This is a genomic window from Bacillus sp. LNXM65, from assembly GCF_002998575.1.
Classification (GTDB): Bacteria; Bacillota; Bacilli; order Bacillales; family Bacillaceae; genus Bacillus.
The window spans coordinates 1-56,388 of the sequence record NZ_PVRB01000009.1 but is presented as its reverse complement, the minus strand read 5'-3'; the positions used below and the strand labels follow the sequence as shown (position 1 = coordinate 56,388).

Genomic DNA, 56,388 nt, shown 5'->3' with positions numbered 1-56,388 from the left:
CCAGGCGGGCTGGACCGTCTCTTTATATGCACTTGGTGTGACATTCGGCGCGCCTATTTTGACTTCTCTGACTTCAACGATGAAAAGAAAGACATTGCTATTGCTCATTATGCTCGTCTTTTTGATTGGAAATACACTAGCCACGATTGCTCCGACTTTTTCAGTGCTATTAATCGGACGGGTCATTTCAGCCTTATCCCATGGAATCTTTATGTCCATCGGCTCTACGATTGCTGCAAGCCTTGTAGTGAAAGAAAAACGGGCAAGTGCGATTGCCTTTATGTTCACTGGATTAACAGTTGCTACTGTGACGGGCGTGCCATTTGGGACATTTCTTGGCCATGAGCTCGGCTGGCGGACGTCATTTGGTGTGATTGTCATCATTGGTCTGATCGCACTGATATCCAACTATTTTCTTGTTCCATCTCAATTAAAGCAAGGCGTGAAAACATCATTTAAGGATCAAGCTGTCTTATTAAAAACAAAAAGAATCTTGCTTCTATTTGTCATTACAGCAACAGGATACGGAGGAACCTTTGTCGTCTTTACGTATTTATCCCCTCTCTTACAGCATGTGACAGGTCTTGCGCCTGAGGCGGTGGCCTTGATCCTGCTTTTATACGGGATCACGATCGCAGCCGGAAATGTCATTGGCGGAAAGGCTGCTAATGAGCAGCCAATGAAAGCACTGATTTACATGTTTATCATCCAAAGCATCATTATGTTTACCCTTAGCTTGACTGCTGGATTCACGGTGCTAGGCATTGGAACCGTCATGCTGATGGGACTGTTTGCTTTCATGAATGTGCCTGGATTGCAAGTAGCTGTCGTTGACTTTGCAGAAAGATACACACCAGGAGCAGTCGACGTCGCTTCCGCTATGAATATCGCTGCCTTTAATGCCGGTATCGCCATCGGCTCATTTTTAGGCGGCATCGTGACAGATACTCTTGGGCTTGTGCATACAGGCTGGGTCGGCGGCATCATGGTCCTTATCGCAGCAATTCTCACGATGATTAGTTTTCGAATGGAACAACAAGAACAAAATCAAACCATCTAAAGGAGTTTTCAATATGAACCATTTACAAAGTACAAAAACATTAAACAATGGGATCCACATGCCAGGATTTGGTCTTGGTGTATTCAAGGTTGAAGATGGCGCAGAATTAATAGACGCCGTCAAAACAGCCATTCAATTAGGCTATCGCAGTATTGATACAGCGGCTATTTACGGAAATGAAGAAGGTGTTGGACGAGGCATACAGCTTGGTTTAGCAGAAACAGGACTGCGCCGCGAGGACCTCTTTGTGACATCAAAAGTGTGGAATGCCGATTTAGGATATGAATCTACCCTAAACGCATACGAAGAAAGCTTGAAAAAGCTTCAGCTTGATTACCTTGATCTGTATTTAATCCATTGGCCGGTTGAAGGAAAATACAAAGAAGCTTGGCGTGCACTGGAAACCTTGTATCGTGAAGGAAAAGTCAGGGCCATCGGAGTGAGCAACTTCCAGCCGCATCACCTAGACGAACTATTAAAAGATGCAGACATCATACCAGCTATCAATCAAGTGGAGTTTCACCCAAAACTGACGCAGGAAACACTCTTTACGTATTTGAACACACATGGCATTCAAATGGAAGCTTGGTCACCGCTAATGCAGGGGGAACTGCTTCATCATCCGGTGATCAAAGAGCTCTCGGACACATACGGCAAAACACCTGCTCAAATTATTTTGCGCTGGGATGTGCAAAAAGGCGTCATCACCATTCCAAAATCAACGAAAGCCCATCGTTTAAAAGAAAATGCAGACATATTTGATTTTGCCTTATCTGATGAGGATATGAAGCGCCTTTCTGACTTAAATGAAAACAAACGTATCGGTCCAGACCCAGACAACTTTGACTTTTAATAAAAACACCCCCGCTTTTTAACTGTGCGGGGGTGTTTATGTTGATCATTTTGATTTTTTAAAGGAAGCTTCATATTCTTCTATGATTTTATGACCACCGTTTGATTTCCACTTCTCTACATCTTTCTTAAATTGATCTTCACTGATGTCTCCAAGAATGAACTTATAAGTCGCATCATCGATGATTTTTTTCAACTCGTTTCCTCGCTCTGAGGCTGTTTCTGAATACAGGCTTTCAGCAGGATTGGCGACGATGATGTTTTGATTGTCTTCTTCTAGCTCTTCATATTTTGTACGAACCGCATCTCCTTTATTTTTCAAGTAACGTTTATCAATTCCTACTAGACTGACAAGCGGCTGTACGTCTGTCTGCCAGCTTTTCACTTGGCTTTCTTCTCTGACAAATGTATTCCCTTCTTCTTTCTTATAATGCTCGCCATCAATACCGTACGTCATGAGACCATATACATCTTCTTCTGCAATGCGGTCAAAGAAGGCCAAAATCCGTTTTAATTCTGCCTCTGATTTCACGCTTGTTTTAGGGAATGCAAAGATGCCATTATGACCACCTGATGCCCACACACGTTCTTTGCCATCTGGGCCTTTGATTCGGTTGATGATATCTATTTCCATGTTTTTATCTGTCGCGTCATCTCTCAAGTTCACTGCGTCTACCATATTCCCAACATAGATCCCTGCTTTTCCTTGTGAGAATAATTCCTGCTGCTGTGTTTTGCTTGTAACAGGGAAGTCTTTGTTGATATAGCCATTGTCACGCAGTTTCTTCATGTATTTCATTGTATTCATGTACTCATCTGTCATGAAGTCTGGCGTGAATTTGCCGTTTTCTTCTTTCCAGTCTGTCGGCATTCCCTCATATGAACCGAGTGTTTTAAATGCCCCATAAATCAAATCGTTCCGATCCGTAAAGCCAATTGTATCCGCTTTTCCGTTTTGATTCGGATCTTTTTCAGTAAAAGCTTTAGCTACCTCATAAAGATCATCCAATGTTTTTGGTGTATCCAAATTTAAATTTTCAAGCCAATCCTTTCGAATGACAATTCCTTGTCTTGAAAGTGGTCTCTCTCTATAAATGCCATAAAGCTTACCGTCTATAGAGGCGTTTTTATTAATCAGTTCGTTCATCTTACTTAAATTTGGATAATCCTTTAAATACGGACCGACTTCCCAGAACATGCCTGATCTGAACGCATTAATAGCAGACGAATTCTTAATGTCTTGAATCGTGACAATCTGCGGCAGATTCCCTGCGGCAAGTGCGGAATTTAAACGGTCTTCCTTCACGGCATCAGGCACCCATGTAATATCAAGCTCTGTATTTGTGAGCTTCTCAATCTCTTTTATGACGGAATCCTTCGGCGGCTGCTGATGATACAAAATAGCCATCCAGGTCAGCTTTACCTTTTTATCTAAATCAACCTTTTCATCTGATGAACTTGTTCCTTTGCTTGAACATGCGGATAGAATACCGCTTGCTGCAAATAACAGGACAAACGCAATCAACCATAATTTCTTTCTCCCCATAAGATCCCTCCGTTGTTCCATCTTTTTAACCTTTTACAGAACCTAGTAATGCCCCTTTGTTAAAATGCTTTTGAATAAATGGATAGACAAGCAGAACTGGAATGGTCGCTACCACAATGACAGCCATTTTAATCGTTTGGTCTGGCGGTGGTGTGGATGATCCCATATCCGACATATCTCCCTGCATTCCGCTTGAGACAATGACAATCTGCCTTAGCAGCACCTGAATCGGCCATTTCACTGAATCATTTAAATACAGGATGGCGGTCATGTACGTATTCCAATACGTCACGGCATAAAAAAGTGAAATGGTCGCAATAGCTGGCAAAGAAAGTGGCAGCACAATTTTAAAGAAAATCCCTAAATCGTTACAGCCATCCATCTTCGCTGATTCCTCAAGGCTTGCCGGGATGTTTTGAAAGAAGTTTTTCAAAATGATCAAATTGAATGCATTGATCGCAACCGGTAGAATAAGTGACCAATAGGTATCAAGCAGACCAAGTGTTTTCACCACAATAAACGTCGGAATCATACCTCCACTAAACAACATCGTGAAGACAACGAGAAACATCAATGTTCTCCGGCCTTTTAGCTCCTGACGAGACAGCCCATATGCCATGAGTGAGGACAAAAACATGCTGACAGCTGTTCCAACGAGCGTCACAAGAATGGACACAATAAGGCTACGATACACAATATCCGTAGAGAAAATATATCGATAGGCCTCTAAAGAAAACGTGGTCGGGAACAAGATAAACTTCTTCGTGATGACCTCTTCTACTGTAGCAAAAGAGGCTGCAATGACATGGATGAACGGAAGCACACATATTAATGCGAACATGAGTAGAAAAGAGTAATTAAATAAGTTGAACAATCGGCCTTTAATAGAACGATCTATGTTCATCACGCCCTTTCTTTGAAAGCGTTATCATTTCGTCCGAAAATAAGCTGCAGCCTGTGACGATATCGTGATTAAAATGTAACAAACGGGGGAAGAAAGCGTCTATAATCATCTTGACAGACCAACTGGATGGATCATGTCAATCGTGCTTTTATGCTCATGAAACAAAAGAATAAGATCATCAGCTAATGACATGATTATGCCCTATGCCTGATCATTTTCTTCTAGGATTTCCGTCGTATTCACATCAGGTCTGTAGCCTAACTCCTGCTTTATTTTTTCTGTAGACCAGGGCTTTTCTTCGTTTTCTGATACGGCATAATATGTCCCAAAGGGGACGGTCGTTTCAATCGCTGCCTTTGTCATCCCTATAAGATCTTCATGTGACAGAAGTGTTCGTTTCGTTCTTCGTTTCTTGTGTAATGCCTCCATCTCATCCGTCACAACCGTTCCAATCCGTAAATTGATAACAGACATCCCCGTTTGATCGTGGAACAAACGGCCTAGCTGTTCTGAAGCAAATTTTAAAATACCATAGACATTTTTAGTCGCTGGCACATCGTCTGTTGTAATATTTCGCCCTAGTAAGGAGCGGCCACCCTCTTCATAACGATCGGTCACATGATTGCTGCTTGCAAAAATGACTTTTCGTATGCCGAGACGTGCAGCTGACCGAAACATATAATAGGAGCTCCTCCAAAAAATATCATTCATTTTTTCAAACTCCTCAAGATTCATCACATCATGCGTCATATCCATGTTTAAAAGGTGCATGATGACATCTGTATCTCTCGGAATCGCCTCATATAATTCCTGTTCATTCGCTGCATCTGCTAAAATGGCTCCTTTTACACAGCTCGTTTGATCAATGATGGTGATTTCGTACTCAGAAGAGAGCGCTTTTGTTAAAATACGGCCTATCACACCGCATCCGCCAATGATCGTGATCTTTTTCATCTGTTTCCTCCTTTCTATTGACGTAGTATGTCCAAGCCTTTATGGGTTACAGCCATTTTTTCAAAAATCGAGTGGCCTCGTGACGCATAGCGGCTGTTTCAAAATGACCTGCATGAAGACCAACAAGCTGATACCGTTCTTTCAATGAAGCAGCTTGATAGGTTTGGCTCAATTCCTTTTGAATGCGTGCGACGCCTTCAGCTGGCGTGAGCGGATCAAGTTTTCCAACTAGGCTTAAATGCGGCCTTGGAAAAATCATTTTCTGAATTTCAGCTGCTGTAAAGTGCTTTGCTAAGCTTGGTACATAGTAATAAAAGCCATGCCTGTCTAAATTGTTCGTTTTAATTAATGTGTGATGATCGACCTGTGCGCAAAGATCAATACACACACTGACCCTCTCATCAAGCGCAGCAGTCCACCAGGAAAGAAGCCCTCCCATTGACATTCCAAAAACAGCTAACCGGTCCGGCAGCACATCAGATCGAGACAGCACATAATCAATCGCACACATGCTTTCATACAGCATCATACCCCACATCACTTTTCCTGTTAAAAGCATCTCCTTAAAAATTTCACTTTCTGTTCTTCCTCTTCTCTCACCAAACCCTGCATGATCGATAGCCAGGACACTATAGCCTTTTGATGTGAACTCTTTCGCATATGAAGGCGCTTGCAAATAATGAGCACCTTTGATCAGTTCTTCCTTCCCATCCACGTAGTTCCCGCCATGAGAGTGCTGGAACAGCACAACAGGTCTTTTTTTCACCGTATCCTTTGGCTTTACAAAATAAGCGGGCACTTCCTCTACACCATGAATCGAAAGAATGAGTGTTTCGACTACATACGATTCACGTTCCTCGATCTTTAACGTATATGCCTCCACGCGATGGCGTTCTGGCATTTCTCCTAACAGACTGAGCAGTTGTTCACGTTTGATTTCCTTTTCCATTGACGTCACTCCTCATTTTCTTGATCACCTGTTAAAATACGAGGTCGATGAAGTAATCACCTTGTTTTCGACAAAATTATGTCCCGGGAAATAAAGAACACCCACCGGTTCATACCGATGGGTGTCATCATTAGTTCGCAACAATATTGACAAGCTTCCCAGGAACCGCAATCACTTTGCGAATGGTTTTCCCTTCAAGCTGTTCTTTTACGCGTGCATCATTTTTCGCAAGCTCTTCTAACTGTTCTTTTGTTGCATCAGCAGGAACGGTTAATTTTGCTTTCACTTTTCCATTCAACTGTACGACAATTTCTACTTCATCGTCGACAAGTTTTGACTCGTCATATTGCGGCCATGCTTCATAAGAAATAGACCCTTCATGACCAAGTTTATTCCAAAGCTCTTCCGCTAAATGCGGTGCAATTGGAGAAAGAAGTTTCACAAAGCCTTCTGCATATTCTTTCGGCAGTGTATCAGCCTTGTAGGCATCATTGATAAACACCATTAATTGTGAGATCCCTGTATTGAAGCGCAGGCCTTCATAATGGTCCGTTACCTTCATCACGGTTTCATGATAGCTGCGTTCTAATGCGCCTCCAGTTTGCTCCGTCACTTTATCACTGATTGTGCCATCTTCATTTGTGAATAGACGCCATACACGATCAAGGAAACGGCGAGCACCATCAAGTCCTGTTTCAGACCAAGCGATTGATGCATCTAAAGGTCCCATGAACATTTCATAAAGTCGTAATGTATCCGCACCATGAGATTCTACGATATCATCTGGATTGACAACGTTCCCTTTTGATTTACTCATTTTTTCATTATTTTCTCCAAGAATCATTCCTTGGTTGAACAATTTCATGAAAGGTTCTTTTGTAGGAACAACACCGATATCATACAAGAACTTATGCCAGAAGCGCGCATATAGAAGATGCAGTACAGCATGTTCTGCTCCGCCGATATATACATCAACAGGAAGCCATTTCTTTAGTTTCTCAGGAGATGCAAGCTTTTCTGAGTTATGCGGGTCAATATAACGTAAGAAATACCAGCAGCTGCCTGCCCATTGCGGCATTGTATTGGTTTCACGGCGTCCTTTTTTACCTGTTACAGGATCTACAACCTCAACCCACTCTTTGATATTGGCTAAAGGTGATTCACCTGTACCACTTGGCTTAATCTCAGTGGTTTTAGGCAAAATCAGTGGAAGCTCTTCCTCTGAAACGGCTGAAGAAGTTCCGTCCTCCCAATGAATAATTGGAATTGGCTCACCCCAGTAACGCTGGCGGCTAAATAGCCAGTCTCTTAAACGATATGTGACTTTCTTTTCGCCTTTTTGATGTTCTTCAAGCCATGCAATGGCTTTTTCAATCGCTTCTTCTTTTCCTAATCCATTGAGGAAATCAGAGTTAATGTGTTTTCCATCACCTGTGTAAGCTTCTTTTTCAATGTCTCCGCCTTCTACAACTTCCTTGATTGGAAGATCAAATGTTTTGGCGAATTCATAGTCACGCTCATCATGGGCAGGTACCGCCATAATCGCGCCTGTTCCATAAGTAGCCAGCACGTAATCTGCAATCCAGATCGGCATCTTTTCACCATTTAATGGATTGATGGCATAAGCGCCTGTGAAAATACCCGTCTTCGTTTTTGCAAGATCTGTCCGCTCTAAGTCGCTCTTTGATTGAATTTCTTTGATATATGCTTCGACTGCTTCTTTTTGAGCAGCTGTTGTAATTTTTTCAACAAGTGCATGTTCTGGTGCAAGTACCGCATATGTTGCACCAAATAATGTATCCGGACGCGTTGTGAAAACAGTAAACTGTTCGTCATGTCCTTCTACTTCGAAATGAACGTGTGCACCTTCTGAACGTCCGATCCAGTTACGCTGCATATCTTTGATGCTTTCAGGCCAATCAATGTCTTCTAAATCTTCTAACAGCCTGTCCGCATATGCCGTAATCTTCAGCATCCATTGCTTCATCGGACGTCTTTCAACTGGATGCCCTCCGCGTTCACTTTTTCCATCAATGACTTCTTCATTTGCAAGAACTGTACCAAGCGCCGGGCACCAGTTCACTGGTACTTCATCGATATACGCCAATCCCTTTTCGTACAATTTCAAGAAAATCCATTGTGTCCATTTATAATAATTCGGATCAGTCGTGTTGATTTCTCGATCCCAATCATATGAGAATCCTAGTGATTGAATTTGGCGGCGGAAGTTATTGATGTTCTCTTCTGTAAAGACCGCTGGATCATTCCCTGTATCTAGTGCATACTGTTCTGCTGGAAGACCAAATGCGTCCCATCCCATTGGATGAAGAACATCATATCCCTGCATACGTTTCATGCGTGATAAAATATCCGTTGCTGTGTAGCCCTCAGGGTGCCCGACATGAAGCCCTGCTCCTGATGGGTATGGAAACATATCAAGCGCATAGAACTTTGGTTTATCTTCCGAGTCAGATGTGGCGAATGTTTTATGTGTCAGCCAATAATCCTGCCACTTCTTTTCAATTTCCCGATGCTGAAAACTCAATGTGAAAACCTCCTTTAATATGTACGGCTGTATCTGCTCAGATGACCACTGCAAGAATTCAGATTTTTCTAAAATCAACAAAAAACCCTCATCCCTGGAAAGGGACGAGAGATTTTTTGGTTCCCGCGGTACCACCCTTGTTAGCGTCACTTTCTGTTTGTACGCTCACTTAATATCTTTAACGCAGACATGCGACAGAAGCTTTAACGCAACTGCAACTCTGAGGCGAGTTCAGAAGCAGATTTGATTGACTTTCACCAGCCGTCAATTCTCTAAAGACAAATACTGCTTTCCTACTACTCCTCTTCACTGTTCTTATCGTAACCGTCATCTAAGTAGTATTTTATAGAATTATGATCATAAGTGCAAGCAGGTTTGTATACAATGGGAATGTACCCTAGATCAGGGTAAAGTAGAGGATATTATTCGTGTGGAGATCGGTTATGACGGTTGGAGTCTGCATCCTGTGAACGCTGTTCTCTTACAAAATCAAAGCTTCGCAGAACTGCTTCTCCTCCGTAACCTGAAATAATTGATAAGATGACCAAGTGCAGACTAGAATCGGGATTTGAGGATAAGACAAGCAGTGTAGCGGCAATCATCCCAACGAGCCAATCTTCAATAAACCCTAAATAAATAAACTTTTTTGTCATTCTGGGCTTCTCTAGCCTGCCTTTTTTCTTTACGTGACCGAGAATGCCCATGACCCCTCCAATGGCGCAAGCAATAATGACTTGTTGCAGCATTTTCATCACCTTCCTAAAGCCCTTAGAATAGTAAAGCGACTTCAGGCTGTCCAGCCCCCTGTAATGCCATTCTGCTGTTCCGTCATAATCCATGTAAAAGGTCTATTCTCTCTAACGAAGAAAAAAAGCTTGTTTCTTCCATTATATGTGAATGACCCAAAAACAATCTTGATGCATTGGAATCATTTTTACCTAATCCATATTAACTATTTTTGTCATTTTATGAATTATGAGCAATTGATTCCTTCTTTTTCTAAAGAAAAGTCTCCTTACTTACTATATTCTAATGGAGGACAAACTATGATGACAAATTTAACAAAGCCATTGCAATCATTGAAACAGAACATATGTTATGTTACGTTATTAAGGAATACTTTTGGTTGAAAAGACAGCCATTTGATATGTCTGCTAGTAGCAGCAAAGGAGGGTAATATGGTCAGCTCGAACATCTTCGGCTTGCAAAAACAGCTTGAACTCATAAAAAAAGCGCTAGATCATGCGCGGATCGGTGTTGTCATTACAGACCCTTCTTTAGAGGATAACCCTATCGTTTATGTGAACCATGGCTTTACACACATGACTGGATACAAACCAGATGAGATTCTTGGGCGTAATTGTCGATTCCTTCAAGGAAAAGACACAGATCAAGAGCAGCTTGATTTAATACGTCATGGAATACAGAATAAAATACCTATTACCACACAGCTAAAAAATTATAAAAAAGACGGTACTTTTTTTTGGAATGAACTCAATATAGATCCTCTATACATTGAACAAGATGATAAAACATTTTTCATTGGCTTTCAAAAGGATATTACGAAACAGAAAGAATATGAACAACTCCTAGAAGATTCCTTACAGGAAGTCACCTCTCTTTCGACGCCAATCGTCCCAATCAAAAATGGTGTATCTGCTCTACCACTCATTGGAAAACTATCTGAAGAACGCTTTGATGCCATTGTTGCGAAGTTAACTTGTATATTAGATGATTCAAAGGATGATTATTTAATTGTCGATCTTTCTGGCTTAATCGATGTCGATGATTCCGTTGCAGGACGCATTTTCAAGCTGCATCATCTTCTCAGTTTAACTGGAACCGAACTGATCATCACAGGGATCAAACCGCAGCTTGCGATGAAAATGAAAGACTTGGATACAGATTTCCAGGATGCGATCACATATTTGACGGTTAAGGAAGCAATCAAAGGATTAACATTAGCTGAAAACCCTGTGTAAACAGGGCTTTTTTAGTTAAACCGCCCCTAAAAATGGAAAAATGAGGTATGATAGGAGTAAATAGAGATTTAGGGGGGCTTCTAGATGATGATGTTACTCATCATAGGTCTTTTATGTGTTTGTTTCGCCATAGGATATGCCGTCAATTTCTTATTACTCAAACACCAGAACGAGCATATCTTTTCAAAGAAACTATTTTATCCTTTTTTGATCTTGGGTCTCGTCTTTTCCATTATGTCATTACCGTTTGCTGCCACAGATGCACCGAAGGCACAAGCAGATCCATCTTCAGAACAGCTGTTAAAGGATCAAAAGCAGCTCACATCTGACATATCGCGCTTAAAAGCTGATAAAGAGGAGCTTACTGCCTCTTTAGAGGACGCAACAAAGGATAAAGAAAAACTAGCTAAAAAGCTAGAAACCATCACCTCAGAAAAAGAAACAGTCAAAAAGCAAGAAAAGATCATTCAAGCGCTTGAAGAGAAAATAGACAAGCTTGCCTCAAGCAATGAAACACTCAAAAAAGAGAACAAGAAAAGCAGCAGCGATACGAAGTCTTCCACTGTTCAGCGCTCCGCTCCTAAAGATGAAGGAAAAAGTACAGGCGGTCATGAATCGCAGAAGGAAACAAAAAAAGAATCAGCAGCCTGTAACATCAAAGGAAGTGTCAATGGCATTTATCACACACCGAGCAGCAGATACTACTCTAGAACAAAAAATGTAACCGAACTATTCTGCTCCGTAGAAGAGGCAGAACGTGCAGGGTACCGGGCACCTAAGCAATAGCCATGTGTCACAAAAAAAGAACCTCCTGTCAGCCCAATCGGGTGTCTTAGGAGGTTCTTTTTTTAGATTTCTCTTCTTAATGCTGCTAATACATTCGTTTTTGTTGCTTTACGTGCTGGGTTAAGCCCTGAAAGGATCGCTACCCCTGCGCTAATCACTGTTGCTGTGATCACAAGGCTGAGCGGAATATAGGAGAAGGTGATCGAGAATTGATCGCTTGACCCTCCCTCTGACATGGACGACAAAATGGCTGGAATGATTAAATTGACGGCGAAACTAATGATATATGAGATGATAATACCGATGATCGACCCAATCACCCCAATATAAGCACTTTCCATGAGGAACATTCGCTTGATAATCGATGGATTCGCACCAATGGCTTTCATAATCCCAATCTCTTGTGTTCGCTCTGTTACTGCCATTGTCATCGTATTAAAAATACCAATTGCAGAAATAATGACTGCGATACAGCCGACAAAAATGAGTCCAATTTTGAAGACAGTAAAGAACATATCCATACCTTCGAGCTGATTCGTCACAGAGATGACTTGGTAGCCCTCATCTGTCAGCTTATTCGTGAGTGCACCGACATTGTCGAATTTATCCGCATAGACAGAGGTCATTTTCTCGACATTTCCTGCTTCAGGAGATAGATCAAGTATTTGACCAAATTCCTTTTCATACGCATTCGGAATGAGAATTTTATGATCCTGCTGCCACTCCAAATTTGGCTTTTTCATGACTCCTACTACACGGAAATCAAATGTTTTTTCTTTGACGACTTCATTTTCTTCGTTGAGTTTTGGTACCTTGATTTGAATCACTTTATTTAAAATATCTTTCGTGTAGCCTTTTGGCTCTTTTGGTTCTTCTTCACCGTTTGACGTTTGATTTAATTCTTTTTCATAGGCTTTGCGCTCTTTTTTTGTCCACAGTTGTTCTGCCATATGGTACCCAACCACAATTTCGTTTGCTGATGTTGGGACTTTCCCTCTGTCTAGTTCAAGCCCTGCTTCTTTTTCCTCTTTCATATCGGTCAGAGCAGCCTGCGTTTCACTTGAGCGGTCATCGAGCTCGACGTTTACCGATGGAACGAGAGACGTTCTTGAGACGACAGATTTCACATGATCATATTTCTTTAAATCATCTACCTTGACGGCACCTTTTTCCTTGCCTAACACTTTCACTTCAGTGATGATTTGCTGTTTCATGATTTCATCTTGCGCCGATTTTTGCAAACCAAAACCGACAGATGCTAGAACGATTAAGAAAGAGCATGCCATTGTCGTCGCAAGAATGGTCATAAACACACGCAATCTATTTTTCTTCATGTTTCTTCTAATGAATTTGACCTGATCTCTAAATTTCAATGGTCTGTTCCCCTTTCTTTAATACACCATCATGAAGCTGGAACGTTGTATCTGCAATTGAAGCGACTTCATCGTCATGTGTAATGATGACAAACGTGATTCCTTTTTCACGATTGAGCTGCTGGATAAAGGCTAGAATTTCTGCTTCGGTTTCTGAATCTAGACTGCCTGTTGGTTCATCCGCTAATATAATAGATGGATTTAAAATCAAGGCTCTTGCAATACTCACACGCTGTTGCTGCCCGCCGGACAACTCATTCGGGTAATGCCCTGCATGATGTTCGAGGCCTACTCGTTTCAGCATTTCTTTTACTTTCGTCTTTCGTTCAGACGGCTTCACACCTTTTAAAGTGAGCGGAAGTTCAACATTTTCATACGTCGTTAAGCTCCCGATCAATTGAAAGCTTTGAAAGATAAAGCCAAAGTGATCTAAGCGGAAGTCCGCCCATTCTTTTTCATTAAAGCCGGTCACATCGGTACCATCAATGACAATTTGTCCGCTCGTTGGCGTAATATATCCTGAAATTAAGTTCAAAAGGGTAGATTTCCCCGAACCACTTCGTCCCACAATACAAGCAATGTCGCCTCTTTTGATGGATAGGTCAATCCCTTTCAGCACAGGAATTTCATTCTCTCTGCCCTTTTTACCAATTTTAAACACATGATCTAACGCTTGAACCTGAATCATCTCTACTCCCCTACTCTCTGTTTATCTTTTTCGATATATTAAAAAATAACTCGTTAGTGCGCCTACAGCACCGCCGATTATCATGCCAGCGATATAACCAAACATGGAATTGTCTGAGGAGAATCCACCCCAGCCAAAACCTAAAACACCAAAAGCAATGACCATAATTTGAATAGGCCGATCCATTTTTGGGTAAAGGAAAAAACGGCCACTTCGTTCAATTGGATGTTTGATGAAGCTAAACAAACCAATGAAATAAAATAAAATCATCATGACAATTGGTACGATGAATTCTTCACCGCTGAACCAAATCGTATATTCATACTGATTAAATTCAGCTATATAAGTGATTGGAGAAATTGCCAAGATAATATGATTAAGCCACTGATCAACCCACTCCCCATTTGTTCTCAATATAAATTCTAAATGAACCAATGGTAGACCAATTAGTAAAAAAGGTAAAATGGCTGTACTGAATGCAACGATTGCTTGGGCAATTGCACTTCCTGTTAAAGTGCCTGCTGCAAAAAACAGGGCATATATCATCAAGGATGACACCAAAGCATATAAATACATACTGTTAAATCCAGGTGTCTCAACAGGTTTGATGCCTAATATAAGTAAGTAAGTTAAGGCATATGAGAATGCATGAATGAGTGCAATGATCCCGGCACCCAAGAAAAATTTTGTCTGATAGATGGTACTTCTACTAAAAGGCAAGGCTAAGGTGAAATCCATTTGCCCTTTATTTCTCTCAAAGCCAAGCTGAATTATGGCAAAAAGGATTCCCATTAACCATGAAAGAGCGAGAAAAGCATCTTTCTTAAAACTATAGGAAAAATGTGATGTATCCAAAATACATGTGGGATCCTTTAAACATGTTTGAAAGGATGAATATCCCATTAGGAGGGATAAGGGCGTCGCAAGCGCCGCAACCAGCATCACTAAAATAAATGTCAGCTCTGATTGCTTCCACTCCTTATATAATAATTGCCGCTTTACCATCTCCGTTTCCCTCCAAACTTTGCAATGAATACTTCTTCTAAATTCACAGGCAGTTCATGCCATACTTTTGGCTGCAGCGACTTCAAGTACTCTTTAGCCTCTACATCGGTTTTAAGAACAAGCGCTGTATAAAAAATGCCCGCTTGATCTAATATAGCAACGCCATTTTTTCGTATACTCAAGTTCATATCTTCTTCAAAAGCCATCTGAATTTTGACATAATCATTCTTTAATTCATCTAGATCCATGACACTTGTGAGTTCATTTCCTTCTAAAAACCCGATTCGGTTACACATACGCTCAATATCCTCTAATCGGTGCGATGTAATGAGAATCGATGTTTCACGTTCCGCTACCTCGTCGATCATGAGCTGAAGAACATCATTTCTTGTGACGGCATCAATTCCATCTGTCGGTTCATCTAACAAAATCACCGCTGGCTTGATCGCAAAGCTTAAAATTAATGACAGCTGTTTTTTTAACCCTGTCGATAGTTCACGATATTTCACTTTTTCCGGAATTTCATAGCGGTTCACAAGCTCATTGGCATATGTCACGTCAAACTTCGGATAAATATGCTTTAACAGCTGGACAAGCTGTCCGTAATTGTATCTGTCAAAGTAGGGATTGACGACTGGCATATACACAATATTTTGCTTCACTAAAGGATGGTCTTTCACAAGCACGTCTTTAAAATAAATCTCTCCTTCATCTGGAAGAAGAATTTGCTGAATCAAGCGGAGAAGTGTTGTTTTTCCTGAGCCATTCCTGCCTAGCAGACCGAAGATCTCACCTTCGCCTATTTTGAAGGAAACGTTACTGAGTACTTCACGTCCATTTAATGTCTTTGATACATTTCTAACCTCAATCAACTTGTTTTCCTCCCTCAAGACTTGAGCCGATCTCTTCTATCCATTCCTTCAGTTGTTGAATATCAATACCGGCATAATGAGCTTCTATGATGAGTTGTTTTAATTGCTCCTTCATCTCCAACACCTTCCCTTCATTCAGCTTTAACTGAGCCCCTTCTGTTACATACGTACCGCGGCCTCTTAGTGTTTCAATAATCCCTTCCCGCTCAAGCTCTTTATATGCTTTACTGACGGTGTTTGGGTTGGCGATGATAATGGTGGCGAGCTCTCTGACAGAGGGCAGTTTGTCACCAGGTTTCATTACACCTTTTAGACATAAAATTTTCAACTGCTCAATGATTTGTTCATATAATGGCGCAGCGCTTCGTGGATCTATTTGAATCATGATGGCTCCCTCTTTCCTCATTCATGCTTTTGCAGTCCTATCGCTTGTTCATGCCCTTGCATTAAAGGGATTGAATTAGGTATCAAATCTTTTTGAACTTCAAAACCAATGAAAACGAGAACGAAAAAAAATGTACATGCTAACGCAACAGCCAGCACCATCCACTTCAAATTGATTGGTTTTTTTTCTTTTTTCATGGTTGAACACCTTTCTTCACTTTTTAAGTGTCTTTAGTGTATTAGTTGTTGTAGTACACTTAACACAATAAAGACACTCAGCCAAAAAGTCAATAGCCTTTTAAAAAATAAAAAACAGACCCTTAAAAAAAGGATCTGTTCATCATTCGTTGTCGTAAGAAATACCTAAAATCATTTGATTTTGCAAGCTTTGAATTTGAACACGCGCCCTGTCTAATCGCTCTCTTTGCTGATCATTGGCGACATCTTTTAATTTTTCTAATTCGTTCACCGCATCTTCAAGCATAAGCTGCGCCTTAGAAAATTCGTCCTCATTATAATGCTCTTGGCGTAAGTTCAAATCAAATTGCTCATTTGCAAACTCAAGGGTTTCAGTACTTTTTTGGATAAATTCATCGATCGACTGCCTTGTTGCCATCTTGCATTCCCTCCATTTCATCATTGCTCCCGCCTATTTTGCCCACGTAAAGCTTTTTCACTAAAGAAAATGTTGGACAGATTCAATTGTCCTCCTTCATGATTTTTGTTAAACTTTAAGGATGCCTATTATTACGCAAGGAGGTTACTGACTTGGATCAGCATAACCCTTTTTTATATTCAAACAGCGAAAAACGCTATCACACATGGAACTATCATTTGCGAGAGCACTTTGGTCATAAAGTATTTAAAGTGGCCTTAGACGGCGGCTTTGACTGCCCAAACCGTGATGGTACTGTAGCCCACGGAGGCTGTACATTTTGCAGTGCAGCTGGGTCTGGTGATTTTGCAGGAAACCGGGCTGATGATCTCATCACTCAATTTAACGAAATCAAAGACCGGATGCACACAAAATGGAAAGACGGAAAATATATGGCGTATTTTCAAGCGTATACAAACACACACGCCCCGCTTCCTGTTCTAAAAGAAAAATTTGAAACCGTCATGAATCTGGATGGAGTGGTTGGTTTATCTATTGCGACAAGACCTGACTGCCTGCCAGATGACGTGGTGGAGTATTTAGCCGAATTAAATGAGCGCACTTATCTCTGGGTAGAGCTTGGTCTTCAAACGGTTCATGAACGTACAGCGATGCTCATTAACCGTGCCCATGATTATGAATGCTACGTAGAAGGTGTAGAAAAACTGCGAAAACACGGAATTCGTGTCTGCTCGCATATCATCAACGGACTGCCTCTAGAAAACCGGGACATGATGATGGAAACAGCAAAAGCTGTCGCAGATTTAGATGTGCAAGGAATTAAAATTCATTTACTTCACCTTTTAAAAGGAACCCCAATGGTCAAGCAATACGAAAAAGGCAAATTGGAGTTTCTAAGCCAGGAAGAATATGTTCAGCTTGTTTGTGATCAACTGGAGATCCTGCCGCCAGAAATGATTATTCACCGCATTACAGGGGATGGCCCAATTGAATTAATGGTTGGTCCGATGTGGAGTGTAAACAAGTGGGAAGTACTAAATGCCATTAATGCTGAGCTCGAAAGACGTAACAGCTACCAAGGCAAACGTTTCGTCAGATTGGAAGAAGCAGCCAAATGATTTTGAAACGCATGCTCCCTTTTAGTAAAGAGCTGTTAGAACGGGCTTGTCAAAAAGGCGACATCGTCATTGATGCAACAATGGGAAATGGCCACGATACACGCTATTTAGCTGATCTTGTAGGAAATGATGGACAAGTTTTCGCATTCGACGTACAAGAGGAAGCCCTACAGCAGACGAGAAAAAGGCTTGGCGAGGGATATCCTTACGTTCATCTGATCCACGATGGGCATGAAAAACTGGCTCATCACCTGCCAAAGGATGTTTATGGACATATTTCTGGTGCGGTGTTTAACCTTGGGTACCTGCCCGGAGGCGATAAAGCCGTCACCACTCAGGCTCCTACAACCATCGAAGCCATCGAGCAGCTCCTCGACTGGCTTAAACCCGGCGGTCTGATCGTCCTTGTGATTTACCATGGACACTCCGAAGGAAAAAGAGAAAAAGAAGTACTTCTTGACTATTGCAGATCACTTCCTCATGAAGAGGCACAAGTTTTATCATATCAATACATGAATATTCAAAACGACCCGCCTTTTGTGGTCGCCATTGAAAAAAAGCTCAAATCCATTAGGATTTGAGCTTTTTATGAGGATTTCATCCAAGGCATTTTCTGATAGGTCCGATAGGCTCTTCCGTTGATATAGAAAAAGAATGATGTTTTCCCGCTTGATTTGATCAGCCGTTTTGCCAGCTTATTCATCTCTTTTTGGGCTGTCACTTTTTCATCGGACAAATAGACTGCCAGTAACCCTCTGTTAATCAATTTGTGAAAGTTTTCGTGCGGAATGCCTTTCAGCTGCTCATCCGCTTTTTCAATAAAATGCTGAAGTCTATCCATCATCTCATGATGAGAGGCATAGTAGGAGCAAAAGTTCAGATCTCCCCCAAGCCGGTCTTCTTCTTGGTCAATTAAATAATCAAGTAAAATGTGCAGACCTTGGATATAAGGGAAATAGCTTTCGTAAATTTGCTTCGCCTGCTTTTCTGTAAAATCCGGCTGCAGCGCATACGCCACAAGACAGAAAATCCCTAACGTTGATCCTGCACAAGCTGAAAATTCATACCATTCCATCTTAGGCAAATCCTTTTCATACTGGCGAAACCACGATTCTAGCCGCGGGACCCGCTCATGAGGAACGACGTGTTTATGTACTTGCAAATCACTGTAGTAATCACACAGCGTGTGTAAATATGGCTGAATGATTGGATAATGCTCAAGGCGCGTAAGCACGTCTTGACATGTGCGGACAAGCGCATGTAAATACCCATAATCCTCTTGATCATCACGGAATTGATAGTACGGCTTGAGCTCAGCATGAATATCAAGCGCATCTCTCATCGCTTGATGCAGCATATGAAAATCTTTTGGATCCAGCGACGTGCTGCGGTCACATAGGTTATCTAAGTAATCACTGATGGTTTGATACGCCACAATGAATTCAATACACGTTTCTTTCGCCTCACCTGCTAGAAGAGATAAAATGCCTCCGCCTTCACAGTGAAAGGTTTTACTAGATATGCTCGCTAGTGCCTGCGTTCGCAGTTCTTCATTTTCAATCATTTCTGCATGAGCCCGCCACTTTTTCAGCTCCTGATGAACAAGCGGAAAAATATCTTTATACACCTTTGTCATCAGTGCAAAAGGACGCTCTGGTACTGACAAATCAATCCACCCCCAACTTAAAGCTCACCATCAAATATATTGATCTGTAAAGGCTCTTGCTGCCTTAAACACATCTTCTCTTTCCGGTTCATTAAAAATTTCGTGATACAGTTCTTCCCATTCACGGTATGATTTATTGGTTGATTCAATGCCATTGAACCATTTGATCACCCTCGTTTTATCCACGATCTTATCATCGCCCGCCTGCATTAAAAGGAGCGGAATCGATTTAAAGACATTCGTTGGCTGCATGGCCGCATCAATATTTTTGATCAGCTCTCGGTACCAGCGAACCGACACCTTTGTTACGTAAAGAGAATCATTTGAGTCTGCCTCAATCACAGCCTGATTCCGTGTGGCTAGTTCAATCGACAGCCCTGACTCGACTTTAAAGGACGGTGCCAGCACATTTAGACCTTTTGATGCAAAATCCATTAGCTTCTTCGGTTTAAATTGCAGACCTAAACAAGGTGATGATAAAATAAGGCCATCAATCTTCGTATGGGTATACTGCTTGATCCACTCAATTGAAATGAGTCCACCCATACTGTGTCCAAGTAAAAAAGTAGGAAGCCTGAATGATTTCGCATGTTCGATCCATTCATCTATCGTATCAATGTATTCCTGAAACGAGCGAATGTGGCCGCGCGCACGTGTCGATGTCCCTTGCCCAGGGAGGTCACCCATAACGACGTGATAGCCTGCATTTCGCCACATTTCGATCAGCCATTTATATCGGCCGTGATATTCACTCGCACCATGTACAATTACAATTGTACCAACTGGTCTTTCAGCATGCCAAGTCCACAAAGTAAACACCTCACAAATGTTGTATTAAGAAAGGAAGTCGAAAAAGTGATTTATCCATATCATCAGTTTACACCTGAGATTCATGAATCGGTCTTTGTCGCAGATAACGTCACCATTACTGGTGATGTCACGATTGGAGAATATTCGAGCGTGTGGTTTCAAACCGTCATCAGAGGCGATGTCGCTCCTGTGAGAATTGGAAAAAACGTCAATATTCAAGATTTATCCTGTCTGCATCAAAGTCCTGGAAAAACACTTCTTATAGAAGATGGTGCTACCATTGGACACCAAGTCACATTACATAGCTCAATCATTCGAAAAAATGCCCTCATTGGTATGGGGTCCATCATTCTCGATGGTGCAGAAATTGGCGAAGGTGCCTTTATCGGTGCAGGTAGTCTTGTCCCTCAAGGAAAGGTTATTCCAAAAGGATCACTCGCTTTTGGCCGTCCAGCCAAGGTCGTCCGTCAGTTAACAGATGAAGATATCCAAGACATGGACAGAATCCGTAGAGAATATGTAGAAAAAGGACAATACTATCGTTCCCTTTTATCCCGTTAACATCATACGTGTATCTTCACTTTATCATGTTTTTTTCAGGATATTAAGCAATAACTATGAACCGCTTGTTATTTTACCCTTTTCCACTGCTTTCTATCATGACAAAAAAGGTTTTCAGCACAAAGCTGAAAACCTTTTTTCATTAACTAAAGATGACTTCTTTCGGTTGATGATTCAACTGCTCTGGATCAATGCTGCGCTCCACATAAATGCTGTGCCAAATCATAAAGATGAGGACGGTCCAAATCTTACGGCTATGATCTGCTTTGCCAGCACAATGCTCATTTAATAAATCAAGCACATATTGCTTGTTAATGTATTCATCTGTTTGACTGTTTTTGATGATGTCTTTCGCCCAAGCATTCATCTCATTTTTCAGCCAATGACGAATTGGCACAGGGAAACCAAGCTTTTTACGGTTTAACACATGGTCAGGCACAATGCCCTCTGCTGCTTTACGCAATAAATATTTCGTTGTGCCATCTTTTGTTTTCAGCTCTTCTGGAATTTTAGAAGCCGCTTCAAAAACGACCTTATCAAGGAATGGAACACGAAGCTCAAGAGAATTCGCCATCGTCATCTTGTCTGCTTTCAGTAAGATGTCTCCGCGCATCCACGTATGAATATCAACATATTGCATTTTGTTAATATCACTGTAGCCTGCGCTTTCCTCGAAGTATGTCTTCGTTACGTCACGATACGTGATGCTTGGATCATAATGTTTTAAGAGATTTTTCTTCACTGGCTCTTCAAAGATTTTCGCATTACCGATATAACGTTCCTCTAATGGCGTACAGCCGCGAACGATAAAGCTCTTCCCTTTCATTCCTTCTGGCATTAATCGCGCCAGACGAAGAAGAAGCTTTTTCAGCATAGATGGTACAGATTCAAATGGTTTAAGAGAAAGAGGCTCACGGTAAATATTATATCCGCCGAACAGCTCGTCCGCTCCCTCACCTGAAAGAACAACCGTCACTTGTTTCTTCGCTTCTTTTGCCACAAAATACAATGGAATCGCCGCCGGATCAGCTAAAGGATCGTCTAAATGCCAGACAATCTTCGGAAGCTCGTTCATATATTCCTCTGGAGAAATGACGGCACTGAAGTTTTGTAAGCCTAGCTTATCAGCTGTTTCCTTCGCGACATCGACTTCACTAAAGCCATCCTGCTGGAAGCCAACAGAGAATGTCTTCAGCTCAGGGTGTAATTCCTTTGCGACAGACACGATGAAGGAAGAATCAATACCACCTGATAGGAATGAACCAACAGGTACATCACTTCTCATGTGAACTTTCACAGAATCATAGATTGCATCGCGTACTTCTTCTATTAATTTCTCTTCTTGTGTTTGTTCAGGCTTGAATTGAACCTTCCAGTATGTCTTAAATTCGATCTCCTGTCCTGGGCGTAAAATAAACTGATGACCAGGCTCAACTTTGTGCACCTTTTGATCAAGTGTATTTGGCTCAGGAACGAACTGGAACGACATGTACTGCTGCAATGAAGTCTCATCAAATAAGATGTTCTCGTTCACAGCCATCAAGCTTTTGCGTTCAGACGCAAAGTACACTTGCTCATCCATTTGTGTAAAATAAAGCGGTTTGATGCCAAAAGGATCTCTCGCGCCATATAATTGCTGCGCTTCTTTATCCCAAATTAAAAATGCAAACATGCCGCGAAGTTTAGAAGCCGCCTCTTCTTTATAATGACGGTATGTGGCAAGCAGTACTTCCGTATCAGAATCTGTGCTGAACGTATAGCCCTTTTTCACAAGCTCTTCCTTCAGCTCCACATAGTTATAAATTTCTCCGTTGAAAATAATCCAATACTTTTCATCTTCATAAGAAAGCGGCTGCTTTCCGTGCTCAACATCTATAATACTTAAACGTCTAAATCCAAATCCTACATGCTCGTCATGAAAGTAACCCTCATCATCGGGACCACGGTGAACGATGAGACGATTCATTTGTTTAATTAACTCTTCCTGCTCAGTAGTTTCGGACAATGGACGGTGATTAAATACACCAACAAACCCACACATATTATTGCCTCCACGTTATGTTATTTCTTAAAAGTAGACCTATAATTAGACAGTATTTTGTCCGATTTTGTTTCACATTTTTTCACTTTTTGTAGAATTTTTTTTAATCAAAAGGAAAACCGCTTAAAATAAGCGGTTTTCTATGTTGTTATTGTCCTAATGCTTCTTTACGAAGCGTATCGGCTTTATCCGTTTTTTCCCACGGAAGATCTAAATCATGACGGCCGAAATGTCCGTATGCAGCTGTTTGTTTATAGATCGGACGACGCAGGTCAAGCATTTTAATAATGCCAGCTGGACGAAGATCAAAGTTCGCACGAACCACTTCAATTAATTTTTCTTCAGAAGCTTTTCCTGTTCCGAATGTATCAATTGAAATCGATACAGGCTGTGCAACACCAATTGCATAAGCAAGTTGTACTTCACAAGAATCTGCAAGACCGGCAGCTACGATGTTTTTCGCTACGTAACGAGCAGCGTACGCCGCAGAACGGTCAACCTTTGTTGCGTCCTTCCCAGAGAAAGCACCGCCGCCATGACGAGCGTACCCGCCATACGTATCAACGATGATTTTACGTCCAGTTAAACCAGCATCTCCTTGAGGTCCACCGATGACGAAACGGCCTGTTGGGTTAATAAAGTATTTTGTCTCTTCGTCAATGAGTTCGCTTGGAACCACAGGGCGGATGACATGCTCTTTTAAGTCGCTTTGAATTTGTTCAAGCGTCACTTCTGGTGCATGCTGCGTAGAAATAACCACTGTGTCAATACGAACAGGTTTATTTTGCTCATCATATTCTACTGTTACTTGTGTTTTTCCGTCTGGACGAAGATAGGCAAGTGTTTGATCCTTGCGCACTTCTGTTAAACGCAGAGATAATTTATGCGCTAGTGAAATCGGCAGCGGCATGAGCTCTTCGGTTTCGTTGTTGGCAAAACCAAACATCAATCCTTGGTCACCTGCACCGATCGCATCAATTTCTTCTTCAGTCATTGTTCCTTCACGTGCTTCAAGCGCTTTGTCTACACCTTGCGCAATATCAGCAGACTGTTCATCAATGGATGTGAGCACTGCACATGTTTCCGCATCAAAACCATATTTCGCACGTGTGTAGCCAATTTCCTTAATCGTGTCACGCACCGTCTTTGGAATATCGACATAAGTAGACGTTGTAATTTCACCGCTTACTAATACGAGACCCGTTGTAACAGAAGTTTCACAGGCAACACGTGCATTTGGATCTTTCTTTAAAATTTCATCCAAAATGCTGTCTGAAATTTGATCACAGATTTTATCCGGATGTCCTTCTGTTACTGATTCTGAAGTAAATAAACGACGATTTTGACTCATAATGGCTATTTCCTCCTGTACAAGACCACATCATCCCAAGATGAGGCCTCCAATATGATACGGAACTCGTTCCCTCTTATATTTGAAAACGTTTCTATTAGAGATGTTATTGGCAATTTGTTCATATGATATCCCAAAAATAAAAAAACCATTTCCTTCATTGCGAGGAAAGGGTCTGAGATCGCATGCCTTTCACTCTTATCGCTCAAGGTGTTCTTGTACCTTGCATCAGGTTAGCACCTTGGTTTCTCAGCATATTCATGCCTTTTTCACAAGAAACCGGTTGCTGGGCTTCATCGGGCCTGTCCCTCCACCAACTCGGGATAAGAGTATCCGTTCAATAAGATATCTTATCTCAAACCCTTGCATCATGTCAATGCTTCATCAGAATTATCTCCCCTCTTTTTTTACCTCACCCTTAGCATCACCAAAAAGCATATTTTCATAGCAGAAATGAAAAAACACACACAAAAACATTTAAATAGTATAGACTATTATTATCAATGTGTTATACTAATCGAAACAAACAAATTCAACGGTAAAGGAAGGGTTTTTTTATGAACTCAGTGGATTTAAAAGAAGATTTGCAGTCATTGTTCTCATTAGAAAATACGCACCAAAATTTATCTGTTCCGAAACTTGTTGAAAAGATTTTGGCACGTGATGAAGGCGTCTTAACATCAACAGGAGCTGTCCGCGCTACAACTGGTGCCTACACAGGACGTTCGCCTAAAGATAAATTTATCGTCAAAGAAGAAAGCTCTGAACATAAAATTGATTGGGGTCAAGTCAACCAGCCGATCTCTAAAGAAGCATTTGACCGTTTATATACAAAGGTTGTGTCATACTTAAAAGAACGTGATGAACTATTCGTCTTTGAAGGATTTGCCGGCGCTGATGAAAGATACCGTATGCCAATTACAGTGGTAAACGAATTTGCATGGCACAATCTCTTTGCAAAGCAGCTGTTCATCAGACCTGACGGATCCACACCTTCTTCAAACGAAAAACCGTTCACCATCTTATCTGCACCGCACTTTAAAGCAGATCCTGAAACAGATGGCACAAACTCTGAAACGTTTATTATCGTTTCTTTTGAAAAACGCACCATTCTGATCGGTGGTACAGAATATGCAGGAGAGATGAAAAAGTCCATTTTCTCTGTCATGAATTACCTGCTTCCTGAGCAAGATATTTTATCCATGCACTGCTCAGCAAACGTCGGTCAAGAAGGCGATGTCGCATTATTCTTCGGCCTTTCAGGTACTGGGAAAACGACGCTTTCTGCAAGTGCAAGCCGCAAGCTGATCGGTGACGATGAACACGGCTGGTCTGGCTCAGGAGTCTTCAATATTGAGGGCGGATGTTATGCGAAATGTGTGAACTTAAGCGAAGAAAAAGAACCGCAAATCTACAAAGCCATCAGCTTCGGATCAGTTCTTGAAAATGTTGTGCTTGATGAAGAAACACGTGAAGCGGATTATGATGACACATTCTTCACTGAAAACACACGCGCTGCTTACCCAATCGAAATGATTGATAACATCGTGAAGCCAAGTATCGCAGGACATCCTTCTGCCATTGTCTTCTTAACAGCTGATGCATTTGGCGTTTTACCTCCAATCAGCCGTTTAACAAAAGAACAGGCAATGTACCATTTCTTGAGCGGTTACACAAGTAAATTAGCAGGAACTGAGCGTGGTGTCACATCACCAGAAACGACATTCTCTACTTGCTTCGGTTCACCGTTCTTGCCGCTTCCAGCTCACGTCTATGCTGAAATGCTTGGCAAAAAAATTGATGAGCACGGCGCAAAAGTATTCCTTGTGAATACAGGCTGGACTGGCGGAGGCTATGGTACAGGCAAACGCATGAATCTAGCGCATACTAGAGCAATGGTGCAGGCAGCGATCGAAGGTGACCTCGACAACGCCGAAATGATCACTGATGACATCTTTGGATTACACATCCCGCTTCATATTCCTGGCGTACCAGATGAAGTGCTTCAACCTTCTAAAACATGGGATGACCAAGAGGCTTATCAAGAAAAAGCACACTTCCTTGCCAATGAATTTAAAAAGAACTTCCAAAAATTCAGCCACGCAGCAAGTGACATTGAAGCCAAAGGCGGACCACGCGTATAATCAAATGACAAAAGCTGAGGGGAATCATTCCCTCAGCTTTTTTTGTTAGTTCGTTGAATGCAGGGACACAAGACGGTAAGTCACTTTTGTGACATTGTCTGTAAGCTCCAGCTTTTCAACGTGTGCTGTCCCTGTTTTTTCTCCGTCTTTCGTTTTACGCACCTCAAGCGGAATATTTAATGGATAAATGCGGTACCCTTCCTTCATGAGCTCAAATACATTTTCTTCAATTCTTGTCTCTTTTCCCTTCGTGACAATCATTGTATTAAATTCAACAGGCATTCCCATATTGAAAATCCCCCTACTTTCTAAATTTCGTTATACTGCTTATTTTACCACATTTCCGCTTTTCCGGCTGTGCATCCATGTCGTCAGCCTTCTGACAATTTCCCGATTATGCTGCGGTGGGAAATAATGGTTGTATCCGTGAAAATACCAAGTCTCCACTGACTTTCCGTGCTGGCGCAGCGCATCTTCTAATAAATACGCATGCTCAATCGATACATTCTGATCCTCTTCTCCGTGGATGATGAGAACAGGCGCTTCAATTTTGTCCACATCATTTAAAGGCGTTCTGTCCTCATAGGCCTCTGGCACCTTGTGCGGGGGACCGCCAATCACACGCTTCATCATTCTTCTCATATCCACACGCTCTTCGTAGGTGAGCTTCATATCACTGACGCCTCCCCATGTCACAAAGGAAGCCGCCTCTTGTTTCATTTCAACAGCGGTCCAAATGCCCATAATCCCTCCGCGCGAAAAACCAAAGATATGAATACGATCCTGCTTCACCTTTTTGTGGTGCTTTAACAATTGAAAGGCAGCAAAAGCATCTTTCCGGTCCTCTCCGGCAAAATCTTCGTTCCCTTCGCCTCCCTGATTTCCTCGGTAAAAGGGAGCAAATACGACAAAGCCCTGCGCTGCAAATTGCACAATCCGGCCTGGTCTCACCATCCCCACATTTTTAATGCCGCCTCGTAAATACAAAAAGCCGTCATAGAAACCTTCTCCGGCCGGTTCAGCGAGCAGCCCTTTGATCCGAAGCCCATCTGCCTCATAGGTCACTGTAAATAAGTGAATATGCGGATGGGGGGACGGAAACCTTCTTTTTTCCACAATCACTTGATTTCTCTCCTTTTCATCTGTTCTTACGTCAAGTGCTTAAAATGATCGCTTCTGCGACGAGCTGGCCTGATTTTGTCACCATCGGCGTGCCGCCGCCTGGATGAGTTGTTCCTCCAACAAACCAAAGCCCTTCAATGTCCTTTGACTGATTATTGATTCGGAAGAACGCCTGCTTGAACGAGTTGGAAGACATGCCATAAATGGCGCCATGATATGCTCCTGTTTTCTGCTGCAGATCAAGCGGAGTTTGAAACGCTTCATATTCGGCAACCTCATCCATATCAAAGAGACCCTTTTCCTTTAATTTTGTTTTCAAATGCTGCCGATACGTCTCCTTTAGCATGCCCCAATCTTGCTCTTTTGTCACATAAGGCGCATTCGTCAGTACAAAAAGGTTGCTTCTTCCCTGTCCTCCGCTTAAAGCTGGTTCTGAATGACCTGAATAACATATGTAAAGCGTTGGATCCTGAGGCAGTTGTTTTTTCTGAAAAATATCTTTGAATTCTTGCTCATAATTCTCTGGGAAAAACACATTGTGATGGGACAGCTGTTCATAGACTTTAGGTACACCTAATAAGAGAACAAAGCCAGATAATGACGGTTCAATATTAGCCAGCTTTTGATTTAAAAAGCTCGGGCGGTCTTTTTCATCAATCAGATGGCGGTAAACAGTCAGCGCGTCCGCCCCTGCAATGACTTGATCTGCTTCATACATCTGCTGAGCCGTCTCTACTCCTTTGATTCGCCGGTCCTTCACATGAATCTTGTTGACTTGTTCATTGAGGTGAATCTGTACGCCTAATTCCTTTGCCAAAGTCTCAAATGCTTCAACTAAACGATATGTACCGCCCTTTATTCCATAAATCCCTTTCTCCCCTTCTAAATACGCCATCATATTAAAAATAGCCGGTGCCTCATAGGGAGAAGAGCCGATGTATGTAGCATACCGTCCAAACATCGCCAAAGTATGCGGATGACGGAAATATTGACGCAGCAGGCGTTGAACGGTTGTAAACGGTTTGACTGAGAGAAGTGCTTTCATGAGCTTTACATCCGCCTTATCCTTCCACGTCAATAACAAACGATTTAAAAACTGCTCCTCAGCCTTTTGAAAAAGCATCTTTGATTCCTGTAAAAATGCACGGTATTGCTTCGCATCTTCAGGACTGAATGCTGCAATTTGAGATTCCATTTGCTCAAAATTGGGCGTAAATTCGACCGTATGTCCATCTGAAAAAACGTTTTTGGTCAGAGGAGAAATCGGATAAAATGTGACATAATCCTCCATCCGTCTATGACAGGAAGCAAACACTTCCTCAAAGTATGACTTCATTGTAATGGTACTCGGTCCTAGATCAAAAGAGTAGCCAGCTCCCTGATGGCGCTGCAATTTCCCGCCTAAAGCCGCTTCTTTTTCTAATATGGTGACCTGAACCCCGCGTGACTGTAAGCGGATCGCTGCTGATAATCCGCCAAGCCCGCCTCCAATGATGATCACTTTTTTCATTCGTACCTTCTCCCTTTCCATTCATACCCTTCTTTTTTCAGCCCGATTTTCATAGAAGCAAAGCCTATGGCGATCAAACTTAATATGCTGACTGGCAATAAAAAGGCCATTGCAGATGTTCTCCCGTTCTCGATATCAATTGCCGCTTTGATCGACACACCCAGCCCGTAGCAAAGAATGGCTATGCATATACTCAGCACATCTAGCTGCAGCAAAGCAATCATCACACAAATGACAGGAGCCAAATAAAGCATGGTGTATAAACAAAAGACGCTGCTTAATAAAGCAATGCTTCGATTGACACCTGGGAATAAATTTTTCCGGTAGCCTTTCCAAACCTCTTGTCCACTCTCATACATTCTCATATACACAAATGGATGAATGCTTGCAAGTGTGAACGGAGAGCCTTTTTCCTTCACTCGTCTAGCCAAGGCCATATCATCCACTAGCGAATTCTTAATCGCTTCATGCCCGCCGATGTCGTGATAGCAATTCTTTTCAATGGCAATAAAGCCTCCATGTGCTGCGGCAAAAGCGGGGTTCCTTGAATTCCTTACCCACTTCACTGGCAGATGACAGCCTATGGTAAACATCATCATGGGAACCACAAGATGCTCAAAGAATGTACCTGTTTTTTGTTCTGGGAAACCTGACAGCATGCCCGTATTTTGCGTGCATACCTGCTGATACACTGCTTCAATTGCCCCTCTTTTTAACCGGACATCCGCATCTAAAAATAGCAGCCAATCAGAAGCTGCTACCTCAGCGAGCTGAGAACAGGCAAATGATTTACCTAGCCAGCCTTGCTTTAACGCTTGGCCTGACTGGACACGAATCCACGGATACGCTTCTGCAAAGCGCTCCACAATCGCTCTTGTCTGATCTGTCGAATGATCATCAAGAACAATGAGCTCTTTCGGATAAAGACGTTGATCAACGATCGACTGAAGACAGGCTTCTATCCGCTTCTCCTCATTTCTAGCCGGAATCAGTATCGATAACGAAATGGGTTCATCTGGCGAAAAAGAAGCGGACTTTATCACGGGAAACTGCTTCATATTCCATATGGTGAACATAAACTGACAAAGCAGCAGCACACTGATCACGGTTAAGAAGAGCGCCATGTTTTCACCCACTTTTTAAAAGAATCAAACGCATCACTTGTTGACTGACTTGTCCTTGTCATCTGTTTAAATTCTTCGTTTAATGAAAGATCAGGATCAGCGATGACCTGCGCTTGATGTCGGTTTAACTGCGTTTCAAGCAGATCTCCAAGCATACGCGTCACGTCCTTGCTTCGTAGTGCCCCGCCAGATACTAAGGCATCTTCGCCGAACACAACAGAAACTGTCGGCTTTTGAAATTGATTAAATGTATACTGCAAGGTCACAGGCTTCACCACGACCTGCTCAAATTGCTTCACTAAAAAAGAAGCCCCTCCTTCCAGTTCAAGCGGCCGCATATCCTGATGCATAATTTTCCCCTGTGGAAAAAGCCATACAGCCCCGCCAGCCTGCATGTTCTCTCTTGCTGTCATCAATGCTTGTTTGACACTTTTCAGGTTCTCTTTATGAACCGGAAACGCTCCAAGCTTACGGAAAAAAGCATATTGCTTCAGCTGCTTCTCTTCCATCATCATGTAGTGATCAAGTTCAGACGCTTTTTCTGTTAAAAGAAAAATGATCAGTCCATCCCACCATGAGCTATGATTGGCGAGATAAAGAACAGGCAGCTTCTCCTTCGGGTCCACCGAGCCTTTCATCATCACACAGCGGAAATGCTTATGGAGTAAATAACGCTCAAGATAAAGTAAAAATATACGTCTAAACGATCGGCTTTTGTCGCTTTCTTTCAAATCGAACCCTTCCTTCACACAAAATGACAATGATCAGTGCTAAATAAAAAATGACATCGAGTCCGCCCTTTGATGCCAAAAGACCAAAAAAGAACACCATCGCCTGATAAATACGGCTCGTCCAGCTGAATGCCTTTTGATCAATTGAAACAAGCGGGAAAAGAAATGAAAGTCCTGCTCCAATCATACCCCAGCTCATAAAATTCTCAAAAGGAATACCATAAAACCCACCGCCGTCATACCACACCCAAAACTTCCGCTCAGCTGCTACTGGATCTAATATGAGGTCAAGCAAGACAATCCATATCCCCGTTTCGACGGCTCGTCTCCACTTTGACTGCTGACTGGATAAAAAAAGGCTGTTTAAAAACACGCCAACCCATGCAAACGCAATGGTTAAGGGCACCCCTGCCACTAGAAAACCTAATGTCGGATAATAGTCATAGGCCCCGAATGGAAACCCCGTTGTGATACCTACCCACTCAACCGTAAATGTAAGCACCCCAACAATGGCTGCCCTTTTGATCACAAGCCCCCATGAGCCATAAATATGTCGCCCAATCTCTATGACGCAGCAGGCATACAGTACAAGAAAGATTCCGTTTGCAAACTGAAGCCATGCTGGCACTTCAAAAAAGACCATTAAGATAAGACCTACTAAATACCATCCAACAAATACCCAACTCACTTTATACACGAAACCGCTCCTTTATTTCTGCCAAATTCAAGAAAGCATTCATTCCCCTAGTATAGAAAAAAAGACGCGTTCTATAAATAAACAATGCGCTTCTTATTTTCATCTAGGCACTCACCAAAAATCCCTTTTCACATACTTTAATAGTGATCTAGAACAAAGGAGGCGAATTACTCTTGAATCGTTCCATCAAAGTCAGACTGGCATTCATCGTCGTGGTCCTGCTCTTTATTCCATTTGTCGCCTGTAAAAAAGAACAAGAGCAGACCGTACAAGTAGCCGAGGTGACCCATTCGGTCTTTTATGCTCCGCTATATGTCGCCTTATCAGAGGATTTCTTCAAAGAAGAAGGCTTGGAGGTTGAACTGAAAACCACTTGGGGCGGTGATAAAACGATGACAGCTCTCTTATCAAGCGGTGCTGATATCGCCCTGACCGGGTCTGAATCCTCTATCTATGTAGAGGCTCAAGACACAAAGGACTCTGTCATGAACTTTGCACAGCTGACACAAACAGACGGCACATTTCTTGTTTCAAGGGAGGAAATAAACCAATTCTCTTGGGATCAATTAAAAGGGAAAGACTTCTTAGGACAGCGGAAAGGCGGCATGCCGCAAATGGTCGGTGAATATGTCTTGAAAAAGGAAGGCATTGATTTAAAAAAGGATCTTCGCATGATTCAAAATATTGATTTTGCCAACATTTCAGGTGCGTTCTCCTCTGGAACTGGCGATTTTGTGCAGTTATTCGAACCGACCGCTTCCTTACTTGAAAAAGAAGGTAAAGGGTACATTACCGCCTCCTTTGGAGAAGCTTCTGGCAAAGTGCCATATACTACCTTCATGGCAAAGAAGAGTTACTTAGAGGAAAACAAAGAGACAGCTGAAGCCTTCACCCGAGCCATTTACAAAGCGCAGAAATGGGTAGAAGCCAAGCAGCCTGAGGAGATCGCAAAGGCCATTCAATCTCATTTTCCTGATACAGATCTTGATGTCTTATCAACTGCCATCAAACGCTACAAACAGCAAGATTCCTATGCAACAGATCCCCTTCTGAATGAAGAGGAATGGAACAAATTGCAGGAAATCATGAAGGAGAGCGGTGAATTGCCGGAATTTATCCCGTACAAACAACTTGTCGATTCATCCATTGCAAAGAAGGTCACAGATCACAAATAGAATAGGAGGTAGCACATGTCTTTCCTTCAAATTGACCATGTGACCCACACGTACTTCTCTTTAAAAGAAAAAACAACGGCTATACAGCACATCAATATGGAGATAGACCAAGGTGAATTCATCTCATTTATTGGTCCCAGCGGCTGCGGAAAAACCACCTTGCTGTCTATCATCGCAGGCATTACGCCGCCCTCTGAAGGTCGAATTTTAATCGAAGGAAAAGAACCAAATCAAAAGGAGCATCAAATCGGCTATATGCTCCAGCAAGATTATTTGTTTCCTTGGAAAACCATCAAGGAAAATGTGATTCTCGGGTTAAAAATTGCGAAACAAGATTCACATGAGGCCACCTCAGCTGCCCTTGATTTACTGCCAAAGTTTGGACTGCATGAAGTAGAGGAAAAATATCCTAAGGAGCTGTCTGGCGGAATGAGGCAGCGTGCGGCTCTCGCCCGAACGCTTGCAGTTGATCCCGGTCTGCTTTTACTAGATGAGCCATTTTCAGCGCTAGACTACCAAACCAAACTGACATTAGAAGATCTCGTCTTTCACACATTAAAAAACTATCAAAAAACAGCAGTCCTTGTGACACATGACATCGGCGAAGCCATTGCGATGAGTGACCGCATTTTCTTATTCTCAAAGCATCCAGGCTCTATCCAGCGAATCTTTACCGTACCAGACGATATAAGGGCTCTCTCTCCTTTCGAAGCGAGACAGACCCCGCGTTTCCAAGAGCTCTTTCAAACGATTTGGAAGGAGCTGAAAACAGTTGAAACACAGTGACCTTTTACATGAAGCCTATCGCAAAAAATACCGAATGGAAAAACGTATCACACGTATCTATCAGTTCATCATATTCGCCAGCTTCTTTTCGCTTTGGGAGCTTGCCAGTCATTTCAGGCTCATCGATCCGCTGATTTTCAGTTCACCATCTGCGGTCTGCCAATTATTTGTGCAAAAAATATCAGATGGTTCTTTAGTAAATCATATGAGTATTACGTTATTTGAAACGGTGCTCGGTTTTCTACTTGGTACCTTTTGCGGCATTTTGCTCGCTGCCGCCTTATGGTGGTCCACCCGATTAGCAAACGTTCTTGATCCTTATTTAGTCATTTTAAATGCCATGCCGAAAGTTGCCCTCGCCCCCATTTTAATTGTTGCCCTTGGTCCTGGCATGATCAGCATCGTCGCGATGGGTGCGATCATTAGTGTGATTATTACAACGATCGTCATTTACACTGCCTTTCAAGAGGTCGATGAGAATTATTTAAAGGTGATGAAAACCTTTGGCGCGAAAAAAGGCGTCGTCTTTCGTGAGGTCATGTTGCCAGCCAGTATTCCAACGATGATTTCTGCCATCAAAGTCAATGTCGGTCTTTCTTGGGTTGGGGTCATTGTAGGGGAATTTCTTGTATCCTCAAAAGGGCTCGGCTACATGATTATTTACGGCTTTCAAGTCTTCAACTTTACACTCGTGTTCTTAAGTCTTTTCATTATTGCTGTGTTTGCTACCATCATGTACCAGCTTGTGGAATGGCTCGAACGCCGTTTTCTCCAAAAATAAAAAAAGCACAGGGATGGTCTCCCTGCGCTTTTTTTAACGAATCAAACCGTTCTTTTCTAAATAAGCAAGACTTTGTCTTAGCACATCATCTTTCATAATAAAACTGAAATTCTTATTTTTTGCGATGGATCTTGGCAAGTCTGCGAAAAGAACAGGTCCTTTCGTTTCAAAATACGTGTCCTGCTTCACTAGCCTTTCAATATCAGCGAAATAAATATTCTTTACGATGACCTTTTCTCTGCCTAGCACCTGATATTGGCCAATATACGTTAATTCACGAACAACAGCACCCGTCTCTTCTTGAATCTCACGTATAGCGGCTTGGTCTGCTTCTTCATTTGGCTCAACTTTCCCTCCTGGAAACTCATAGCCCCGATCCTCATGTTCAGTGAGCAGCCATTTTCCCTGGTAGCGGCAGATGGCCCAAACATGCTTTGGATGACTTGAAAAAGGCTTCTCTTCAAAGGAGAGCTTGACCGTATTATGATAATAGTCTTTAAATACATGCATGTGAAATCCCTCATATCCTGTCCTTGCTTCTTGTAAAACATCATACCACAGATCACATTTCTCTGAAGAATTTTTATCAAAAGTGAAACAAACGAGTGGTTTCATCTCGTCTGTATTTAAAATGAGGTATTGTTGCTAAAACCTTTTTATCATTTCCAACTTCACCCAATTTTAATCATGAAACCTTTTATCCCTTGATGACGTAAATCAATTAGTGTTTGTCCTATCACGACGAGGAGGAAAACAGCATGAATATAACAAATGGGTCAAAACAAGAGAAAGATCAAGCGCTACCGCTCAGGAAAAATGAGAAAGAAGACGCACCTCATGAGGTGATCAAGAAACACCTCATCAAAGGACAAAAGCTAGATTTAACAAAAGACAATCCAAATATCGACCAAATTCATATCGGGCTTGGCTGGGATCTGGCTGGCCAGCCAATTGATTTAGATACGCAAGTGTTTCTCTTAAATGAAGAGGACAAGCTGTTGTCTCCAAGCCATCTGATCTATTATCATCAGCAGCAAAGCTTAGACGGGGCTGTTCGTCATCTTGGTGATCATCAATTTGGCGGCGGATATCGAGACAATGAAATGATCATTATGCAATTAAGTAGAGTCTCACCTGATATTCATAAAATCGTCGTAACAGCCACGATACATGATGCACACGAGCGCAAGCATCATTTTGGACAAGTGACCAATGCCTACGTGCATCTTACTGATCAAATCTCGCAACAAGAGATTTGTACCTTTCAATTAACAGAAGATTATTCGTATTGCACATCCATTATTTGCGCTGAACTCATAAGAGATGAGGACGAATGGAAAATCATCGCGACCGGGCAAGGAACTACGCTAGATTTAAACGACTTATGCCGCATCTATGGATTCACAGCTTGACGCAGGAAAGGAGCCGGCACCAATGGGATTTCATTTCAACACGATAGAAGAACTCACTTTACAAGCAGAAGGCAGCGGAATCTTTTTTGCGAAAAAAGGCGCAATGATTGCCGATCAAGGAACGTTTCAATACCGCAAACGACTACTCGGAACAAATAAAGGAAATATGGTCAGTCAAGTATTTAACCATATCAGCAGAAAATTGACAGGTGAAAACCTTGAGGTGATGGAAGTGAGTGGACAAGGTACTTGTTATTTGGCTGATTCCAGCGAGCACGTGACAGTGATTAATCTTGAGCCGAGCGGCCCTTGGCAGTATGTAAGTGTAGAAAGTGAAGATCTACTTGCCTTTACTGAGGAGTGTCATTACGGCGTGACACCAGTAGGCGTTGGTATTTTATCACAGAAAGGACTGTTTACATCAAAGCTCTCCTATCAAGGCCACGGAGCGCAGGTCGCCATTAAAACGAATGGAAACCCGCTCATTTTAAAAGCCCCCTGCCGTGTAGATCCTGACGCCATTGTCGCTTGGACAGGCAAAGCACCGAAGGTCAAATTAGATGTGAACTGGAAAACCTTCATTGGACAAACATCTGGTGAATCCTACTTATTTGAGTTTCAAGAACAAGACCAAATTGTCATTATCCAGCCATCTGAGCGCACATCTGGCTTACGGGTTGGTTTAGATGATAATCGCTACAAGCCTCAAAGCCAGAGCTCTTCTCATGATTTCACTAATTCACAGACATCACAGCAAGAGAATAAAGGCGGGCTTAGTGACCTGATCGGAGGCATCTTACAACCGCGAAAATAAAAGCATGTAGAAAATCTCTACATGCTTTTTCAATTCATTAATCCATTTGTTTCAATAAAGTTCTTTGTCTCTTCATTCCCGAGCTCATAAATCATTGAGTAAATCTCTTGTCTTTTCCGATCCATTTCATCATTCGGACTGTCATAATGATATTCAAGAAACGGAACATGCGCTCGAAAGAAGCCTTTCCAATCTGTCATATACTGTTCATCGAAATAGTCTCTCAGCTGCAAAATTTGATCATCATCTGCTTCTATTTGAAATTGCCAAGCCGCCGCATCTCTATGCTGCGATATCGACCCATCCTGTACAGATACATAATATGTGTGTCTCGCCATCTGATTCATCCTTTTTCCTTTAGTATGACCAGATATGAAAAAATTACGGCTTTTTGCGCAATTTATTTTTCAACATGTCCAACACATCAATAAACAACTGTGGAATGGGAATTCCGAGGGCATTGGCTGTCGAGACGATTTGGTAAGATTCATAAATAATATAAAAGATGATCGCTAAATCCTTAATCATCCCATTTGTCTTCAGCATGACATCGAAGAAATGCGCCATCGATATTAAGGAGACCGTCACAATCTTTCGAACAAGCCGTGTAAAAAAACGTTTCATTGTGAGCTGCCCAGTCAAAGATTCTCTTAGGCTTGAACAAATTAATTCAATGGCCATCAATGTTACTAATATCATCAGTAAATATCCTGCTCCACCAAACAGAAAGCTCATCGCTGACAAACTGACTGTAAACAACGAAAAGATGCCTAAATCCTTGCTCACTTGGCATCAACATCCTTTCATAGTGGAACTCCTTACCTCAATAGTATATGCCGGATCCTCGCAATAGCTTGGACGACAAAAAATAAAGGCGTCGTCTTTTAAATCGGACAGAGTGATGACAAGAAAAAAAGCCGCCTTGTGCGGCGGCTTCCATTCTTAGACTCTGACATCAATAAAGCGAGCGTCTGAATCCTTTGGCTGAACAGCTTGAGGCTGCTGCTGAACTTGATCCAGCATGACCATGGCTTGTGCTGTATTCGTAGCAAGCTGTGAATTCAACAAACTAATATTGAGTGTTCTTTGAATGCTCGCGACTTGCTGACTCATCATTCCTGCAATGGAAGACATCTTCTCCCCTCCCTTCTCTTTTCTCTTCGGCTGAAAGCCCTATGATTTCAATGGGCTGTCTGTCACAAATCCATCAAAAAAGAATGCCGATCTTATGATCGACATTCCTTTCACATTCGTATTATCCTAAAAATGCTTTAAGCATCCAGTTGTGTTTCTCAATAGATTGATGTATCGCAAGCAGCATATCACCTGTTGTTTCATCGCCAACTTCTCCAGCCAGCTCCATTCCTTGCTTTAATTCCTCTGCGATATTGGAGAAATCATCATATAGATTTTTCACCATTTGCTCCGCTGATTCATTGCCTTCAGCTTCTTGAATGCTAGAAATTTCTAAGCATTCTTTCATTGTCGCAACAGGCTGTCCATTTAACGCAAGCATACGCTCAGCCAAATCATCAATGTATGTCGCTGTTTCTGTATAAAGTTCCTCAAATTTCTCATGGAGTGTAAAGAAGTCTTTTCCCTTTACGTACCAATGATAGTTATGTAATTTCACGTAAAGCACAGTCCAATCAGCTACTTGTTTATTGACGACGTTTAATAATTTTTCAGACATGTTCATTCCTCCTTATGTAATTGCGTTTAGTATGAGAATACCCTTTTCCTATTATACTGAAACCTGCCATGAATTTCTTCTATTTTGACTGCATGAAATATATGTTAATATGGAAATAAGGAGGGAGTTAGATGCTGTTACTTGGGATTATCAGCTTTATCATTATCTCAATCGTTGTCTTTTTATCACTGTGGACAACATCGAAGGCTTATGAATATAAGCATAAAATCGATTCACCACAGGATGCTGAACCAAACCAACGTCCTAACCCTAAATAAATCGCACTTAATGATGTGAGGTTTCTGCTTCAGTAGATGAACTCTCTTTTTTCACATCACCTACGTGGATGTTCGTCTTCGGCATATTATGCTGCTGTTTAGCTGTCACATGGACTTGTATGATATAAAGGCCATCTTTTTTAAAGGCTGTATGCAATTCATATACACCTTTGTTCTCTTTCTTTGGCTGAATCATCTTGCTGTTATCTTTGTCACCATCTTTCCACACTTCAAATTGAACATCGTCTGCATCATCAACAGGGGTATCACCATATGTGACAGCTGCTTTTACTATAACGCTTTCATTTTTCTCCACTTGCTCAGGTCCTGTAAGCTTCACTTCTAATAGCTCAGGCACCTCCCCTTTGCCGCTATTTGCTGCAGAGTTCCCACATGCACTTAGTAACATGAGCATCAAAATCATTCCCAACATTTTTCGCATCCCGAGTTTCCCCCTTCTTTTACTGACATGTCCATTTTAACAAATATCCCCTATTTTGACATCTCATGATCGAATTCAAAAAACCGGACATCAACATGTCCGGTTTATGATCTATTAACCAAATACTTTTAGAAGCTCTTCTTGATCTTGAGAAAGCCAGAAACGCATCAAACGTTTTGCCCCTTCAAGGTCATGAAGCTTCGCTTGGCCGCATTGCTCTTCGTTTGCAGCAGGAATCTCTGTTACCTCAACTGCATCCTTGAATGTTGCATCAAGAAGTTCAACGATCTCTTTTGGAGTAGGTGCACCACTGACCACTAAATAGTAGCCTGTCTGGCAGCCCATTGGAGAAATATCAATGATATCAAAATGATCGTATTTCTCTGAGTGTGTTCTAATGTTAAACGCAAGTAAATGCTCTAATGTATGAATCGTATCAGGTTTCATCGCCTGCTTGTTAGGCTGACAAAAACGAATATCAAATTTATTTACTTCCCCATCTGATCCCACTTTATGAACGCCACAATGACGAACGTATGGCGCTTTTACAGCATTATGATCAAGTTCAAAGCTTTCAACTGAAGGCATAATCACCACTCCTATAATTGCAATTTCCTATATTATAACATATTTCTCCGACCAGCTTAGTTTATAAAACTTTCCTTCCTTGTCCTTTTTTCTTATACTGTGAAAGACAGACAAGGAGGAACCTCTATGAAACAAATTTTTATCGGCATCATACGCTTTTATCAAAAATGTATTTCCCCTCTTACACCGCCTAGCTGCCGGTTTTACCCAACATGCTCAAACTATGGGCTAGAGGCGATCAAAACGCATGGCGCTTTAAAAGGCGGCTGGCTCACCATCAAACGGATTTTAAAATGTCATCCGCTCCACCCTGGCGGCATCGATCCTGTCCCGCCGAAAAAGGAAAAATAACTTATTTTTCTTCATATCCGTTGACGACTAAGTCAAGCTTGCCTGTTCCAGGATCAATGACAAGACCGTGCACAGGCACATCTGATGGAAGAAGCGGGTGATTTTTTACAACGGACACACTGTCCTTCACGCTCTCTTCAACAGAACTAAAGCTTTTGAGCCACTGTTTAAAGTCGATTCCTGAGTATTCCAGTACTTCAATACGCTTTTCTGGAATACCACGCTCAATGGCTTTGTTTAAAAGTGTTTGACTGTCTATTTTGCTCATACCACAATCATGATGCCCAATGACATAAACCTCGTCAGCATTTAATTCGTAAACAGCCACTAAAATGCTTCGCATAATACTTCCAAATGGATGAGAAACAAGAGCACCAGCACTTTTAACGATCTTGATATCTCCATTTTTCATGTTCATTGCACGCGGAAGCAGCTCGACAAGTCTTGTATCCATACATGACAGAATGACAGCTTTTTTCTGTGGAAACTTCGTTGTTGTAAATTCTTCGTATTTCTTTTCTTCAATAAACTGTTGATTATATTCGATGATTTCATCTAAAAGTTTCATACGTTTGCCCATTCCTTTATCTTTTTTAAAAATAAATATAGCACAATGTGAGAAATTTCGTCACGTTTTGCAGCGCATTTTTTTAAAGGAAACATCTGCTGATGAAATTTTTTTATTTTCCTCTTTTCAAATCGTAATTATTACGATACAATAACTCAGGACATTAAATCGTAATCATTTCTATCTAATAGATTGAGAGGAGACATTTCTACATGAAAAAAATCTTTTATATTTTAACAGCTGCTTTATTTGCGATCGGTCTTGCCGCTTGCTCAAGCAGTACGGGGACAAATGCTTCAAAAGGAAAGGCAGACGGGAAACTAACCATTTACACCACGATCTTCCCGATCCAAGATTTCACTGAAAAAATTGGGGGTTCTCACGTTCATGCGCAAAGTGTGTACCCGGCCAATGCAGATGCACACAGCTTTGAACCAAGTTCAAAAACGATGGTTGAAATGGCTGAAGGTGACGCCTTCATCTACAGCGGTACAGGAGCTGAAGCATTCGCTGACAAAACCGCTTCTACGTTAAAAGACCAAGGCGTGAAAACAGTCAAAGCAGCCGAAGGCATCAAATTGTTATCGACAAAAGAAGAGCATGCACATGAAGAAGGCGAAGACCATGACCACGATCATGAAGGTGAAGATCATGACCATGATGGACACGATCACGGAGATAAAGATCCTCACGCATGGTTAGACCCGGTTTATGCAAAGCAAATGGCGAAAAACATTAAGGACACGCTCGTTTCATTAGATCCAGATCATAAAGACGAATACACAAAAAACTATGAAAAACTTAAAAAAGATTTACAATCGCTAGATCAAGAATTCAAAACAACGTTATCTAAAGCAAAACATAAAGAAATCCTTGTTTCTCACGCAGCCTACGGTTATTGGGAAAAGCGCTACGGTATTGAGCAAATCAGTGTATTAGGGTTATCCGCTTCTGAAGAGCCTTCACAAAAGCAGCTCGAAAGCATTGTACAAAAAGCTGAAAAGCATCACATTCAATATGTGATTTTTGAAAACAACGTCAGCAGCAAAGTATCAGATACAATCCGCAGTGAAATTGGGGCAAAAAGCCTCACACTTAAAAATCTAGAATCTATTACTGAAGATGATGCCAAAAATGGCGAAAGCTACATCAGCTTAATGAAACAAAATCTAAAGACCTTAAAAACCGCTTTAAATGATTAATTACTAGAACCCCGGGTGATCATCCGGGGTTCTTTGCTGCAAAAAAGCACACCAATTCAGGGTGTGCTTTTTATTACATTTGATATTTTTTCTTAAACAACTCGGCTCTTCCGCCTTTTTCTCCGAATTTTTGTCGTCCTGTATAAAAAGGATGCGTATCAGAGCTTGTTTCTACTTTAATCACAGGATACGTTTTCCCATCTTCCCATTCTACTGTCTCATTGGATGTCTTTGTCGATTTACTCAAGAAGCGGTAACCGCTGTTTACGTCCATAAATACAACTTCATGTGAGGTTGGATGAATATCTCTTTTCAATGTCAAAACTCCTTTCGTTATCAAAACGTAATGATTACGCTTTATATTTATATTTTACTCCCTCTTTTACAACTTGTCAAAAATCAAGCTTTCTTAGTCAGGAAGAATAATCTAAAAATGGTGGAGAATAATAACATCATGAAAAAGAGAAGCGATAAGAAAGGCGGAGAAAAAATTGACTGATCTCGTTTTAGCTAGAAGCCTGTTCGGCACAACCATGGGCTTTCATATTATTTATGCCTCGCTTGGCGTCGGCATCCCGCTAATGATTTTGTTAGCTGAACTCATCTTCCAAAAAACGAAGGATCCTCACTATGCTGTCATGGCCAAACGGTGGACGAAAGCGCAGGCTGTCTTGTTAGGTGTCGCCATTCCAACAGGCACGATTGCTGGTACCCAGCTCGCTCTTCTATGGCCAGGTTTTATGGAGGTCATCGGAAAGGTCATGTCACTGCCATTTCAGATTGAAATTTATGCGTTCTTTATTGAAGCATTATTTATGTCTATTTATGTGTACGCAGCGGATCGCCTATCACCTGCTATGCGCATCATTACCGTTATTTTTGTCGTGATTGGCGCAGCCGCTTCAGCGATTCTGATCACAAACGTACATGCGTTTGAAGGAACACCTGCTGGCTTTCAAATGGTCAATGGAGAGATTACAAATATCGAGCCTTGGAAGGCCTTTTTCAATCCAAGCTTTGTGGTGACTGCGACACATGTCGTGCTGTCTGCTTTTACAACAGGTGCTTTTGTGATTGCTTCGGTGGCCGCTTTTAAAATGCTCAAAACAAGAAAAAATGAGAAACTCTATACTTTTCATCGAAAAGCCCTTTTTCTTGGACTTATTGTAGGAGGCCTTTTCTCATTTCTTACGGCCTTAAATGGTCATGAGTCTGCTCAGCTTCTGTATGAATATCAGCCTGAAAAGTTAGCCGGTGCTGAAGGTTTATTTGAAACACAATCACATGCGCCTCTTGCAATAGGTGGTTTTACTGATGCCGATTCACAGGAAATTAAAGGAGCAATTGAAATCCCTTGGGCGCTTAGTTTTCTGGCAGGAAATAGCTTTGATACGGTGGTCAAAGGCTTAAATGATTTCCCTCGTGACGAGTGGCCGCCTTTATTTATTCACACATTATTTAACGGCATGGTTATCATTGGCTCAGTCCTCATTTTGTTTGCGGTGTTAGCACTGCTTTACCGTAAAATTTTAAAACGCGAACATTATCCGAAGTGGCTCCTTTTTCTTTACTTATTCGGCGGGCCCCTTAGTCTTTTGGCCATTGAGTTCGGCTGGATCTTTGCATGTACAGGCCGTCAGCCATGGGTCATTTATCGAATGCTCAAAACCTCAGAGGTCGTCACATCATCCGGTTCAATCGGTACGCTCTTTATCCTTTTTGCCATTGTCTATCTCATCTTAGGCATAGCAACCGTTATTGTACTGACGTACTACTTTAGAAAACATTCGATTGAAGAAGACCTACGGTTAACAGAATCTTAAAAAGGAGCGATCTAGATGCAAATGGATGTTACAACTGATGCGCTCATTGCAATCACCATCTTATGGGGATTCGTTTTTATCTATGCAGTGATGGCATCAATGGATTTCGGCGCAGGATTTTGGTCGATGATTTATATGAATAGAGAACAAACAAAGGCCGCTAATATTGCAAATAAATATCTTTCTCCAACATGGGAAGTGACAAACGTCTTCATTGTGGCGATTGTTGTCGCATTGTTTAGCTTGTTTCCAGGTGCGACCTTTGTACTTGGTACCGTTTTATTAATACCCGGCAGCATCATATTGTTACTTCTTGCACTGCGAAGCGGGTTTCTCGTGTTTTCTCATTCACTCCCTAAAAAATACCGAAAAGCGGTTACTTACATTTCAGGGATAAGCGGCTTTATCATTCCGTCCATCCTGATCATGGTTCTTCCGATTACTCATGGTGGATTTATCTTTCAGGAGAACAACGTCTACTCATTAGATCTTGGACTGGTCTTTACGAGTGCAAATGTCTATTCTTTTGTCGGCTTTGCCATTTTCAGCACCCTTTTTCTTTCGTCTTTGCTTTTAGCTGATTTCTCTAATGTGGCTGATGAAGATGAAGCTTACAGCATTTATAGAAGAGGGGCTCTCATTACGGGTCCGCTTTCACTCTTGATGGCCTTTTTTATCATGCTGACATTAAGAAGCGAGGCCAATTGGCTGTTCACAAAAATGATGCAGAACATTCCTATTCTTCTTGTATCACTCCTGATGTTTTTGCTAGCAGGACTGGCTCTATTTTTACCAAACAGCCGGTTTAAGCAGCGGAAAGGCCGGCCCCGTTTAGCTGTCATTGCGATTACCATTCAATATTTTTTAGCAAGCTACGTGTACGGACGTGCCCATTTGCCTTATATGGCCTATCCAGATATTACAATCATGTCTGGATTTACAGACCCTGTCACATTTAGAGCATTGTTTATCACTTATATAGTAGGTTTTATCATCTTATTCCCTGGGTTCTATTTCTTCTGGAAATTGTTTATGAAGGATAAGCGCTATATTCGTCAGGAAGATTAACATGAATGGACGAGGTTCATTTCGGTTACATTATAGAAGAAAGACATACTCAAAAGGAGGTCATCTGTATGAGTCAAAAAATCCTTTGTGAAGTCAATAACTGTTCCTATTGGAATGCTGGAAACCGCTGTGGGGCAGATGCAATCTATGTCGTCAGCCACACAGGAAATACGGCTGAAAAAAGTGAAGAAACGGATTGTAAAACGTTTAAACCACAAGATCTTTAAGTCTCATTAAAGGAGGCGCTTCACATTGAAACACGATCGGCTGCTTCAAACGTTTTTTGACGAAATTCATGACGCGGACGAAGCCGCATTTTATCAGGCTGCTCACTCCTTTTTAAACCTTTGGGATTATGAATATGGCCATGCAGCAGACATGCCCAATGAAATGAATCACTATATCGGACAGCTTGCTTACGACAGCGAGCTTGTAGAAGAGTAAGAAAGAGCGGTGATCCGCTCTTTCTTTCTTGATGAGACAGGAAGGAAAAACTTTCTCTCACTATACATAGATTTTATTGGATGTGCAAAAGGTGATTCACTCGTTTTCACATCACAAAATCATGTTTTGTAAACACGTCAATTTTATCTGAAAAAGAACGAAGCGCTTGATAATCCACTTCTACGCCCATTCCTGGGGAACGAGGTACCTCAATAAAACCATTCTCAACCTTGATTTCAGGAAAAATGATATCTTGCTCCCAATATTTTGATGAAGCTGAAATATCACCTGGGATTATAAATTGAGGAAGGGAAGCAAGTGCCACGTTCTGCGCGCGGGAAATGCCTGTTTCAATCATCCCTCCGCACCATAATGGAATTTGATGCTCCTTACTGAATGTATGGATTTTAAGGGCTTCTGTCAGCCCCCCAACTCGTGAAGGCTTCACATTAATAATTTGACAGCTGCCAAGCTCTACAGCTTTTCTAGCATCATCTAAAGAACAAATACTTTCATCCAAACATATCGGTGTTTTTAAATGCTTTTGCAAATGGCGATGATCCACGATATCATCTGCAGCTAATGGCTGTTCAATCATTAATAAACGAATGTCATCGAGCTGCTTGAGCTTGCTAATATCCTTTAATTCATAAGCAGAGTTTGCATCCGCCATTAATGGAAGGTTAGGGAAAGACTCTCTAATTTTTTTAAGAAGTCCAAAATCCTGTCCCGGCTTAATTTTCACCTTCACACGCTGATAGCCTTGGTCAACATATTGCTGAATTTGTTTCAGCATGTCGTCAATGGGTCCTAACCCCGCCACAACACCAGAAGGTATTCTCTCTTTGGTGCCGCCTAATACATCGCGTAACGACTTATTCTCACGCTTCGCATAAATATCCCAAACAGCCGCTTCGATTCCCGCTTTCGCCATCCTATTACCTTTAAATTGGTACAGGCTGTCTGGTATTTCTGAAGGGTGTGTAAAGGTGCGTGTCAGTACATTCGGTATAAAGAAAGCTCTCAGCATATGATAGCAAGTCTCAATGGTTTCTTCTGTATACCATGGAGAAGAAAAGGCTGACACCTCTCCCCATCCAGTCAATCCTGTTTGATCTTTTACCTCGACAATAATAAACTCACGCTCTGAGATGGTTCCAAGACTTGTTGTAAATGGTTGCTTGAGCTTCATCGTGACATGATATAAAATCACTCGTTCAATTTGAATCATCTAAAAACCCCTTTGATCCTGAGTCTGTGCCTCTGCAATTTATTCGACGCATTTCTTGGCAGCTCGTCCACAAAGTGAAAAGCGGCGGGCCATTTATATTTTGCTAAATGCGACTCACATAAAGCATAGAGCTCATTCTCCGGTATCTTATGGTCTGTGACAAGAAAGGCAGCCGGTACCTCTCCCCATCTATCATCATACATACCCGTCACTCCGGCTTCTTTTACATGCGGATGTGTTAACAGAACCGCTTCAATTTCAGCAGGATAAATATTCTCACCGCCAGAAATAATTAAATCTGAACGGCGGTCAAGCACAAATAAGAACCCTTCCTCATCCACATAGCCAATATCACCCGTTTTCAGCCAGCCTTGATCAAAGGCAGCTGTGGTTGCTTCTTCACGGTAAAGGTACCCTTTCATGACATTTGCCCCTTTCACCATAATTTCGCCATGCTCAAAAGGACGACAAGTGCGTGTACCATCTTGAATTTTCAGCTCACACCCAAAAAGGGGTTTTCCCGCTGATCCAAGCTTCTCTACACTAAATTCAGGCGCAAGGGTCACAATTTGTGAACAGGTTTCCGTCATACCGTACGATTGAAACACAGGGAAGCCTTTCTCTTTGCTTTCTTGAAGTATCGCAAAAGGCGCAGGTCCTCCGCCTAATAAAAGACAGCGCAAAGAAGACGGGCATTCTTCCAGTCTGCTTAATAAACGGGATAACATCGTTTGAACAACAGATATCATCGTCACACGATGCTGTTCAATAGAATCCTTTACTTCATCGACATCAAACTTCTCATGAAGTACGACAGTCATCCCATAGATCACAGACTTAAATAAAGCGGATAACCCGCTAATATGAAAAAGAGGCAGTGCAATAAGCCAGCGGTCATCCTCTCTGATGCCCATATTTAGTGCAGAGGAAACGGCACTATGAAAATGATTGCCAAACGTTTGCTCCACGCCTTTTGGGCGTCCTGTTGTGCCAGATGTATACATGATGGTCGCTGTTTCATTCAAATCAAATTCGCTCTCGATTTTCTTTTCATTATCTTGACCTGCTTCAGGTAAAGTCTCCATTGTATAAACGGGGAGATCACCTTTATGATCACTGGCATAAACAGGTTCAGTTAATAAAGCGGCTGCTTTTGCATCTTCAAGCTGATAGCGCCTCTCAGCTTTTGTTAACTTATTGTTCAATAGCACGATTTTTAATCCTAATGAAAAACAAGCATGAACAAGCATCACCATTTGAGGCTGATTGTTCATCAAAAGCCCCACCGTTTCCCCTTTTTTCAATGATGCATCTGCAAGTCTATTAGAAAGCTCATTTACTTCATCAGCTAAATCGCGAAATGTCCACTTTTTATCCTGATAAATGAGCGCGACTCTTTCTGGCGTTAAATAAGCACGGTACAGCAGCCAATTAGGTTGCTTCATCATGACACCTCCTCTTCTTAAAAGAAAACAGCTTAGTCTGATGCACTAAGCTGTTTTTCATCGATATGATTGAATCAAGGGAAACGCGGGAACTGACCGAAGTCCGGCTTGCGTTTTTCCTTAAAGGAATCGCGTCCTTCTTTTGCTTCATCTGTTGTGTAATAAAGAAGTGTCGCATCTCCTGCAAATTGTTGAATTCCAGCTAATCCATCCGTATCTGCATTAAATGCAGCCTTCAAGAATCGTAAAGCAGTCGGGCTCTTTTCTAGCATCTCCTCACACCACTTCACAGTTTCTTCTTCAAGCTGCTCTAATGGTACAACTGTATTGACAAGTCCCATATCAAGCGCTTCTTGTGCATTGTATTGACGGCATAAGTACCAGATTTCTCTCGCTTTCTTATGACCAACAATACGTGCAAGGTAGCCTGAACCATAACCAGCATCAAAGCTGCCTACTTTTGGACCAGTTTGTCCAAAAATCGCATTATCTGCTGCAATTGTCAGGTCACATACAACGTGAAGAACGTGCCCGCCGCCGATTGCATAACCAGCAACCATTGCAATCACAGGTTTTGGAATCACACGAATCAAACGCTGTAAGTCTAATACATTTAGACGCGGAATTTGATCGTCTCCTACATAGCCGCCATGGCCGCGTACTTTTTGATCTCCACCAGAACAGAATGCTTTGCCGCCAGCTCCTGCAAGTACGATCACACCAACATTTGAATTATCACGAGCACGTGAAAATGCATCAATTAATTCACTCACAGTCTTTGGTGTAAACGCGTTATGTACATGTGGACGATTAATCGTGATCTTTGCGATCCCATTGTACGTTTCATATAAAATTTCGTCATACTGACGCTCAGTTTGCCATTCAATAGCCATCAATAGTTCCTCCTCTAATCTTGCGTAATAAACTCACTTACTATTTTACCAAAAAAATGTGGTTGTTCCACATGAACTGTATGCCCGGCCTGCTCAGCCAATATGAATTGACTGCCTTCAAGCTCCTGCTGCATACTTTTGGCGATATTGCAGAACTTTTCATCAAGCGCTCCGCAAATCAACAAAACAGGTAAATTCATATGCTTTAAAGCCTTCCAAACAGAGGGCTGCGAACCTGTTCCTAGGCCTTCTAAGCTGCGAGCCAGTCCAAGTGGATTGGCTTTCAGCCTTCCCTCTCTCAGTTGAGCCTGCGTTTCAGCTGATAAAGTTTTCTGCGAAGCAAACAGTGGAATACTCTCCCAAAAATCCACAAACTTCACTAAACCTTCATGTCTAAGTTTCTGAGCGAGCTGATGATCGTGTTTGAGTCTTGCCATCCGCTCTTTAAAAGTGCGAAGCCCTGGAGAGGTACTCTCAAGGATCAATTTGTTGACTTGATCTGGATAACGAGAGGCAAATGATATAGCAATACGTCCTCCCATAGAATATCCGAGAATATTCACTTTGTGAAGCTTTAATTGGTTTAAAATCTCTGCAAGATCTGCCAGCTGATGCGACATCGCATATCTTCTTATACTTTCTGGTGAGTCCGTGCGGCCATGTCCAAGCAAACTGACTTGAATCAATCTTGTATTTTCCATATAAGCATTCAAGAACGTCCAAGAAGCCGCGCTTCCAGTAAAGCCATGTAAGCATAGCGTGGCATTCTCAGCCAATGGATTCTGATCCACCACCTCGTACGCCACACCATCACGCATCCGTATTATGAAAGAAGACATTCTTTTTTCACTTCTTCCAATATGTCATCCATCATTTGACGATGCTTGCCTACACGGGAATGCCGATCAGTTTCAATTTCAATTAAATGAAGTCCAGGCTCTTCTATATGCGCCATGTAGACATCATGTAATTCTTGTTTCGTTGACGGTTTCGAATAGGTTCCCCCATACAGCTTCGAAGCATACTCAAAATTCAGTCCAGTCGGCGTACCGAAGAGTTTTTCATAATACGGTTCATCAGACGCCTGTGGAAGGAAAGAAAAGATGCCTCCCCCATCATTGTTTAACAACACAACCGTCAGCGGAATGTCCAGCAGCTTAGCTGCAAGCAAACCGTTCATATCATGATAAAATGATAAATCTCCAATCACTAAGGTGACTGGCTGTTTCAAAGCCGCATACGTGCCAAGTGCTGTAGACACAACGCCATCAATGCCATTGGCTCCTCGATTCGCCATCATCCGAAAAGGCTTCGATTGCGCTTCAAAAAATGTATCCACATCACGAATCGGCATACTGTTTCCGATAAAAAGGACACTCTCCTTCGGCAAGAGATGCTGAAGCTGACGGTACACATTCCCCTCAAATGACAGATTCTCATCAGAATAATGGGATGCATGCGTTCTGAATGAAGAATTAACATTCTGCCAGCGTTTTAGAAAACTTGTATCCTCACGTTGATCCGCTCTCTTGAATACTTCATCTACAAAAGTTGCCACATCACTTTCAATGACGTATGAAGCACTCAATCCAGGATCTCGAAAACCTCCGGCAGCATCAACGACAATCTGATTCACTTCCACATGTTTTTCCAGCCACTTGAATAAAGGTTTGGACACAGGCATCGGTCCAAAACGAATGACCATATCCGGCAATAGATGCTGCTGCAATGCTTCATCTTTCAATAATGAATCATACGCATCAATAATAAGATCTGCATGTTCATGACCATTTCGCAAATGAGAAAGCGGGTCCGCTAAAATCGGCATATGCAAGGCTTTTGAAAGACATAATATTGCCTCTTTCTCTTCCTCCGTATGAAGCTCACCACACACAATCAGTCCCTTTTGGGAACGGTTCATGACCGTCACGATTTCAGATATCGCATCTTCATTTGGGAAAGCCTGTCCTGTAGCTAATACTTTTTTCCGGTCTGTTTCTTCTCGCTTGAAAGGATCAATAGACAAATCAGGAAGCAATGGTTCTCTCAGAGGGACATTGATCTGAACAGGTCCCTTCGGCTCTTGCATTGACATATGATTTGCTCTTGCCGCAGCCGTCTGAACATAGCGTAACATCGTCTGACTTTCTTCCGGCAATGCTAAGTCTGTGAACCATTTAACAAACTTACCGAATAAGAATTGCTGATCAATCGCTTGAGGTGCCCCAACTTCCCTCAATTCGTGCGGCCGATCAGCAGTTAAAACAATAAGTGGTACACGGGAATAATGTGCCTCTACAATGGCTGGGTAAAAGTTAGCAGCTGCCGTACCTGATGTACAAATAAGCAGCACCGGTGCTTGACTTGCTTTTGCAAGACCAAGCGCATAAAAAGCAGCAGACCGTTCATCCACTAATACATGAACATTGATGTCTTGATGGGCAAGAGCCAGCATCGCAAGCGGGGTTGAACGGGAACCAGGACAGACAACCGCTTCCTTCACACCACCTTGTACAAATTCATCCATCAATCTGCCAATATATGTTGTCATGATTTGATTATTCAATCGGACGACCTCCAAGAGCAGATAGCATTGGTCTTAATTTCACTTGCGTTTCCTCGTACTCCTGCTTTGCAAGGGAATCCTCTACAATGCCGCAGCCAGCGAACAAACGAACATGGTCTTCCTCAATAAGACCTGACCGAATGGCGACAGCAAATTCTCCATTATCCTGAGAGTCAATCCAGCCCACCGGCGCCGCGTACCAGCCACGCTTCAACGGTTCGATTTCACGAATGACCTCAACCGCTTTTTCCTTCGGATATCCGCCTAATGCTGGCGTCGGATGGAGCTGTTCAATTAATGAAAAGAGGGAACAGCTGCTTTTAATTTCTCCCACAATCGGTGTAAACAAATGCTGAATGTTTTTTGTTTTATAAAGACTAGGTTGATTTGGTTTGTGCACGTGAAGGCAATTGGCCTCAAATGCTTGCTCAATCATATTGACGACAATTTGATGTTCAATCAAATTCTTCTCATCATGCAGCAGTTCCTCGCCTAATGCTCGATCTTCCGCTTCATCTTTTCCTCGAACAATCGAACCTGCTAAACAAGATGAAAAGACCTCGCCGCCGCTTTTTTTTACTAAGCGTTCCGGCGTAGCTCCAACAAATGCTTGTCTTCCTTGTTCAACCGCAAATACATAACTCGTTGTTTGATGCTTTAATAATTCTGCTAACAGTGGAGCAAGTTCAATTTGATTTTTATAGTGAAGCAAGACTTCTCTTGCTAAAACAACCTTTTCATATTCGTTTGCACGAATGCGGTCTGTCGCTTCTTGGATCGCCTTCATCCATTCCTTCACATCTAGTTCTTCCATATGAACAAGTTCAGCTTGTCCATCATGTCTGAGCGGTAATGTTTCGAAATGAGAGGCTTTTTGTTCTAATTCTTGAATGAGCTGATGAACATTCCCGTCCACCTGCTTCCATTCATTGATCGTAAGAAACGTGCCTTCTTTCGAGACAGTGAGCATCATCGATGGCACAAAAAAATGAGCCTCGCCAAAAGCTTCCCAGTGACGCGCCTTCTCTTCATACGGATCAAATGAGAATCCTCCAAATAAAAGCGGACCAACAGCCGCTTGCCTTAAATCCTTCTCATCATGAAAATGGAACATGTGCTGCTTCAACTGTTCCCATTCTTGATGGACTATATCAAATCGTTCCTTGCCTTGCTCAGTTGATTTAATGACGGCCGCTCTGCCAAGTCCAGAAAATATCATTTGGCTTTCTGGATCAGACCAAAAAAACCGCTCGCCTAAAAAATCCGCTTCGCCGCTTTGGAAAAAGGCAAGAGGATCCAGATCGTCAACTCTTCTGGAGTAGCTTATCAAAACAGCATGGTTGACGTTATTCGCTTCTTCTAATGTCGCAAGCGCTTCCTGCCGGAAAGTACTTTGCACTGTTGTCACCATGATACATTCCTCCAAAATCCATGAAATAACATAAAAAAATAAAACCATAATGAAAAAATACATGAACATTCGAGTATGTCGAATGGCCTGCTTTTCTATTATAAACCTTAACAGATGAACTTAGTAAAGAAAACAGCTTTTAAAACCTCGAATCCTTATTATATCACGCTTTCTAGATTTTTTCGCTCCTGCTTCTTGAAACGAGAGCATCTAAAGGAAAAATGGCAAGTCCTGTTCTAAGATCAAGCTTTCTCTCGATATGGCAACGATTAGCAAACATCTTTTTCCGGTTTCATCGCATCAATATATTGACACCTTTTTGAACTTTGCTAAACTGGAATTTGGACGTGTACGTATTTTTTTATTTAAAGGAGTATATTTTATGCAGCATCAATCGATATCAGATCAGCTTTCACCGATTAAGCCTGATAAGAACTGGCGGATTTGGTGGAATTTACTACGACCGCATACATTAACAGCGGCATTTATTCCCGTTACTTTAGGAACTGTTCTAGCACTTCCAAGTGGTCAAATACATGTTGGGCTATTTTTAGCTATGCTGTTGGCATCTATGTTTATCCAAATCGCAACGAACATGTTTAATGAGTACTTTGATTATGTTCGCGGATTGGACAATGAGAAATCTGTTGGCATCGGTGGAGCCATTGTAAGAAACGGTGTGAAGCCAAAAACAGTCCTCGGCCTCGCTTATGCACTATTTGCGCTTTCTTTACTACTAGGGGTGTATATTTGCATGATGTCTAGCTGGTGGATTGCACTGATAGGACTCATTTGTATGGCAGCAGGCTATTTCTATACCGGCGGCCCTGTACCCATTGCATATACGCCGTTTGGAGAACTTGTGTCAGGTGCTTTTATGGGACTAGGAATCATCTTGATTAGTTTCTATATCCAAACAGGCACACTGACATCTAAAGCTTTTCTCGTTTCACTACCAATTTCTATTTTAGTTGGTGCCATCTTACTATCGAACAATATCCGCGATTTAGACGGCGATAAAGAAAATGGACGAAAAACACTTGCAATCCTTGCTGGGCGAAAAGCTGCAGTGAACATTTTACTTTCCATGTTTTTGGTCTCATATGTACTTATTTTTGTTTATATCTTCACAGATATTGTCGGCCTTTGGAGTCTTCTTGTTTTACTCAGTGTGCCAAAAGCATATACAGCTATCAAAGAATTTAAGCAAAAAGAAAAACCAATTGAATTAATGAATGCCATGAAATCTACAGCTCAAACCAATACATTTTTCGGTTTCCTGCTGACAATCGCTTTGATCTTACAATACTATATTGCGTAACAAAAAACGCCTGCAGCCGCAGGCGTTTTTTCATGAGGAATTGCTTCAAATTGGAACTAGTCTTGCAGACAAAATTGCTCATACTAACATTATGTTTGATATGAAAGGATGATCGCTTTGTTGTCTAAAGACGAATTACATCATTTGAAGCAGCGACTTCTCGATGAAAAGCAAGAACTCGAAGCTAAAAGCCATGACGATGAACAAAAAGTATCATTTCCTTATGATTCGCTCGGAGAACTGTCAGCCTATGATAACCACCCAGGTGATCAAGGGACAGAGCTATTCGAACGCGGGAAAGATATTGCGTTAAACAGTTTGGAACATGAACATTTGTTAGACATCAATGAGGCACTTCAAGCCATCACAGACGGCTCTTATGGCCTGTGCAAGGTCTGTAAGGCCCCTATTCCAAAGGAACGCTTAGAAGCCTTGCCTAGTGCCGTCACATGCACAGAGCATTCAAAAGAACAAACCGTTTCACAAAACCGTCCGATTGAAGAGGATTTATTAAGTCCGCCATCAGGTCAATTTGAAAATGAAGAAAGCGCAGCCTACGATGGAGAGGATGCCTATCAAGACGTAGAACGCTATGGAAACTCTGATACCCCGTCCGATATGGAATTCCCTCCATTGACATACGATGATGTGTATACGCAATCAGAAGATGAAGATTATGTGGAGGACTATGAAGGATTCGCAGCAGCTGATATTGAGGGCAAAGCAAGCAAGGTATATCCAAATAAAGCCCACGAAGCCTATGAAGAGGCATTAGACGAAGAAGGTGTCATGACGGTATTTGGTGACTTGAAGCCGTACGAAGAAGAACCTTATACAGAAGAAAATCATTAGTCCCCTCATATTGGGGGCTTTATGTTTATATCATGTAATGATTGGGAAATCACTTTAAGAGTGAATTTGATTGGAGGAGATTCTTAATGGCAAGAAAAAGTATCATTTGGGCAGTGGTTGTCTTCTTTATTACATACGCATTATTCTCTATTGCCGGATTCTTGTTTCCGATTGACAGAGAGTGGTATGATGCACTGAATAAACCAGAATGGACACCAAGTGGTGGTGTAATTGGTGCTGTGTGGGCTGTCTTATTTGCTCTGATCTCGTTGTCCGCAGCGATCATTTATGGAAAGTACGGATTTCAAAAAATCACTTTACCATTTTGGATTCTTTTTCTTTTAAATTACGTATTTAATCAAGCCTTTAGCTTTTTTCAATTTACACAAAAAGATTTATTTGCCGCTACGATCGACTGCCTGCTTGTAGCACTGACAGCACTTGCACTTGTCATCGTCTCGCGTAAACTAAGCAAAGTCGTTCCAATTTTACTGATCCCTTATGTCTTATGGGGCTTCTTTGCGACATACTTGTCTTATACGATCTATTCCATGAATATGTAAAAAAAGACCGCTATGATGGCGGTCTTTCCTTTTGAAGAAAATAAAAAAGAGATCTTTGACAAGACCTCTTTTAAACATGACCCGTACGGGATTCGAACCCGTGTTACCGCCGTGAAAGGGCGGTGTCTTAACCGCTTGACCAACGGGCCAGATAAATGGCGGAGAAGGAGGGATTTGAACCCTCGCGCCGCTTGCGCGACCTACACCCTTAGCAGGGGCGCCTCTTCAGCCACTTGAGTACTTCTCCATTTGGCTCCGCAGGTAGGACTCGAACCTACGACCGATCGGTTAACAGCCGATAGCTCTACCACTGAGCTACTGCGGAATATCATGGTGGGCCTGAGTGGACTCGAACCACCGACCTCACGCTTATCAGGCGTGCGCTCTAACCAGCTGAGCTACAGGCCCATGAACGGATATACAAATGGAGCGGGTGATGGGAATCGAACCCACGACATCAGCTTGGAAGGCTGAGGTTTTACCACTAAACTACACCCGCAAAAATATGTATGGGGCGATTGATGGGAATCGAACCCACGAGTGCCAGAGCCACAATCTGGTGCGTTAACCACTTCGCCACAACCGCCATACTGTCAATATTTTTTTATAAAAGTGGCTCGGGACGGAATCGAACCGCCGACACACGGATTTTCAGTCCGTTGCTCTACCAACTGAGCTACCGAGCCAAGTATTCTTTTTAAAAATGGCGGTCCGGACGGGACTCGAACCCGCGACCTCCTGCGTGACAGGCAGGCATTCTAACCAACTGAACTACCGGACCATTTTGGTTGCGGGGGCAGGATTTGAACCTGCGACCTTCGGGTTATGAGCCCGACGAGCTACCGAACTGCTCCACCCCGCGATGATATGGGTTTTAAAAAATATGGCGGAGGAAGAGGGATTCGAACCCCCGCGGGCTTTGACACCCCTGTCGGTTTTCAAGACCGATCCCTTCAGCCGGACTTGGGTATTCCTCCGTATAGATGGTGGACCTTGTAGGACTCGAACCTACGACCGGACGGTTATGAGCCGTCTGCTCTAACCAACTGAGCTAAAGGTCCTTTATAGCGGCGGAGGGGATCGAACCCCCGACCTCACGGGTATGAACCGTACGCTCTAGCCAGCTGAGCTACACCGCCATGATCAAAATAATCTTTTAAAAAGTGGAGCCTAGCGGGATCGAACCGCTGACCTCCTGCGTGCAAGGCAGGCGCTCTCCCAGCTGAGCTAAGGCCCCATAAAAGATGGTCGGGAAGACAGGATTCGAACCTGCGACCCCTTGGTCCCAAA

61 protein-coding genes, 13 tRNA genes, 1 riboswitch and 1 other annotated feature (1 of these 76 only partly in view) are annotated in these 56,388 nt (G+C 42.1%); of the genes, 23 read left to right on the top strand and 51 right to left on the bottom strand.

Annotated elements, in window-relative coordinates; genetic code table 11:
* Window positions 1-1,060 carry the 3' portion of an MFS transporter gene (locus C6Y03_RS17000; RefSeq protein ID WP_106039691.1) on the top strand. The gene continues 128 nt to the left of window position 1, outside the view, so 1,060 of the gene's 1,188 nt are visible here — the last part of the coding sequence; its start codon lies beyond the left edge, outside the window; its stop codon occupies window positions 1,058-1,060.
* Window positions 1,061-1,073: 13 nt separating this feature from the next.
* Entirely contained in the window at window positions 1,074-1,913 is an 840-nt protein-coding gene (locus tag C6Y03_RS16995) for an aldo/keto reductase (RefSeq protein ID WP_060597047.1), read from the top strand.
* 45 nt (window positions 1,914-1,958) lie between these two features.
* Here C6Y03_RS16995 and C6Y03_RS16990 read toward each other — a convergent pair whose 3' ends face one another.
* From C6Y03_RS16990 to C6Y03_RS16965, 6 genes are all read right to left on the bottom strand, one after another.
* Complete coding sequence (locus tag C6Y03_RS16990; RefSeq protein ID WP_106036987.1) at window positions 1,959-3,458, bottom strand: extracellular solute-binding protein; 1,500 nt, start codon at window positions 3,456-3,458, stop codon at window positions 1,959-1,961.
* 25 nt (window positions 3,459-3,483) lie between these two features.
* Window positions 3,484-4,344: a carbohydrate ABC transporter permease gene (locus tag C6Y03_RS16985; protein WP_087976618.1), complete on the bottom strand. Its 861-nt coding sequence runs from the start codon at window positions 4,342-4,344 to the stop codon at window positions 3,484-3,486.
* Window positions 4,345-4,563: 219 nt separating this feature from the next.
* The gene (locus tag C6Y03_RS16980; RefSeq protein WP_106039661.1) at window positions 4,564-5,316 is read right to left on the bottom strand and encodes an NAD-dependent epimerase/dehydratase family protein; all 753 of its coding nucleotides are present in this window, start codon (window positions 5,314-5,316) and stop codon (window positions 4,564-4,566) included.
* A 46-nt stretch (window positions 5,317-5,362) separates the two neighbouring features.
* Window positions 5,363-6,265, bottom strand: coding sequence for a dienelactone hydrolase family protein (locus tag C6Y03_RS16975; protein ID WP_106039660.1), 903 nt, complete (start codon window positions 6,263-6,265; stop codon window positions 5,363-5,365).
* 130 nt (window positions 6,266-6,395) lie between these two features.
* On the bottom strand, window positions 6,396-8,810 hold the full coding sequence (leuS, locus tag C6Y03_RS16970; protein ID WP_034665405.1) for a leucine--tRNA ligase: 2,415 nt from the start codon (window positions 8,808-8,810) through the stop codon (window positions 6,396-6,398).
* Between the two features lie 97 nt (window positions 8,811-8,907).
* Window positions 8,908-9,129: a binding site (T-box leader), on the bottom strand.
* A 103-nt stretch (window positions 9,130-9,232) separates the two neighbouring features.
* Window positions 9,233-9,562 (bottom strand): DUF4257 domain-containing protein, encoded by a 330-nt coding sequence (locus C6Y03_RS16965; RefSeq protein ID WP_223249904.1) that lies wholly within the window; start codon window positions 9,560-9,562, stop codon window positions 9,233-9,235.
* Between the two features lie 426 nt (window positions 9,563-9,988).
* On the opposite strand from C6Y03_RS16965, the gene ytvA reads away from it, so the two are divergent.
* Together ytvA and C6Y03_RS16955 are read left to right on the top strand one after the other, a co-directional pair.
* On the top strand, window positions 9,989-10,792 hold the full coding sequence (gene ytvA, locus C6Y03_RS16960; RefSeq protein ID WP_106039659.1) for a YtvA family blue-light photoreceptor: 804 nt from the start codon (window positions 9,989-9,991) through the stop codon (window positions 10,790-10,792).
* 84 nt (window positions 10,793-10,876) lie between these two features.
* Window positions 10,877-11,578: a coiled-coil domain-containing protein gene (locus C6Y03_RS16955; RefSeq protein ID WP_106039658.1), complete on the top strand. Its 702-nt coding sequence runs from the start codon at window positions 10,877-10,879 to the stop codon at window positions 11,576-11,578.
* A gap of 62 nt (window positions 11,579-11,640) precedes the next feature.
* Here C6Y03_RS16955 and C6Y03_RS16950 read toward each other — a convergent pair whose 3' ends face one another.
* From C6Y03_RS16950 to C6Y03_RS16920, 7 genes are all read right to left on the bottom strand, one after another.
* Complete coding sequence (locus tag C6Y03_RS16950) at window positions 11,641-12,951, bottom strand: ABC transporter permease (protein ID WP_034665395.1); 1,311 nt, start codon at window positions 12,949-12,951, stop codon at window positions 11,641-11,643.
* Window positions 12,941-13,639, bottom strand: a complete 699-nt coding sequence (locus C6Y03_RS16945; protein WP_060597053.1) for an ABC transporter ATP-binding protein — start codon at window positions 13,637-13,639, stop codon at window positions 12,941-12,943. Before C6Y03_RS16945 ends, C6Y03_RS16950 begins: the two co-directional genes overlap by 11 nt.
* Before the next feature lie 21 nt (window positions 13,640-13,660).
* Entirely contained in the window at window positions 13,661-14,644 is a 984-nt protein-coding gene (locus C6Y03_RS16940) for an ABC-2 transporter permease (protein ID WP_034665391.1), read from the bottom strand.
* A complete protein-coding gene (locus tag C6Y03_RS16935; protein WP_060597055.1) occupies window positions 14,638-15,516 on the bottom strand; it encodes an ATP-binding cassette domain-containing protein in 879 nt (292 codons plus the stop codon). Before C6Y03_RS16935 ends, C6Y03_RS16940 begins: the two co-directional genes overlap by 7 nt.
* Entirely contained in the window at window positions 15,509-15,901 is a 393-nt protein-coding gene (locus C6Y03_RS16930) for a GntR family transcriptional regulator (protein WP_034665384.1), read from the bottom strand. The genes C6Y03_RS16935 and C6Y03_RS16930 overlap by 8 nt, the downstream gene beginning before the upstream one ends.
* A gap of 17 nt (window positions 15,902-15,918) precedes the next feature.
* Window positions 15,919-16,098: a hypothetical protein gene (locus tag C6Y03_RS16925; RefSeq protein ID WP_034665379.1), complete on the bottom strand. Its 180-nt coding sequence runs from the start codon at window positions 16,096-16,098 to the stop codon at window positions 15,919-15,921.
* A gap of 142 nt (window positions 16,099-16,240) precedes the next feature.
* On the bottom strand, window positions 16,241-16,516 hold the full coding sequence (locus C6Y03_RS16920) for a YtzC family protein (RefSeq protein ID WP_034665376.1): 276 nt from the start codon (window positions 16,514-16,516) through the stop codon (window positions 16,241-16,243).
* A gap of 152 nt (window positions 16,517-16,668) precedes the next feature.
* Here C6Y03_RS16920 and mnmL point away from each other — a divergent pair, with 152 nt between their 5' ends.
* On the top strand, window positions 16,669-17,634 hold the full coding sequence (mnmL, locus tag C6Y03_RS16915) for a tRNA modification radical SAM protein MnmL/YtqA (RefSeq protein ID WP_003217704.1): 966 nt from the start codon (window positions 16,669-16,671) through the stop codon (window positions 17,632-17,634).
* On the top strand, window positions 17,631-18,215 hold the full coding sequence (gene mnmM / locus C6Y03_RS16910) for a tRNA 5-(aminomethyl)-2-thiouridylate-methyltransferase MnmM (RefSeq protein WP_106039657.1): 585 nt from the start codon (window positions 17,631-17,633) through the stop codon (window positions 18,213-18,215). Before mnmL ends, mnmM begins: the two co-directional genes overlap by 4 nt.
* Window positions 18,216-18,220: 5 nt before the next feature.
* Here the strand turns inward: mnmM and C6Y03_RS16905 are convergent, their stop codons facing one another.
* A complete protein-coding gene (locus tag C6Y03_RS16905) occupies window positions 18,221-19,300 on the bottom strand; it encodes a tetraprenyl-beta-curcumene synthase family protein (RefSeq protein WP_106039656.1) in 1,080 nt (359 codons plus the stop codon).
* 30 nt (window positions 19,301-19,330) lie between these two features.
* A complete protein-coding gene (locus C6Y03_RS16900; protein WP_034665364.1) occupies window positions 19,331-20,110 on the bottom strand; it encodes an alpha/beta hydrolase in 780 nt (259 codons plus the stop codon).
* A gap of 45 nt (window positions 20,111-20,155) precedes the next feature.
* Between C6Y03_RS16900 and C6Y03_RS16895 the strand changes: the two genes are divergently transcribed.
* The gene (locus tag C6Y03_RS16895) at window positions 20,156-20,671 is read left to right on the top strand and encodes a gamma carbonic anhydrase (protein ID WP_106031925.1); all 516 of its coding nucleotides are present in this window, start codon (window positions 20,156-20,158) and stop codon (window positions 20,669-20,671) included.
* A 142-nt stretch (window positions 20,672-20,813) separates the two neighbouring features.
* Here C6Y03_RS16895 and asnB read toward each other — a convergent pair whose 3' ends face one another.
* The gene (asnB, locus tag C6Y03_RS16890; RefSeq protein WP_060597058.1) at window positions 20,814-22,712 is read right to left on the bottom strand and encodes an asparagine synthase (glutamine-hydrolyzing); all 1,899 of its coding nucleotides are present in this window, start codon (window positions 22,710-22,712) and stop codon (window positions 20,814-20,816) included.
* A 148-nt stretch (window positions 22,713-22,860) separates the two neighbouring features.
* On the bottom strand, window positions 22,861-24,063 hold the full coding sequence (gene metK, locus C6Y03_RS16885) for a methionine adenosyltransferase (protein WP_034665356.1): 1,203 nt from the start codon (window positions 24,061-24,063) through the stop codon (window positions 22,861-22,863).
* Window positions 24,064-24,258: 195 nt separating this feature from the next.
* Window positions 24,259-24,393: riboswitch (SAM riboswitch) on the bottom strand.
* A gap of 227 nt (window positions 24,394-24,620) precedes the next feature.
* Here metK and pckA point away from each other — a divergent pair.
* A complete protein-coding gene (pckA, locus tag C6Y03_RS16880) occupies window positions 24,621-26,207 on the top strand; it encodes a phosphoenolpyruvate carboxykinase (ATP) (RefSeq protein ID WP_060597059.1) in 1,587 nt (528 codons plus the stop codon).
* 45 nt (window positions 26,208-26,252) lie between these two features.
* On the opposite strand, the gene C6Y03_RS16875 is transcribed toward pckA, so the two are convergent.
* From C6Y03_RS16875 to C6Y03_RS16850, 6 genes are read right to left on the bottom strand one after another with little or no spacing between them, the layout of a single operon-like run.
* Window positions 26,253-26,495, bottom strand: coding sequence for a DUF2584 domain-containing protein (locus tag C6Y03_RS16875; protein WP_003217584.1), 243 nt, complete (start codon window positions 26,493-26,495; stop codon window positions 26,253-26,255).
* Window positions 26,496-26,534: 39 nt separating this feature from the next.
* The gene (locus C6Y03_RS16870) at window positions 26,535-27,329 is read right to left on the bottom strand and encodes an alpha/beta hydrolase family protein (RefSeq protein ID WP_060597060.1); all 795 of its coding nucleotides are present in this window, start codon (window positions 27,327-27,329) and stop codon (window positions 26,535-26,537) included.
* A gap of 31 nt (window positions 27,330-27,360) precedes the next feature.
* Window positions 27,361-28,839 carry a phytoene desaturase family protein gene (locus tag C6Y03_RS16865; protein ID WP_106039655.1) on the bottom strand — a complete coding sequence of 493 codons (1,479 nt, stop codon included), beginning with the start codon at window positions 28,837-28,839 and terminating at the stop codon, window positions 27,361-27,363.
* Window positions 28,836-29,963: a glycosyltransferase family 2 protein gene (locus C6Y03_RS16860; RefSeq protein ID WP_106039654.1), complete on the bottom strand. Its 1,128-nt coding sequence runs from the start codon at window positions 29,961-29,963 to the stop codon at window positions 28,836-28,838. The genes C6Y03_RS16865 and C6Y03_RS16860 overlap by 4 nt, the downstream gene beginning before the upstream one ends.
* A complete protein-coding gene (locus C6Y03_RS16855; RefSeq protein WP_060597063.1) occupies window positions 29,948-30,694 on the bottom strand; it encodes a lysophospholipid acyltransferase family protein in 747 nt (248 codons plus the stop codon). Before C6Y03_RS16855 ends, C6Y03_RS16860 begins: the two co-directional genes overlap by 16 nt.
* Window positions 30,663-31,391, bottom strand: coding sequence for a carotenoid biosynthesis protein (locus C6Y03_RS16850; RefSeq protein ID WP_106039653.1), 729 nt, complete (start codon window positions 31,389-31,391; stop codon window positions 30,663-30,665). Before C6Y03_RS16850 ends, C6Y03_RS16855 begins: the two co-directional genes overlap by 32 nt.
* Before the next feature lie 173 nt (window positions 31,392-31,564).
* Here C6Y03_RS16850 and C6Y03_RS16845 point away from each other — a divergent pair, with 173 nt between their 5' ends.
* The 3 genes from C6Y03_RS16845 to C6Y03_RS16835 are packed head-to-tail and all read left to right on the top strand — an operon-like array spanning window position 31,565 to window position 34,133.
* Window positions 31,565-32,566 carry an ABC transporter substrate-binding protein gene (locus C6Y03_RS16845; RefSeq protein ID WP_106031921.1) on the top strand — a complete coding sequence of 334 codons (1,002 nt, stop codon included), beginning with the start codon at window positions 31,565-31,567 and terminating at the stop codon, window positions 32,564-32,566.
* A 15-nt stretch (window positions 32,567-32,581) separates the two neighbouring features.
* Window positions 32,582-33,352 carry an ABC transporter ATP-binding protein gene (locus C6Y03_RS16840; protein ID WP_034665342.1) on the top strand — a complete coding sequence of 257 codons (771 nt, stop codon included), beginning with the start codon at window positions 32,582-32,584 and terminating at the stop codon, window positions 33,350-33,352.
* Window positions 33,353-33,386: 34 nt separating this feature from the next.
* Complete coding sequence (locus tag C6Y03_RS16835) at window positions 33,387-34,133, top strand: ABC transporter permease (RefSeq protein WP_370876318.1); 747 nt, start codon at window positions 33,387-33,389, stop codon at window positions 34,131-34,133.
* A 33-nt stretch (window positions 34,134-34,166) separates the two neighbouring features.
* On the opposite strand, the gene ytkD is transcribed toward C6Y03_RS16835, so the two are convergent.
* Complete coding sequence (gene ytkD, locus C6Y03_RS16830; protein ID WP_034665337.1) at window positions 34,167-34,643, bottom strand: RNA deprotection pyrophosphohydrolase; 477 nt, start codon at window positions 34,641-34,643, stop codon at window positions 34,167-34,169.
* 248 nt (window positions 34,644-34,891) lie between these two features.
* Between ytkD and C6Y03_RS16825 the strand changes: the two genes are divergently transcribed.
* Window positions 34,892-35,545: a TerD family protein gene (locus C6Y03_RS16825; protein WP_106039652.1), complete on the top strand. Its 654-nt coding sequence runs from the start codon at window positions 34,892-34,894 to the stop codon at window positions 35,543-35,545.
* A 22-nt stretch (window positions 35,546-35,567) separates the two neighbouring features.
* Complete coding sequence (locus tag C6Y03_RS16820) at window positions 35,568-36,359, top strand: AIM24 family protein (protein WP_066030511.1); 792 nt, start codon at window positions 35,568-35,570, stop codon at window positions 36,357-36,359.
* A 29-nt stretch (window positions 36,360-36,388) separates the two neighbouring features.
* Here the strand turns inward: C6Y03_RS16820 and C6Y03_RS16815 are convergent, their stop codons facing one another.
* The 4 genes from C6Y03_RS16815 to C6Y03_RS16800 form a co-directional block, all read right to left on the bottom strand.
* Window positions 36,389-36,697 carry a hypothetical protein gene (locus C6Y03_RS16815; protein WP_034665329.1) on the bottom strand — a complete coding sequence of 103 codons (309 nt, stop codon included), beginning with the start codon at window positions 36,695-36,697 and terminating at the stop codon, window positions 36,389-36,391.
* Window positions 36,698-36,740: 43 nt separating this feature from the next.
* On the bottom strand, window positions 36,741-37,145 hold the full coding sequence (locus C6Y03_RS16810) for a phage holin family protein (RefSeq protein ID WP_034665325.1): 405 nt from the start codon (window positions 37,143-37,145) through the stop codon (window positions 36,741-36,743).
* A gap of 156 nt (window positions 37,146-37,301) precedes the next feature.
* Complete coding sequence (locus C6Y03_RS16805; RefSeq protein ID WP_034665322.1) at window positions 37,302-37,493, bottom strand: hypothetical protein; 192 nt, start codon at window positions 37,491-37,493, stop codon at window positions 37,302-37,304.
* Window positions 37,494-37,614: 121 nt separating this feature from the next.
* Window positions 37,615-38,052 carry a Dps family protein gene (locus C6Y03_RS16800; protein WP_003217576.1) on the bottom strand — a complete coding sequence of 146 codons (438 nt, stop codon included), beginning with the start codon at window positions 38,050-38,052 and terminating at the stop codon, window positions 37,615-37,617.
* A gap of 131 nt (window positions 38,053-38,183) precedes the next feature.
* On the opposite strand from C6Y03_RS16800, the gene ytzI reads away from it, so the two are divergent.
* Window positions 38,184-38,330 (top strand): YtzI protein, encoded by a 147-nt coding sequence (ytzI, locus tag C6Y03_RS16795; protein WP_034665318.1) that lies wholly within the window; start codon window positions 38,184-38,186, stop codon window positions 38,328-38,330.
* Between the two features lie 7 nt (window positions 38,331-38,337).
* On the opposite strand, the gene C6Y03_RS16790 is transcribed toward ytzI, so the two are convergent.
* Together C6Y03_RS16790 and C6Y03_RS16785 are read right to left on the bottom strand one after the other, a co-directional pair.
* Window positions 38,338-38,772, bottom strand: a complete 435-nt coding sequence (locus tag C6Y03_RS16790) for a FixH family protein (protein ID WP_034665315.1) — start codon at window positions 38,770-38,772, stop codon at window positions 38,338-38,340.
* 114 nt (window positions 38,773-38,886) lie between these two features.
* Entirely contained in the window at window positions 38,887-39,360 is a 474-nt protein-coding gene (locus C6Y03_RS16785) for an S-ribosylhomocysteine lyase (RefSeq protein WP_003217624.1), read from the bottom strand.
* Window positions 39,361-39,486: 126 nt separating this feature from the next.
* On the opposite strand from C6Y03_RS16785, the gene yidD reads away from it, so the two are divergent.
* Window positions 39,487-39,711 (top strand): membrane protein insertion efficiency factor YidD, encoded by a 225-nt coding sequence (gene yidD, locus C6Y03_RS16780; protein ID WP_003217666.1) that lies wholly within the window; start codon window positions 39,487-39,489, stop codon window positions 39,709-39,711.
* A 1-nt stretch (window position 39,712) separates the two neighbouring features.
* Here yidD and C6Y03_RS16775 read toward each other — a convergent pair whose 3' ends face one another.
* Entirely contained in the window at window positions 39,713-40,279 is a 567-nt protein-coding gene (locus tag C6Y03_RS16775; protein WP_034665310.1) for a beta-class carbonic anhydrase, read from the bottom strand.
* Between the two features lie 212 nt (window positions 40,280-40,491).
* Here C6Y03_RS16775 and C6Y03_RS16770 point away from each other — a divergent pair, with 212 nt between their 5' ends.
* Entirely contained in the window at window positions 40,492-41,481 is a 990-nt protein-coding gene (locus C6Y03_RS16770; RefSeq protein ID WP_106039651.1) for a metal ABC transporter solute-binding protein, Zn/Mn family, read from the top strand.
* 73 nt (window positions 41,482-41,554) lie between these two features.
* Here C6Y03_RS16770 and C6Y03_RS16765 read toward each other — a convergent pair whose 3' ends face one another.
* Window positions 41,555-41,797: a type B 50S ribosomal protein L31 gene (locus C6Y03_RS16765; protein ID WP_034665302.1), complete on the bottom strand. Its 243-nt coding sequence runs from the start codon at window positions 41,795-41,797 to the stop codon at window positions 41,555-41,557.
* A gap of 175 nt (window positions 41,798-41,972) precedes the next feature.
* Here C6Y03_RS16765 and C6Y03_RS16755 point away from each other — a divergent pair, with 175 nt between their 5' ends.
* The 4 genes from C6Y03_RS16755 to C6Y03_RS16740 all read left to right on the top strand — a co-directional run bounded on the left by C6Y03_RS16755 (window position 41,973) and on the right by C6Y03_RS16740 (window position 44,816).
* Window positions 41,973-43,304 carry a cytochrome ubiquinol oxidase subunit I gene (locus C6Y03_RS16755; protein WP_034665295.1) on the top strand — a complete coding sequence of 444 codons (1,332 nt, stop codon included), beginning with the start codon at window positions 41,973-41,975 and terminating at the stop codon, window positions 43,302-43,304.
* 21 nt (window positions 43,305-43,325) lie between these two features.
* The gene (locus tag C6Y03_RS16750) at window positions 43,326-44,372 is read left to right on the top strand and encodes a cytochrome d ubiquinol oxidase subunit II (protein WP_181185487.1); all 1,047 of its coding nucleotides are present in this window, start codon (window positions 43,326-43,328) and stop codon (window positions 44,370-44,372) included.
* Window positions 44,373-44,440: 68 nt separating this feature from the next.
* Window positions 44,441-44,599, top strand: coding sequence for a DUF1540 domain-containing protein (locus C6Y03_RS16745; protein WP_008360682.1), 159 nt, complete (start codon window positions 44,441-44,443; stop codon window positions 44,597-44,599).
* Window positions 44,600-44,624: 25 nt separating this feature from the next.
* On the top strand, window positions 44,625-44,816 hold the full coding sequence (locus C6Y03_RS16740; protein ID WP_034665287.1) for a hypothetical protein: 192 nt from the start codon (window positions 44,625-44,627) through the stop codon (window positions 44,814-44,816).
* A gap of 106 nt (window positions 44,817-44,922) precedes the next feature.
* On the opposite strand, the gene menC is transcribed toward C6Y03_RS16740, so the two are convergent.
* From menC to C6Y03_RS16710, 6 genes are all read right to left on the bottom strand, one after another.
* Window positions 44,923-46,047: an o-succinylbenzoate synthase gene (gene menC, locus C6Y03_RS16735; protein WP_106031915.1), complete on the bottom strand. Its 1,125-nt coding sequence runs from the start codon at window positions 46,045-46,047 to the stop codon at window positions 44,923-44,925.
* A complete protein-coding gene (locus C6Y03_RS16730; protein ID WP_223260770.1) occupies window positions 46,044-47,495 on the bottom strand; it encodes an o-succinylbenzoate--CoA ligase in 1,452 nt (483 codons plus the stop codon). The genes menC and C6Y03_RS16730 overlap by 4 nt, the downstream gene beginning before the upstream one ends.
* 71 nt (window positions 47,496-47,566) lie before the next feature.
* Window positions 47,567-48,385, bottom strand: coding sequence for a 1,4-dihydroxy-2-naphthoyl-CoA synthase (gene menB / locus C6Y03_RS16725; protein WP_034665273.1), 819 nt, complete (start codon window positions 48,383-48,385; stop codon window positions 47,567-47,569).
* 14 nt (window positions 48,386-48,399) lie between these two features.
* A complete protein-coding gene (gene menH / locus C6Y03_RS16720) occupies window positions 48,400-49,224 on the bottom strand; it encodes a 2-succinyl-6-hydroxy-2,4-cyclohexadiene-1-carboxylate synthase (RefSeq protein WP_106039649.1) in 825 nt (274 codons plus the stop codon).
* Window positions 49,209-50,951, bottom strand: a complete 1,743-nt coding sequence (gene menD, locus C6Y03_RS16715; protein WP_106039648.1) for a 2-succinyl-5-enolpyruvyl-6-hydroxy-3-cyclohexene-1-carboxylic-acid synthase — start codon at window positions 50,949-50,951, stop codon at window positions 49,209-49,211. Before menD ends, menH begins: the two co-directional genes overlap by 16 nt.
* Window positions 50,944-52,362 carry an isochorismate synthase gene (locus C6Y03_RS16710; protein ID WP_106039647.1) on the bottom strand — a complete coding sequence of 473 codons (1,419 nt, stop codon included), beginning with the start codon at window positions 52,360-52,362 and terminating at the stop codon, window positions 50,944-50,946. The genes menD and C6Y03_RS16710 overlap by 8 nt, the downstream gene beginning before the upstream one ends.
* A 382-nt stretch (window positions 52,363-52,744) precedes the next feature.
* Between C6Y03_RS16710 and C6Y03_RS16705 the strand changes: the two genes are divergently transcribed.
* The 3 genes from C6Y03_RS16705 (at window position 52,745) to C6Y03_RS16695 (ending at window position 55,098) form a co-directional block, all read left to right on the top strand.
* A complete protein-coding gene (locus C6Y03_RS16705; RefSeq protein WP_034665260.1) occupies window positions 52,745-53,683 on the top strand; it encodes a 1,4-dihydroxy-2-naphthoate polyprenyltransferase in 939 nt (312 codons plus the stop codon).
* A 117-nt stretch (window positions 53,684-53,800) separates the two neighbouring features.
* A complete protein-coding gene (locus C6Y03_RS16700) occupies window positions 53,801-54,535 on the top strand; it encodes a TraR/DksA C4-type zinc finger protein (protein WP_034665257.1) in 735 nt (244 codons plus the stop codon).
* 86 nt (window positions 54,536-54,621) lie between these two features.
* Window positions 54,622-55,098 (top strand): TspO/MBR family protein, encoded by a 477-nt coding sequence (locus C6Y03_RS16695; protein ID WP_034620862.1) that lies wholly within the window; start codon window positions 54,622-54,624, stop codon window positions 55,096-55,098.
* 77 nt (window positions 55,099-55,175) lie between these two features.
* Here the strand turns inward: C6Y03_RS16695 and C6Y03_RS16690 are convergent.
* From C6Y03_RS16690 to C6Y03_RS16630, 13 genes are all read right to left on the bottom strand, one after another.
* Window positions 55,176-55,247: transfer RNA gene (locus C6Y03_RS16690), tRNA-Glu, on the bottom strand.
* Between the two features lie 7 nt (window positions 55,248-55,254).
* Window positions 55,255-55,345 (bottom strand) — tRNA-Ser (locus tag C6Y03_RS16685).
* A gap of 3 nt (window positions 55,346-55,348) precedes the next feature.
* A tRNA-Asn gene (locus C6Y03_RS16680) sits at window positions 55,349-55,423 on the bottom strand.
* 6 nt (window positions 55,424-55,429) lie between these two features.
* Window positions 55,430-55,506: transfer RNA gene (locus C6Y03_RS16675), tRNA-Ile, on the bottom strand.
* Between the two features lie 17 nt (window positions 55,507-55,523).
* A tRNA-Gly gene (locus C6Y03_RS16670) sits at window positions 55,524-55,597 on the bottom strand.
* A gap of 11 nt (window positions 55,598-55,608) precedes the next feature.
* Window positions 55,609-55,684: transfer RNA gene (locus C6Y03_RS16665), tRNA-His, on the bottom strand.
* Between the two features lie 27 nt (window positions 55,685-55,711).
* Window positions 55,712-55,784: transfer RNA gene (locus tag C6Y03_RS16660), tRNA-Phe, on the bottom strand.
* An 18-nt stretch (window positions 55,785-55,802) separates the two neighbouring features.
* A tRNA-Asp gene (locus C6Y03_RS16655) sits at window positions 55,803-55,879 on the bottom strand.
* A gap of 4 nt (window positions 55,880-55,883) precedes the next feature.
* Window positions 55,884-55,960, bottom strand: a tRNA-Met gene (locus C6Y03_RS16650).
* A gap of 22 nt (window positions 55,961-55,982) precedes the next feature.
* Window positions 55,983-56,075: transfer RNA gene (locus tag C6Y03_RS16645), tRNA-Ser, on the bottom strand.
* A gap of 7 nt (window positions 56,076-56,082) precedes the next feature.
* A tRNA-Ile gene (locus C6Y03_RS16640) sits at window positions 56,083-56,159 on the bottom strand.
* Between the two features lie 4 nt (window positions 56,160-56,163).
* Window positions 56,164-56,237: transfer RNA gene (locus C6Y03_RS16635), tRNA-Met, on the bottom strand.
* Between the two features lie 25 nt (window positions 56,238-56,262).
* Window positions 56,263-56,335: transfer RNA gene (locus C6Y03_RS16630), tRNA-Ala, on the bottom strand.
* Between the last annotated feature and the right edge of the window lie 53 nt (window positions 56,336-56,388).

Excerpts from the sequence above, each read along its gene's own strand:
- C6Y03_RS16695 (WP_034620862.1), top strand. The coding sequence starts at position 54,622 with ATGGCAAGAAAAAGTATCATTTGGGCAGTGGTTGTCTTCTTTATTACA.
- ytkD (WP_034665337.1), bottom strand. The coding sequence starts at position 34,643 with ATGCATGTATTTAAAGACTATTATCATAATACGGTCAAGCTCTCCTTT.
- asnB (WP_060597058.1), bottom strand. The coding sequence starts at position 22,712 with ATGTGTGGGTTTGTTGGTGTATTTAATCACCGTCCATTGTCCGAAACT.
- C6Y03_RS16940 (WP_034665391.1), bottom strand. The coding sequence starts at position 14,644 with ATGGTAAAGCGGCAATTATTATATAAGGAGTGGAAGCAATCAGAGCTG.
- metK (WP_034665356.1), bottom strand. The coding sequence starts at position 24,063 with ATGAGTCAAAATCGTCGTTTATTTACTTCAGAATCAGTAACAGAAGGA.
- C6Y03_RS16875 (WP_003217584.1), bottom strand. The coding sequence starts at position 26,495 with ATGGGAATGCCTGTTGAATTTAATACAATGATTGTCACGAAGGGAAAA.
- C6Y03_RS16925 (WP_034665379.1), bottom strand. The coding sequence starts at position 16,098 with ATGAAAAAAGAAAAAAAACCAATCAATTTGAAGTGGATGGTGCTGGCT.
- C6Y03_RS16825 (WP_106039652.1), top strand. The coding sequence starts at position 34,892 with ATGAATATAACAAATGGGTCAAAACAAGAGAAAGATCAAGCGCTACCG.
- C6Y03_RS16995 (WP_060597047.1), top strand. The coding sequence starts at position 1,074 with ATGAACCATTTACAAAGTACAAAAACATTAAACAATGGGATCCACATG.
- menB (WP_034665273.1), bottom strand. The coding sequence starts at position 48,385 with ATGGCTATTGAATGGCAAACTGAGCGTCAGTATGACGAAATTTTATAT.
- C6Y03_RS16860 (WP_106039654.1), bottom strand. The coding sequence starts at position 29,963 with ATGGCGCTCTTCTTAACCGTGATCAGTGTGCTGCTGCTTTGTCAGTTT.
- menH (WP_106039649.1), bottom strand. The coding sequence starts at position 49,224 with ATGTCTTCTTTCATAATACGGATGCGTGATGGTGTGGCGTACGAGGTG.
- C6Y03_RS16800 (WP_003217576.1), bottom strand. The coding sequence starts at position 38,052 with ATGTCTGAAAAATTATTAAACGTCGTCAATAAACAAGTAGCTGATTGG.
- yidD (WP_003217666.1), top strand. The coding sequence starts at position 39,487 with ATGAAACAAATTTTTATCGGCATCATACGCTTTTATCAAAAATGTATT.
- C6Y03_RS16945 (WP_060597053.1), bottom strand. The coding sequence starts at position 13,639 with ATGATTCAGGTTCAAGCGTTAGATCATGTGTTTAAAATTGGTAAAAAG.
- C6Y03_RS16750 (WP_181185487.1), top strand. The coding sequence starts at position 43,326 with ATGGATGTTACAACTGATGCGCTCATTGCAATCACCATCTTATGGGGA.
- ytzI (WP_034665318.1), top strand. The coding sequence starts at position 38,184 with ATGCTGTTACTTGGGATTATCAGCTTTATCATTATCTCAATCGTTGTC.
- C6Y03_RS16775 (WP_034665310.1), bottom strand. The coding sequence starts at position 40,279 with ATGAAACTTTTAGATGAAATCATCGAATATAATCAACAGTTTATTGAA.
- C6Y03_RS16705 (WP_034665260.1), top strand. The coding sequence starts at position 52,745 with ATGCAGCATCAATCGATATCAGATCAGCTTTCACCGATTAAGCCTGAT.
- C6Y03_RS16805 (WP_034665322.1), bottom strand. The coding sequence starts at position 37,493 with ATGTCTTCCATTGCAGGAATGATGAGTCAGCAAGTCGCGAGCATTCAA.
- C6Y03_RS16840 (WP_034665342.1), top strand. The coding sequence starts at position 32,582 with ATGTCTTTCCTTCAAATTGACCATGTGACCCACACGTACTTCTCTTTA.
- C6Y03_RS16745 (WP_008360682.1), top strand. The coding sequence starts at position 44,441 with ATGAGTCAAAAAATCCTTTGTGAAGTCAATAACTGTTCCTATTGGAAT.
- C6Y03_RS16710 (WP_106039647.1), bottom strand. The coding sequence starts at position 52,362 with ATGGTGACAACAGTGCAAAGTACTTTCCGGCAGGAAGCGCTTGCGACA.
- C6Y03_RS16965 (WP_223249904.1), bottom strand. The coding sequence starts at position 9,562 with ATGAAAATGCTGCAACAAGTCATTATTGCTTGCGCCATTGGAGGGGTC.
- C6Y03_RS16865 (WP_106039655.1), bottom strand. The coding sequence starts at position 28,839 with ATGAAAAAAGTGATCATCATTGGAGGCGGGCTTGGCGGATTATCAGCA.
- C6Y03_RS16770 (WP_106039651.1), top strand. The coding sequence starts at position 40,492 with ATGAAAAAAATCTTTTATATTTTAACAGCTGCTTTATTTGCGATCGGT.
- C6Y03_RS16990 (WP_106036987.1), bottom strand. The coding sequence starts at position 3,458 with ATGGGGAGAAAGAAATTATGGTTGATTGCGTTTGTCCTGTTATTTGCA.
- pckA (WP_060597059.1), top strand. The coding sequence starts at position 24,621 with ATGAACTCAGTGGATTTAAAAGAAGATTTGCAGTCATTGTTCTCATTA.
- menC (WP_106031915.1), bottom strand. The coding sequence starts at position 46,047 with ATGATTCAAATTGAACGAGTGATTTTATATCATGTCACGATGAAGCTC.
- C6Y03_RS16975 (WP_106039660.1), bottom strand. The coding sequence starts at position 6,265 with ATGGAAAAGGAAATCAAACGTGAACAACTGCTCAGTCTGTTAGGAGAA.
- ytvA (WP_106039659.1), top strand. The coding sequence starts at position 9,989 with ATGGTCAGCTCGAACATCTTCGGCTTGCAAAAACAGCTTGAACTCATA.
- C6Y03_RS16730 (WP_223260770.1), bottom strand. The coding sequence starts at position 47,495 with ATGATGAAGCAACCTAATTGGCTGCTGTACCGTGCTTATTTAACGCCA.
- C6Y03_RS16980 (WP_106039661.1), bottom strand. The coding sequence starts at position 5,316 with ATGAAAAAGATCACGATCATTGGCGGATGCGGTGTGATAGGCCGTATT.
- C6Y03_RS16790 (WP_034665315.1), bottom strand. The coding sequence starts at position 38,772 with ATGCGAAAAATGTTGGGAATGATTTTGATGCTCATGTTACTAAGTGCA.
- mnmM (WP_106039657.1), top strand. The coding sequence starts at position 17,631 with ATGATTTTGAAACGCATGCTCCCTTTTAGTAAAGAGCTGTTAGAACGG.
- C6Y03_RS16835 (WP_370876318.1), top strand. The coding sequence starts at position 33,387 with ATGGAAAAACGTATCACACGTATCTATCAGTTCATCATATTCGCCAGC.
- C6Y03_RS16920 (WP_034665376.1), bottom strand. The coding sequence starts at position 16,516 with ATGGCAACAAGGCAGTCGATCGATGAATTTATCCAAAAAAGTACTGAA.
- C6Y03_RS16785 (WP_003217624.1), bottom strand. The coding sequence starts at position 39,360 with ATGCCTTCAGTTGAAAGCTTTGAACTTGATCATAATGCTGTAAAAGCG.
- C6Y03_RS16930 (WP_034665384.1), bottom strand. The coding sequence starts at position 15,901 with ATGATTCAAATAGATCCACGAAGCGCTGCGCCATTATATGAACAAATC.
- C6Y03_RS16955 (WP_106039658.1), top strand. The coding sequence starts at position 10,877 with ATGATGATGTTACTCATCATAGGTCTTTTATGTGTTTGTTTCGCCATA.
- C6Y03_RS16820 (WP_066030511.1), top strand. The coding sequence starts at position 35,568 with ATGGGATTTCATTTCAACACGATAGAAGAACTCACTTTACAAGCAGAA.
- C6Y03_RS16815 (WP_034665329.1), bottom strand. The coding sequence starts at position 36,697 with ATGGCGAGACACACATATTATGTATCTGTACAGGATGGGTCGATATCG.